51 protein-coding genes, 1 tRNA gene and 1 pseudogene (1 of these 53 only partly in view) are annotated in these 56667 nt (G+C 67.5%); 30 read left to right on the top strand and 23 right to left on the bottom strand.

The genetic code is table 11. From position 1 onward, the window contains the following. Positions 1 to 57: 57 nt before the first annotated feature. Positions 58 to 1680, top strand: a complete 1623-nt coding sequence (locus tag ACMVY4_RS03965) for a BCCT family transporter (RefSeq protein ID WP_416898896.1) — start codon at positions 58 to 60, stop codon at positions 1678 to 1680. Positions 1681 to 1747: 67 nt separating this feature from the next. Here the strand turns inward: ACMVY4_RS03965 and ACMVY4_RS03960 are convergent, their stop codons facing one another. Together ACMVY4_RS03960 and ACMVY4_RS03955 are read right to left on the bottom strand one after the other, a co-directional pair. Further along, entirely contained in the window at positions 1748 to 2710 is a 963-nt protein-coding gene (locus ACMVY4_RS03960; protein WP_416898895.1) for an endonuclease/exonuclease/phosphatase family protein, read from the bottom strand. An 81-nt stretch (positions 2711 to 2791) separates the two neighbouring features. Beyond that, entirely contained in the window at positions 2792 to 4456 is a 1665-nt protein-coding gene (locus ACMVY4_RS03955; RefSeq protein WP_416898894.1) for an electron transfer flavoprotein-ubiquinone oxidoreductase, read from the bottom strand. 138 nt (positions 4457 to 4594) lie between these two features. Here ACMVY4_RS03955 and ACMVY4_RS03950 point away from each other — a divergent pair, with 138 nt between their 5' ends. Beyond that, positions 4595 to 5422, top strand: a complete 828-nt coding sequence (locus tag ACMVY4_RS03950) for a uracil-DNA glycosylase (RefSeq protein ID WP_416898893.1) — start codon at positions 4595 to 4597, stop codon at positions 5420 to 5422. A gap of 122 nt (positions 5423 to 5544) precedes the next feature. Here the strand turns inward: ACMVY4_RS03950 and ACMVY4_RS03945 are convergent, their stop codons facing one another. Then, positions 5545 to 5913, bottom strand: a complete 369-nt coding sequence (locus ACMVY4_RS03945; RefSeq protein WP_416900247.1) for an Mpo1-like protein — start codon at positions 5911 to 5913, stop codon at positions 5545 to 5547. A 120-nt stretch (positions 5914 to 6033) separates the two neighbouring features. Between ACMVY4_RS03945 and ACMVY4_RS03940 the strand changes: the two genes are divergently transcribed. From ACMVY4_RS03940 to ACMVY4_RS03920, 5 genes are all read left to right on the top strand, one after another. Further along, positions 6034 to 6450 (top strand): MerR family transcriptional regulator, encoded by a 417-nt coding sequence (locus ACMVY4_RS03940; RefSeq protein WP_416898892.1) that lies wholly within the window; start codon positions 6034 to 6036, stop codon positions 6448 to 6450. A gap of 61 nt (positions 6451 to 6511) precedes the next feature. Continuing rightward, positions 6512 to 7648: a thiolase family protein gene (locus tag ACMVY4_RS03935; RefSeq protein ID WP_416898891.1), complete on the top strand. Its 1137-nt coding sequence runs from the start codon at positions 6512 to 6514 to the stop codon at positions 7646 to 7648. Position 7649: 1 nt separating this feature from the next. Further along, positions 7650 to 9989 (top strand): 3-hydroxyacyl-CoA dehydrogenase NAD-binding domain-containing protein, encoded by a 2340-nt coding sequence (locus tag ACMVY4_RS03930; RefSeq protein ID WP_416898890.1) that lies wholly within the window; start codon positions 7650 to 7652, stop codon positions 9987 to 9989. A 127-nt stretch (positions 9990 to 10116) separates the two neighbouring features. After that, positions 10117 to 11922: an acyl-CoA dehydrogenase C-terminal domain-containing protein gene (locus tag ACMVY4_RS03925; RefSeq protein ID WP_416898889.1), complete on the top strand. Its 1806-nt coding sequence runs from the start codon at positions 10117 to 10119 to the stop codon at positions 11920 to 11922. Between the two features lie 144 nt (positions 11923 to 12066). Continuing rightward, complete coding sequence (locus ACMVY4_RS03920; RefSeq protein ID WP_416898888.1) at positions 12067 to 12360, top strand: GIY-YIG nuclease family protein; 294 nt, start codon at positions 12067 to 12069, stop codon at positions 12358 to 12360. Positions 12361 to 12511: 151 nt separating this feature from the next. On the opposite strand, the gene ACMVY4_RS03915 is transcribed toward ACMVY4_RS03920, so the two are convergent. The 3 genes from ACMVY4_RS03915 to hslV all read right to left on the bottom strand — a co-directional run bounded on the left by ACMVY4_RS03915 (position 12512) and on the right by hslV (position 16214). Beyond that, positions 12512 to 14029 (bottom strand): hypothetical protein, encoded by a 1518-nt coding sequence (locus tag ACMVY4_RS03915; protein ID WP_416898887.1) that lies wholly within the window; start codon positions 14027 to 14029, stop codon positions 12512 to 12514. A gap of 327 nt (positions 14030 to 14356) precedes the next feature. Continuing rightward, on the bottom strand, positions 14357 to 15667 hold the full coding sequence (hslU, locus tag ACMVY4_RS03910; protein WP_416898886.1) for an ATP-dependent protease ATPase subunit HslU: 1311 nt from the start codon (positions 15665 to 15667) through the stop codon (positions 14357 to 14359). Then, the gene (gene hslV, locus ACMVY4_RS03905; RefSeq protein ID WP_416898885.1) at positions 15660 to 16214 is read right to left on the bottom strand and encodes an ATP-dependent protease subunit HslV; all 555 of its coding nucleotides are present in this window, start codon (positions 16212 to 16214) and stop codon (positions 15660 to 15662) included. Before hslV ends, hslU begins: the two co-directional genes overlap by 8 nt. A gap of 156 nt (positions 16215 to 16370) precedes the next feature. Here hslV and ACMVY4_RS03900 point away from each other — a divergent pair, with 156 nt between their 5' ends. Both ACMVY4_RS03900 and ACMVY4_RS03895 read left to right on the top strand, forming a co-directional pair. Then, complete coding sequence (locus tag ACMVY4_RS03900) at positions 16371 to 16589, top strand: hypothetical protein (RefSeq protein ID WP_416898884.1); 219 nt, start codon at positions 16371 to 16373, stop codon at positions 16587 to 16589. After that, positions 16586 to 16972 (top strand): hypothetical protein, encoded by a 387-nt coding sequence (locus tag ACMVY4_RS03895; RefSeq protein ID WP_416898883.1) that lies wholly within the window; start codon positions 16586 to 16588, stop codon positions 16970 to 16972. The genes ACMVY4_RS03900 and ACMVY4_RS03895 overlap by 4 nt, the downstream gene beginning before the upstream one ends. A gap of 131 nt (positions 16973 to 17103) precedes the next feature. Here the strand turns inward: ACMVY4_RS03895 and hemJ are convergent, their stop codons facing one another. The 3 genes from hemJ to ACMVY4_RS03880 form a co-directional block, all read right to left on the bottom strand. Beyond that, entirely contained in the window at positions 17104 to 17553 is a 450-nt protein-coding gene (hemJ, locus tag ACMVY4_RS03890) for a protoporphyrinogen oxidase HemJ (protein ID WP_416900246.1), read from the bottom strand. Further along, positions 17550 to 18596, bottom strand: a complete 1047-nt coding sequence (gene hemE / locus ACMVY4_RS03885; protein WP_416898882.1) for a uroporphyrinogen decarboxylase — start codon at positions 18594 to 18596, stop codon at positions 17550 to 17552. The genes hemJ and hemE overlap by 4 nt, the downstream gene beginning before the upstream one ends. Positions 18597 to 18734: 138 nt before the next feature. Continuing rightward, entirely contained in the window at positions 18735 to 19805 is a 1071-nt protein-coding gene (locus ACMVY4_RS03880) for a TauD/TfdA family dioxygenase (RefSeq protein WP_416898881.1), read from the bottom strand. Between the two features lie 388 nt (positions 19806 to 20193). Here ACMVY4_RS03880 and ACMVY4_RS03875 point away from each other — a divergent pair, with 388 nt between their 5' ends. The 6 genes and pseudogenes from ACMVY4_RS03875 to rho all read left to right on the top strand — a co-directional run bounded on the left by ACMVY4_RS03875 (position 20194) and on the right by rho (position 25315). Beyond that, positions 20194 to 21015 carry a pyruvate, water dikinase regulatory protein gene (locus ACMVY4_RS03875; protein WP_416898880.1) on the top strand — a complete coding sequence of 274 codons (822 nt, stop codon included), beginning with the start codon at positions 20194 to 20196 and terminating at the stop codon, positions 21013 to 21015. Beyond that, entirely contained in the window at positions 21012 to 21590 is a 579-nt protein-coding gene (locus tag ACMVY4_RS03870; protein WP_416898879.1) for a Maf family protein, read from the top strand. The genes ACMVY4_RS03875 and ACMVY4_RS03870 overlap by 4 nt, the downstream gene beginning before the upstream one ends. Then, positions 21587 to 22432, top strand: a complete 846-nt coding sequence (locus ACMVY4_RS03865; protein WP_416898878.1) for a shikimate dehydrogenase — start codon at positions 21587 to 21589, stop codon at positions 22430 to 22432. Before ACMVY4_RS03870 ends, ACMVY4_RS03865 begins: the two co-directional genes overlap by 4 nt. A 1-nt stretch (position 22433) precedes the next feature. Then, a complete protein-coding gene (gene coaE / locus ACMVY4_RS03860; RefSeq protein WP_416898877.1) occupies positions 22434 to 23042 on the top strand; it encodes a dephospho-CoA kinase in 609 nt (202 codons plus the stop codon). Positions 23043 to 23120: 78 nt separating this feature from the next. Beyond that, positions 23121 to 23791 (top strand): annotated as a pseudogene (dnaQ, locus tag ACMVY4_RS03855) (DNA polymerase III subunit epsilon). Between the two features lie 267 nt (positions 23792 to 24058). Then, complete coding sequence (gene rho / locus ACMVY4_RS03850) at positions 24059 to 25315, top strand: transcription termination factor Rho (protein WP_416898876.1); 1257 nt, start codon at positions 24059 to 24061, stop codon at positions 25313 to 25315. A gap of 175 nt (positions 25316 to 25490) precedes the next feature. On the opposite strand, the gene ACMVY4_RS03845 is transcribed toward rho, so the two are convergent. Continuing rightward, positions 25491 to 26603, bottom strand: coding sequence for a hypothetical protein (locus ACMVY4_RS03845; protein WP_416898875.1), 1113 nt, complete (start codon positions 26601 to 26603; stop codon positions 25491 to 25493). A gap of 173 nt (positions 26604 to 26776) precedes the next feature. Between ACMVY4_RS03845 and ACMVY4_RS03840 the strand changes: the two genes are divergently transcribed. Next, the gene (locus ACMVY4_RS03840) at positions 26777 to 27316 is read left to right on the top strand and encodes a hypothetical protein (protein ID WP_416898874.1); all 540 of its coding nucleotides are present in this window, start codon (positions 26777 to 26779) and stop codon (positions 27314 to 27316) included. A gap of 36 nt (positions 27317 to 27352) precedes the next feature. Here ACMVY4_RS03840 and ACMVY4_RS03835 read toward each other — a convergent pair whose 3' ends face one another. The 5 genes from ACMVY4_RS03835 to ACMVY4_RS03815 are packed head-to-tail and all read right to left on the bottom strand — an operon-like array spanning position 27353 to position 32265. Further along, positions 27353 to 27763 (bottom strand): F0F1 ATP synthase subunit epsilon, encoded by a 411-nt coding sequence (locus ACMVY4_RS03835; RefSeq protein ID WP_416898873.1) that lies wholly within the window; start codon positions 27761 to 27763, stop codon positions 27353 to 27355. A gap of 29 nt (positions 27764 to 27792) precedes the next feature. Then, the gene (atpD, locus tag ACMVY4_RS03830) at positions 27793 to 29217 is read right to left on the bottom strand and encodes a F0F1 ATP synthase subunit beta (RefSeq protein WP_416898872.1); all 1425 of its coding nucleotides are present in this window, start codon (positions 29215 to 29217) and stop codon (positions 27793 to 27795) included. Positions 29218 to 29269: 52 nt separating this feature from the next. After that, the gene (locus ACMVY4_RS03825; protein WP_416898871.1) at positions 29270 to 30157 is read right to left on the bottom strand and encodes a F0F1 ATP synthase subunit gamma; all 888 of its coding nucleotides are present in this window, start codon (positions 30155 to 30157) and stop codon (positions 29270 to 29272) included. Between the two features lie 15 nt (positions 30158 to 30172). Continuing rightward, positions 30173 to 31705: a F0F1 ATP synthase subunit alpha gene (gene atpA / locus ACMVY4_RS03820; RefSeq protein ID WP_416898870.1), complete on the bottom strand. Its 1533-nt coding sequence runs from the start codon at positions 31703 to 31705 to the stop codon at positions 30173 to 30175. Then, positions 31705 to 32265 carry a F0F1 ATP synthase subunit delta gene (locus tag ACMVY4_RS03815; RefSeq protein ID WP_416898869.1) on the bottom strand — a complete coding sequence of 187 codons (561 nt, stop codon included), beginning with the start codon at positions 32263 to 32265 and terminating at the stop codon, positions 31705 to 31707. The genes atpA and ACMVY4_RS03815 overlap by 1 nt, the downstream gene beginning before the upstream one ends. A gap of 266 nt (positions 32266 to 32531) precedes the next feature. Here ACMVY4_RS03815 and ACMVY4_RS03810 point away from each other — a divergent pair, with 266 nt between their 5' ends. Further along, on the top strand, positions 32532 to 33389 hold the full coding sequence (locus tag ACMVY4_RS03810) for an MBL fold metallo-hydrolase (RefSeq protein WP_416898868.1): 858 nt from the start codon (positions 32532 to 32534) through the stop codon (positions 33387 to 33389). Positions 33390 to 33536: 147 nt separating this feature from the next. On the opposite strand, the gene ACMVY4_RS03805 is transcribed toward ACMVY4_RS03810, so the two are convergent. Next, positions 33537 to 34487: a DMT family transporter gene (locus tag ACMVY4_RS03805; RefSeq protein ID WP_416898867.1), complete on the bottom strand. Its 951-nt coding sequence runs from the start codon at positions 34485 to 34487 to the stop codon at positions 33537 to 33539. Positions 34488 to 34618: 131 nt separating this feature from the next. Here ACMVY4_RS03805 and ACMVY4_RS03800 point away from each other — a divergent pair, with 131 nt between their 5' ends. Both ACMVY4_RS03800 and ACMVY4_RS03795 read left to right on the top strand, forming a co-directional pair. Beyond that, the gene (locus ACMVY4_RS03800; RefSeq protein ID WP_416898866.1) at positions 34619 to 35623 is read left to right on the top strand and encodes an LLM class flavin-dependent oxidoreductase; all 1005 of its coding nucleotides are present in this window, start codon (positions 34619 to 34621) and stop codon (positions 35621 to 35623) included. 103 nt (positions 35624 to 35726) lie between these two features. Continuing rightward, entirely contained in the window at positions 35727 to 36473 is a 747-nt protein-coding gene (locus ACMVY4_RS03795) for an SDR family oxidoreductase (RefSeq protein ID WP_416898865.1), read from the top strand. 310 nt (positions 36474 to 36783) lie between these two features. On the opposite strand, the gene ACMVY4_RS03790 is transcribed toward ACMVY4_RS03795, so the two are convergent. The 3 genes from ACMVY4_RS03790 to ACMVY4_RS03780 all read right to left on the bottom strand — a co-directional run bounded on the left by ACMVY4_RS03790 (position 36784) and on the right by ACMVY4_RS03780 (position 40849). Next, positions 36784 to 38388, bottom strand: coding sequence for a peptide chain release factor 3 (locus tag ACMVY4_RS03790; RefSeq protein WP_416898864.1), 1605 nt, complete (start codon positions 38386 to 38388; stop codon positions 36784 to 36786). After that, on the bottom strand, positions 38385 to 38534 hold the full coding sequence (locus tag ACMVY4_RS03785; RefSeq protein ID WP_416898863.1) for a hypothetical protein: 150 nt from the start codon (positions 38532 to 38534) through the stop codon (positions 38385 to 38387). The genes ACMVY4_RS03790 and ACMVY4_RS03785 overlap by 4 nt, the downstream gene beginning before the upstream one ends. A 98-nt stretch (positions 38535 to 38632) precedes the next feature. After that, positions 38633 to 40849 carry a primosomal protein N' gene (locus ACMVY4_RS03780; protein WP_416898862.1) on the bottom strand — a complete coding sequence of 739 codons (2217 nt, stop codon included), beginning with the start codon at positions 40847 to 40849 and terminating at the stop codon, positions 38633 to 38635. 76 nt (positions 40850 to 40925) lie between these two features. Between ACMVY4_RS03780 and fsa the strand changes: the two genes are divergently transcribed. The 8 genes from fsa to ggt all read left to right on the top strand — a co-directional run bounded on the left by fsa (position 40926) and on the right by ggt (position 49062). Next, positions 40926 to 41603 carry a fructose-6-phosphate aldolase gene (gene fsa / locus ACMVY4_RS03775; RefSeq protein ID WP_416898861.1) on the top strand — a complete coding sequence of 226 codons (678 nt, stop codon included), beginning with the start codon at positions 40926 to 40928 and terminating at the stop codon, positions 41601 to 41603. 3 nt (positions 41604 to 41606) lie between these two features. After that, positions 41607 to 42338: a DUF484 family protein gene (locus ACMVY4_RS03770; RefSeq protein ID WP_416898860.1), complete on the top strand. Its 732-nt coding sequence runs from the start codon at positions 41607 to 41609 to the stop codon at positions 42336 to 42338. A gap of 76 nt (positions 42339 to 42414) precedes the next feature. Next, positions 42415 to 42804 (top strand): Rid family hydrolase, encoded by a 390-nt coding sequence (locus ACMVY4_RS03765; RefSeq protein WP_416898859.1) that lies wholly within the window; start codon positions 42415 to 42417, stop codon positions 42802 to 42804. Positions 42805 to 42814: 10 nt separating this feature from the next. Beyond that, complete coding sequence (locus ACMVY4_RS03760; protein ID WP_416898858.1) at positions 42815 to 43759, top strand: tyrosine recombinase XerC; 945 nt, start codon at positions 42815 to 42817, stop codon at positions 43757 to 43759. A 35-nt stretch (positions 43760 to 43794) separates the two neighbouring features. After that, positions 43795 to 43882 (top strand) — tRNA-Ser (locus ACMVY4_RS03755). A gap of 240 nt (positions 43883 to 44122) precedes the next feature. Then, positions 44123 to 45406: an MORN repeat-containing protein gene (locus ACMVY4_RS03750; protein ID WP_416898857.1), complete on the top strand. Its 1284-nt coding sequence runs from the start codon at positions 44123 to 44125 to the stop codon at positions 45404 to 45406. Between the two features lie 137 nt (positions 45407 to 45543). After that, positions 45544 to 47355, top strand: coding sequence for a DNA helicase RecQ (recQ, locus tag ACMVY4_RS03745; RefSeq protein ID WP_416898856.1), 1812 nt, complete (start codon positions 45544 to 45546; stop codon positions 47353 to 47355). A gap of 84 nt (positions 47356 to 47439) precedes the next feature. Continuing rightward, a complete protein-coding gene (ggt, locus tag ACMVY4_RS03740) occupies positions 47440 to 49062 on the top strand; it encodes a gamma-glutamyltransferase (RefSeq protein WP_416898855.1) in 1623 nt (540 codons plus the stop codon). A gap of 22 nt (positions 49063 to 49084) precedes the next feature. Here the strand turns inward: ggt and ACMVY4_RS03735 are convergent, their stop codons facing one another. Then, positions 49085 to 49486, bottom strand: a complete 402-nt coding sequence (locus ACMVY4_RS03735; RefSeq protein WP_416898854.1) for a DUF1330 domain-containing protein — start codon at positions 49484 to 49486, stop codon at positions 49085 to 49087. A 172-nt stretch (positions 49487 to 49658) separates the two neighbouring features. Between ACMVY4_RS03735 and ACMVY4_RS03730 the strand changes: the two genes are divergently transcribed. The 3 genes from ACMVY4_RS03730 (at position 49659) to ACMVY4_RS03720 (ending at position 52299) form a co-directional block, all read left to right on the top strand. After that, positions 49659 to 50414 (top strand): tellurite resistance TerB family protein, encoded by a 756-nt coding sequence (locus tag ACMVY4_RS03730; protein ID WP_416898853.1) that lies wholly within the window; start codon positions 49659 to 49661, stop codon positions 50412 to 50414. Between the two features lie 40 nt (positions 50415 to 50454). Further along, positions 50455 to 50838 (top strand): hypothetical protein, encoded by a 384-nt coding sequence (locus tag ACMVY4_RS03725; protein ID WP_416898852.1) that lies wholly within the window; start codon positions 50455 to 50457, stop codon positions 50836 to 50838. A gap of 99 nt (positions 50839 to 50937) precedes the next feature. Continuing rightward, positions 50938 to 52299 carry a hypothetical protein gene (locus tag ACMVY4_RS03720; protein ID WP_416898851.1) on the top strand — a complete coding sequence of 454 codons (1362 nt, stop codon included), beginning with the start codon at positions 50938 to 50940 and terminating at the stop codon, positions 52297 to 52299. A gap of 105 nt (positions 52300 to 52404) precedes the next feature. Here ACMVY4_RS03720 and ACMVY4_RS03715 read toward each other — a convergent pair whose 3' ends face one another. The 3 genes from ACMVY4_RS03715 to ACMVY4_RS03705 all read right to left on the bottom strand — a co-directional run. Beyond that, positions 52405 to 53304 carry a hypothetical protein gene (locus ACMVY4_RS03715; protein ID WP_416898850.1) on the bottom strand — a complete coding sequence of 300 codons (900 nt, stop codon included), beginning with the start codon at positions 53302 to 53304 and terminating at the stop codon, positions 52405 to 52407. Positions 53305 to 53510: 206 nt separating this feature from the next. Next, entirely contained in the window at positions 53511 to 55253 is a 1743-nt protein-coding gene (locus ACMVY4_RS03710; RefSeq protein ID WP_416898849.1) for a cation:proton antiporter, read from the bottom strand. 145 nt (positions 55254 to 55398) lie between these two features. After that, positions 55399 to 56667: the 3' portion of a zinc-dependent metalloprotease gene (locus ACMVY4_RS03705; protein WP_416898848.1), read on the bottom strand. Its footprint extends 1212 nt past the window's final position; the window shows 1269 of its 2481 coding nt (coding positions 1213-2481); its start codon lies beyond the right edge, outside the window; it ends in the stop codon at positions 55399 to 55401.

The raw sequence follows: 56667 nt of genomic DNA, 5'->3' as shown, positions 1-56667 counted from the left end.
CACAGAAGCGCGGCCGACCCTGAAACGCACATGGTCAGACATAAAAAGGAGGGGACCATGACAGATACGACAGGCAGTCTGCCGCCCCCTGAGGGGCCCGCAGACATCATCGAAACCGATTTCGAGGTCGGCCAGCACAATATCCGGCCATTCGGGCTGGATATTCACAATCCGGTCTTCCTGATTTCTGGCATCCTGGTGGTCGCATTCGTGATTCTGACGCTGGCGTTCCAGAACGATCTGGGCCCGGCATTCGGAGAGCTGCGCAGCTGGCTGACCTCGACGCTGGACTGGTTCTTCCTGATTTCGGCCAACATCTTCGTCATCTTCTGCCTGTTCCTGATCGTCAGCCCCTGGGGCTCGGTCCGGCTGGGCGGGCGCGATGCGACGCCGGACTTCACCTACACCGGCTGGTTCGCGATGCTCTTCGCCGCCGGCATGGGCATCGGCCTGATGTTCTTCGGCGTGCTGGAGCCGGTCTATCACATGGCCATTTCGCAGCCGCTGGGCGTGCCGTCGCCGATCGGCGAGGACGGACAGCTCATCCCCGAGAACGTCGACGCGGCCCGGCAGATGGGCCTGACCGCGACGATCTTCCACTGGGCGCTGCACCCCTGGGCGATCTACGCCATCGTCGCCCTGTCGCTGGCGCTGTTCACCTACAACAAGGGCCTGCCGCTGACGATCCGCTCGGCCTTCTACCCGATCTTCGGCGAGAAGGTCTGGGGCTGGACCGGCCATGTCATCGACATCCTGGCCGTGCTGGCGACCCTGTTCGGCCTCGCCACCTCGCTCGGCTTCGGCGCCCAGCAGGCGAATGCCGGTCTCGGCTACGTCTTCGGCGTGCCCATCGGCACCACGGTGCAGGTCGTCCTGATCGTCGGCATCACCGCCATCGCCCTGATCTCGGTGCTGCGCGGTCTCGACGGCGGCGTGAAGGTGCTCTCCGAGATCAACATGGGCATCGCGGCGCTGCTGCTGCTGTTCGTGCTGATCGCCGGCCCGACCATGACGATCTTCTCGGACTTCTTCAGCGGCCTTGCCGGCTACGCCACCGATCTGGTCGCGCTGTCGAACCCGTTCGGCCGCGAGGACACCGGCTACAGCCAGGGCTGGACCTCGTTCTACTGGGCCTGGTGGATCTCCTGGTCGCCGTTCGTGGGCATGTTCATCGCCCGCGTCAGCCGCGGCCGGACGGTTCGGGAGTTCATCATCTGCGTGCTGATCATCCCTTCGCTGGTCTGCGTGCTGTGGATGGCCGTCTTCGGCGGCGTCGCCATCGATCAGGTCCTCAGCGACCCGGTCAACAGCGCCGTGAAGGCCAACGTCATCGACTCCTACAAGCCCGAACTCTCGCTGTTCGCGATGCTCGAGGGCCTGCCGCTGACGGCGATCACCTCGACCATCGGCATCGTGCTGGTGATCGTGTTCTTCGTGACCTCGTCGGACTCCGGTTCGCTGGTCATCGACACGATCACGGCCGGCGGCAAGATCGACGCCCCGGTCAGCCAGCGTGTGTTCTGGTGCACCTTCGAGGGTCTGGTGGCGATCGCCCTGCTGGTGGGCGGCGGTCTCGCCGCGCTGCAGGCCATGGCGATCTCGACGGGCTTCCCGTTCACGATCGTGCTGCTGCTCGGCTGCGTCGCCATCGTGAAGGGCCTCAGGTCCGAACCGAGGTAACACACGGGCACAGTCCTGAAAGGAGAGGGGCGGGCCTTCGGGTCCGCCCCTTTTCATTGGCCCGGTCTCAGCCGCCGGAGCCCGGCTCGAAACCCAGTTCGAAGGCCGCGTGGATCGGCAGGTGGTCCGAGCCCGACGGCGGCCCGATGGCGGTGTCGACGACGCCGACGCCCGGCCCGGTCCAGATGTGGTCGATGGGCAGGCCGATGACGGCGAAGCTGGAAAACCAGGTGCTGTGGGGCAGGCGGGACTGGAAAGCGTCGGCGAAACCCGAGGCTTCCAGCGCCGCCATGTAGAGCCGGTTCCAGGGCGTCAGGTTGAAGTCGCCGGCCATGATCACCCGGCCATCGATCATCCCTTCCGACGCCACGATCTTCGCGTAGGCCGTGGCGTTGGCGATGTGGTCGTTGCGCCAGTCGCGGAAGTCGCCGTTCAGCGGTGGCGTCGGATGCAGCACCAGCAGCGCCGCACAGCGGTTGCCGCCATTGCCGCAAAGGCGGACTTCCAGCGTCCGTCCGCTCGGTCCCGCGGCGTGCCGGTGCACGCGGAAATCGGCGATGGGCGCGCGGCTGAGCACCACGGCGCCGAAGACACCCGGCTCGCCAACCGAATGGGGGTAGCCGGAGAAGGTCTGCCGCAGGTTGTCGATGTCCCAGCGGAAAACCTCGGTGAAGACCAGCAGGTCGGGCTGCCGCTCCTTCACGAACTCCAGCAGCGGAAACAGCTGCAGGGTGTTCTGCGCCGAGTTGAAGAAGACCATGGACAGGTCGCTGCGGGCGCCGGGGGCGGGGCCGGGATGCTGGAAGGGCGGCGCCATCAGGGCGGCGTTGACCAGCACCGCACCGGTGAGAAGTCCCGCCGCGTACCACTTGCGGAAGATCAGCGCCACGCCGGCCAGCACCGCCGAACCGACGACAATCTGCAGCCGCAGGCTGGCCAGCACGTCGAAGAACCAGACGTCGTCCAGCGCGATGCTGCAGAAGGTCAGCAGCAGGACAATCACGCCGGTGGCGAACCCCACGCCCTTCATCCACGCCCTCCGCCCGGCGCGGGAGCGCGCCGAAAGGGCATCAGTCTCCCGGATCGACCGGCGTCGGGCAAGCGGCGGCGGTTACATGTTGGGGTAGTTGGGTCCCCCGCCGCCTTCCGGCGTCACCCAGACGATGTTCTGGGTCGGATCCTTGATGTCGCAGGTCTTGCAGTGGACGCAGTTCTGCGCGTTGATCTGCAGCCGCGGGTTCGAGCCGTCGTCGTCGCGCACGATCTCGTAGACGCCAGCCGGGCAGAAGCGCTGCTCCGGCGCGTCATAGAGCTCCAGATTGTGCTTCACCGGCACCGAATCGTCCTTCAGCGTCAGGTGGACGGGCTGGTCTTCCTCGTGATTGGTGTTGGAGATGAACACCGAGGACAGCTTGTCGAAGGTCAGCACCCCGTCGGGCTTCGGATACTCGATCGGCTTCGCGTCGGTCTTCTTCTTCAGCGACTCGTTGTCCTTGTGGCCGTGCTTGAAGGTCCAGGGGACATTGCCGCGGAAGATCATCTGCTCGATGCCGGTATAGAGCGTGCCGCCAATCAGACCCCACTTGGCGAAGGCCGGGCGGACGTTGCGCGCCTGGTAGAGCTCCTTGTGCACCCAGGAGCCCTCATAGGCCTTCGGATAAGCCTCCAGCACCTTGGCGCGCTCGCCACCATCGCCGGCGGCGGTGATGGCATCGAACGCGGCCTCGGCGGCCAGCATGCCGGTCTTCATGGCGTTGTGGCTGCCCTTGATCTTCGGCACGTTCATGAAGCCCGCGGCGCAACCGATCAGCGCGCCGCCCGGGAAGGCGAGGTCCGGCACGCACTGCAGCCCGCCCTCGTTCAGGGCGCGGGCGCCGTAGGAGACGCGCTTGCCGCCCTCGAAATAGGGGGCGATGTCCGGATGCGTCTTGTAGCGCTGGAATTCCTCGAACGGCGACATGTAGGGGTTCTTGTAGTCCAGCCCCACGACGAAGCCGACGGCGATCTGGTTGTTGTCCAGGTGGTAGAGGAACGAGCCGCCATAGGTGCCGCGGTCCAGCGGCCAGCCGGCGGTGTGCACCACCAGGCCTTCCTGATGGTTCTCGGCCGGTACTTCCCACAGCTCCTTGATGCCGATGCCGTAGGTCTGCATCTCGCAGCTTTCCTGCAGGTCGAACTTCGTCATCAGCTGGCGGGTCAGGGAGCCGCGGCAGCCCTCGGCGAAGAAGGTGTAGCTGGCGTGCAGCTCGATGCCCGGCGTGTGCATGCCTTCCTTGGGCTCGCCGTCGCGGCCGATGCCCATGTCGCCGGTGGCGACGCCCTTCACCGAGCCGTCCTCGTTGTAGAGCACTTCGGCGGCGGCGAAGCCCGGATAGATCTCCACGCCCAGCGCCTCGGCCTGCTCGCCCAGCCAGCGGCAGACATTGCCCAGGCTGACGATGTAGTTGCCATGGTTCTGCATCGGCGGGGGCAGCAGCTTCGGCGGCACGGAGATGCTGCTCGGTTCGGTCAGCATCAGGAACTTCTCGGCGGTGACCGGCACGTTCAGCGGCGCGCCGCGTTCCTCCCAGTCGGGGAACAGTTCGGACATGGCGCGCGGGTCGACCACCGCGCCGGACAGGATGTGAGCGCCGATCTCTGAGCCCTTCTCCAGCACGCAGACATTGATTTCCTGGCCCTTTTCCTCGGCCAGCTGTTTCAGGCGGATGGCCGCCGAAAGCCCGGAAGGTCCGCCGCCGACAACGACGACGTCGTATTCCATAGATTCGCGTTCCATCCCCAACTCCTTCGTCTGTCAGGCGGTCTTCCGGTCCCCATCGCGCCGCCGGGCCTCACACTAAAGCTACATTCGAACAATTCAAATGGGCTCAGGGCGCGGCTGTGCAACCGCCCGGAAACGGTTACATTCCGGCCTATGGACGACGCGGGCGACACATTCAAGGCTGACGTAGCGGCATTGCAGTTTCTGGTCGACGCCGGACTGGACGTGATCATCGAGGCGACGCCGCAGAACCGCCTCGCTCCGCCGGAGCCTGCGCCGCCACCCGCCGCGCCCGCAATGCGCGAGGAGGCCCCCCGGCAGCGGCTGGTGACCGAGCCACCCCGGCGGCCGGAACCCGCCGACAGCGACCGCCAGGCCGCCGAGACCGCGGCGCAGATCGCGCCGGCCTGCAACAGCCTGGACGAGCTGCGGGCGGCGCTGGAAGGCTTCCACGGTCTGGCGATCCGCGAGACGGCGACGCAGCTGGTCTTCGCCGACGGCAACCCCGAAGCCGAGATCATGATCGTCGGGGAGGCGCCCGGCCGTGAGGAAGACCGCATCGGCAAGCCCTTCGTCGGCGAGTCCGGCAAGCTGCTGGACCGCATGCTGGCGGCCATCGGGCTCGACCGGACCACGGTCTACATCACCAACACCGTGCTCTGGCGGCCGCCCGGCAACCGCAAGCCGAACCCGTCGGAAACGGCGGCCATGCTGCCCTTCCTGATCCGCCATATCGAGCTGGTGCAGCCGAAGGCGATGATGCTGGCCGGCGGCGCCGCACTCTCGGCGCTCTACGGCATGGAGGCGCGGATCACGCGGGAGCGGGGACGCTGGCGCGACTACGAGGCCAGCTTCGGCACGGTGCCGCTGCTGCCGCTCTATCACCCGGCCTATCTGCTCCGGCAGCCGTCGCTGAAGCGCGAGGCCTGGGCGGATCTTCGGGCGTTCCGGACGAAGTGCGGGGAACTGGGGCTGATCTGATCCGGAACCACGGCGCGTCCCGGGCTTGACCCGGGACCCATTCCTGAGCGCTTCCGCCGCCGCTCAATCGCCATCACCGCTCCGGAATGGACCCTGGATCAAGTCCAGGGTACCGCGGTGCCTCAGGCGGCTTCGGCGGCGACGGCTTCGGACTCGTTTTCCTCCGCATGGCAGCGCTTCAGTTCGGCGTCCAGCCGGCCGGCCAGCCACATGAAGTACATGCGGAAGTCACTGACCAGCGACCAGAGCGGGTAGCGGAAGGTGGCCGGGCGGTTCTTCTCGACGAAGAAATGGCCGATCCAGGCGAACAGATAGCCGCCGATCACCGCGCCCAGCAGGAACCAGGGGTTCAGGGTCACGATTGCCGCGATGACACTCAAAATCGCGATGGTCGAGCCCACATAGTGCAACGTCCGGGTCAGACCCCGGCCGTGTTCGCGGAGGTAGTAGGGCCAGAACTGATGGTAGGTGGTCGGTCCGGTGCTCACGATTCTCTCCGGCAACGCAAAAAGAGGGGTCTGAGAGGTTGACGTTGACGTAAACGTCAACTACATCGCTGCTCAACGGGCTCCCGTGATGGAGCAGCCAACTGTGCGTGAGACTAGTTCAAAATGACCGATACCGAAAGATACAGCATCCGCGACCTCTCCGACGAGTTCGACGTGACTCCGCGGGCGCTCCGCTTCTACGAGGACAAGGGCCTTATCTCGCCCGAGCGCAAGGGCCTGCAGCGGATCTACGACCGCCGCGACAAGGCGCGCCTGTCGCTGATCCTGCGCGGCAAGCGCCTCGGCTTCAGCCTGGCGGAGATCCGCGACTGGCTCGATCTCTACGAGCTGCAGGACGGCGAGGTCGCCCAGGCCGAAATGCTGCTGGAAGCCTCGCAGGGCCGCATGGTCAGCCTGGTGCAGCAGCGCGAGGACATCGAGGCGACCATCGCCGAGCTGGAAGAGCAGATGCAGTTCGTCCGCGACTGGCTGTCCAAGCGCGGCATCGACACCTCGGCCAAGCGGGACGAGGCGGCCTGAGCCGCCCCCCGCAAACGAGCCGACGCAAGCGAACAACCTGTCCCAAGGGAGAGACACTGACATGAGGAATGTCGTCATTGCGGGCTATCAGCGCTCGCCGTTCACCTTCGCCAACAAGGGCGCGCTGGCCAAGGTCCGCCCCGACGAGATGACCGCCCAGGTGATCAAGTCCCTGGTCGAGAAGACCGGCGTCAACGCCGACGATATCGAGGATCTGATCCTCGGCTGCGCCTTCCCCGAGGGCGAGCAGGGCCTGAACGTGGCCCGCATGGTCTCCTTCCTGGCCGGCCTGCCGAAGACGGTCGGCGCGACCACGCTGAACCGCTTCTGCGGCTCCTCCATGACCTCGGTCCACATGGCCGCGGGCGCCATCGCAGCCGGCGCCGGCGACGCCTTCATCTGCGCCGGCGTGGAAAGCATGACCCGTGTGCCGATGCCGGGGTTCAACCCGATGCCGCATCCGGGCCTGCATGAAAGCTACCCGGAAGCCTATGTCGGCATGGGCATCACCGCCGAGAACCTGGCCAGGAAGTACTCGATCTCCCGCGACGAGCAGGAAGAGATGGCCGTCGAGAGCCACAAGCGCGCCGCCGACGCCCAGAAGGCCGGCAAGCTGGCCGACGAGATCGTCGCCATCACCGACCGCAACATCCGCGTCGAGGAAGACGGCTGCATCCGTCCGGGCACCACGAAGGACGACCTGTCCGGCCTGAAGCCCGCCTTCGACCAGAACGGCGTGGTCACCGCCGGCACCTCCTCGCCGCTGACCGACGGCTGCGCCGCGGTGCTGGTCTGCGCCGAGGAATACGCCGACGCCAACGGGCTGGAGAAGCTGGCCCGCATCAAGTCGATGGCCGTGGCCGGCTGCGCGCCGGAGATCATGGGCATCGGCCCGGTCCCCGCGACCGAGAAGGCGCTGAAACGCGCCGGCGTCGAGATCAAGGACATCGACGTCATCGAGCTGAACGAGGCCTTCGCGGCCCAGGCCATCTCGGTGATGAAGGAAACCGGCATCACCTTCGACAACACCAACATCGACGGCGGCGCGATCGCGCTGGGCCATCCGCTGGGCGCCACCGGCGCGCGGATCACCGGCAAGGCCGCGGCGCTGCTGAAGCGCGAGGGCAAGGGCCTGGCGCTGGCCACCCAGTGCATCGGCGGCGGTCAGGGCATCGCGACGGTTCTGGAGGCCTGCTGATATGACGACGGAGATCAACAAGGTCGCCGTCATCGGCGCCGGCGTCATGGGCGCCGGCATCGCCGCCCATGTCGCCAATGCCGGCATTCCGGTGGTGCTGCTGGACATCGTGCCCGAAGGCGCCAATGACCGCTCGGTCATCGCCAAGACGGCCGTCCAGAAGATGCTGAAGACCAACCCCGCGCCCTTCATGCACAAGAAGAACGCGCGGCTGATCGAGACCGGCAATCTGGAGGACGACCTGCAGGCGGTCGCGGACTGCGACTGGATCTGCGAGGCGATCATCGAGAACCCGAAGATCAAGCGCGACCTCTACGGCCGCCTGAACGGCGTGCGCAAACCGGGCTCGGTGGTCACCTCGAACACCTCGACCATTCCGCTGAACGTGCTGACCGAGGGCCTGGGCGAGGACTTCGCGAAGGATTTCGCCATCACCCACTTCTTCAATCCGCCGCGCTACATGCGGCTACTGGAAGTGGTGAAGGGCGAGAAGACCCGCCAGGACGCCTATGACGCACTGAAGGCTTTCGGCGACGTGCGTCTGGGCAAGGAAGTCATCGACTGCAAGGACACGCCGGGCTTCATCGGCAACCGCATTGGCATCTTCTGGTCCACGGTCGCGACCCGTTCGGCCTACGATCTCGGCCTGACCGTCGAGGAGGCCGACAGCATTGTCGGCCGTCCGACCGGCGTGCCGAAGACCGGCATCTTTGGCCTCGGCGACCTGACCGGGCTCGATCTCGGCCCGCATGTCATCGCGTCCATGATCGACCTCGTCCCGGCCGACGATCCGCTGCGCGACTGGGTCGACAGCGAACACCCGCTGACGAAGCTGATCCAGAAACTGATCTCGGAAGGCTATACCGGCCGCAAGGGCAAGGGCGGCTTCTACCGCCGCACCAAGGTCGACGGGAAATCGGTCAAGCAGGCGATCGATCTGAAGACCGGCGAATACCGCGACACCATCCGCGCCAATCTCGCCAGCGCCAAGGCCGGGAAGAAGGGACTGCGCGCGCTGGTCACGCATGAGGACAAGGGCGGCCAGTACGCCTGGACCGTGCTGTCCAACGTGCTGAGCTACTCCGCCGCGCTGGTGCCGGAAATCGCCGACGACGTCCGCTCGGTCGATCTGGCCATGAAGACGGGCTACGCCTGGAAGTGGGGCCCGTTCGAGATGATCGACATGCTGGGCGCCGACTGGCTGGCCGACAAGCTGGCCGAGGAAGGCCGCCCGGTTCCCGCCCTGCTGGAGACCGCGCGCGGCAAGACCTTCTACAAGGAAGAAGGCGAGAGCCTCTACATCCTCGGCACCGACGGCCAGTACCAGGCCGTCGAGGTCACCGAGGACGCCTGGATGCTGGCCGACAAGAAGCGCGGCAAGGAGCCGGTGAAGTCGAACAAGGCGGCCTCGCTCTGGGATGTCGGCGACGGCGTGCTTTGCCTGGAGTTCCACGGCATGCGCGACGCGCTGGACGAGGACTCGGTCGCCATGATCAAGCAGGCCGCCAAGGCGGACAAGCTGGGCTTCAAGGCGGTGATCATCGGTCATGACGGCGACAACTTCTCCGTCGGCGCCAATATCGGTCTGGCCCTGTTCGGCGCCAACGCCGCCATGTGGCCGCTGATCGAGAACGGCATCGCCGAGGGCCAGAAGGCCATGCAGGAGCTGAAGAACTCGCCGTTTCCGGTGGTCGCCGCGCCTGCGGGCATGGCGCTGGGCGGCGGCTGCGAGGTCTGCCTGCATTCCAACGCCATCCAGGCCCATGCCGAAACCTATATCGGTCTGGTCGAGGTCGGTGTCGGCGTGATCCCGGGCTGGGGCGGCTGCAAGGAGCTGACCATCCGGAACATGACCAACAGGAAGCGGCCCGGCGGTCCGATGCCGGCGCTGTCGAACGCCTTCCAGGCGATCTCGACGGCCAAGGTCGCGACCAGCGCGGCCGAGGCGCGGGAGATGCTGATCCTGCGCGACGGCGACGGCATCACCATGAACCGCCGCCGTGTCCTGCCCGACGCCAAGAAGAAGGCGCTGGCGATGGTCGACGGCTACGAGAAGCCCGAACCCATCGTCGTCAACCTGCCCGGCCCGACCGCGCAGGCCGCCTTCCGCATGGCGGTCGAGGGCTTCGTGCTGCAGGGCATGGCCACCCCCTACGATGCCGAGATCGCCGAGCAGGTGGGCCGCGTGCTCTCCGGCGGCGACACCGACATCACCGAGGAAGTGACCGAGAAGAAACTGCTGGAGCTGGAGCGCGAGGGCTTTCTGAAGCTGATCCGCAACGAGAAGACCCTGATGCGGATCGAGCACATGCTGACGAAGGGCCGCCCGCTCAGGAACTGACACACGGTGTCACCCCCGCCTTGTGCGGGGGTCCGGAGCGGCTTCGCCGCAAGACTGTATGACTGCCGGATGCCCGCACAAGGCGGGCATGACACGCCGGCGAAGGAGCGAACAAGGGAGACCACCGATGGCGACGTATCAGGCGCCCGTGAACGACTTCAAGTTCCTGCTGCACGAGTTCATCGACCTGCAGCGCTATTCCAACCTGCCGGGCTTCGCCGACGCGACCCCGGATCTGGTCGACGCGATCCTGGAAGAGGGCGCGAAGTTCTTCGAGGAGCAGCTGGTGCCGCTGAACGCGGTCGGCGACCATGAGGGCTGCACCCGCCACGAGGACGGCTCGGTGACCACGCCGACCGGCTTCAAGGAGGCCTATCAGGCCTATGTCGAGGCCGGCTGGGGCGGCCTGACCGCCGATCCGGACTATGGCGGACAGGGCCTGCCGCATGTGCTGGGCTTCGCCGTCTCCGAGATGGCGTCCTCGGCAAATATGGCTTTTTCCATGTACCCTGGATTGACCCACGGCGCCTACGAGGCGCTGCACAAGTGGGGCACCGACGAGCAGAAGCAGGCCTACCTGCCGAAGCTGGTCTCGGGCGAATGGACCGGCACCATGAACCTGACCGAGCCGCATTGCGGCACCGATCTGGGCCTGATGCGCACCAAAGCCGAGCCGCAGGACGACGGCAGCTATTCGATCTCCGGGCAGAAGATCTTCATCTCCGCCGGCGAACACGACATGTCGGAGAACATCATCCACCTGGTGCTGGCCAAGATCCCCGGCGGCCCCGACGGCATCAAGGGCGTCAGCCTGTTCATCGTGCCCAAGTTCCTCCTCGACGAGAACGGCGATCCCGGCGAGCGCAACGGCGTGGTCTGCGGCTCCATCGAGGAGAAGATGGGAATCCACGGCAACTCGACCTGCGTGCTCAACTACGACAACGCGAAGGGCTGGCTGATCGGCGACGCGCACAAGGGCATGCGGGCCATGTTCACCATGATGAACGCCGCCCGTCTCGGCGTCGGCATCCAGGGCCTCAGCCAGGCCTCGGCCGCCTACCAGAACGCCGTGATCTACGCCAACGACCGCATCCAGGGCCGCTCGCTGACCGGCGTGAAGGCCAAGGACAAGGCCGCCGATCCGATCATCGTGCACCCGGATATCCGCCGCATGCTGCTGAAGCAGAAGGCCTTCATCGAGGGCGCCCGCGCGCTGGCGCTGTGGACCGGCCTGATGATCGACTTCGCCGAGAAGCATCCGGATCCCGAGGAGAAGGCCAAGGCCGACGACTTCGCCGCCTTCATCACCCCGGTCGTGAAGGCCTATCTGACCGACATGGGCTTCGAATGCACCGTCGACGCGATGCAGATCTATGGCGGCCACGGCTTCATCCGCGAATGGGGCATGGAGCAGTTCGTCCGCGACGCCCGCATCACCCAGATCTACGAGGGCGCCAACGGCATCCAGGCGCTGGATCTGGTCGGCCGCAAGCTGCCCGAGGGCATGGGCCGGCTGATGCGCCGCTTCTTCCACCCGGTCGACGCCTTCATCCAGGACAACATGGGCGACCCGCAGATGAGCGAGTTCGTCATGCCCATGGCCAAGGCCTTCGCGCGGCTGCAGTCGCTGACCGCCGAACTGGGTCCGAAGATGATGTCGAATCCGGATGAGGCCGGTGCGGCCTCGACGGACTATCTGCGCTGCGTTGCGCTGGTCGCGATCGGCTTCATGTGGGCGCAGATCGCGAAGAAGGCCCAGGAAAAGCTCGCCGAGGGCGCGAACGGCAACACCGCCTTCTACGAGACCAAGCTGGAGACGGCGCGGTTCTACATGGCGCGGATGCTGCCCGACGTGCACGCCCACGCCGCCAAGGCCGGCGCCGGCGCGTCCACCCTGATGAAGCTCGACGCCGAGGCCTTCACGGCCACCTGACGCGGGCTGCGCCAGGACCTCATTGACCTTGAGAGGTCCGGAAATCCGTAACCTCAGGCCCCCGGGTCAAGCCCGGGGGCGACAGGTTTATACTGCCGTCCGCGGGCTTGACCCGCGGACCTCAGGCCGCAACCGTCTCGGACCATGCGGCATCGCTACTTCGTCTACATCCTGAGCAACAATCAGCACACGGTGCTCTACACCGGCGTCACGCGTGACCTCAGACGGCGTCTGACCGAACACCGCGAAGGCTTCTCCGACTTCACGTCCGCCTACCGCGTGCACAAGCTCGTCTGGTTCGAGAAACACCGCTACGTCAACGACGCCCGACAGCGCGAACGCAACATCAAGCACTGGAGCCGGGCCTGGAAGATCGATCTGGTGAACAGCGTCAACCCGGCATGGCGCGATCTATCAAACGAGATTCCATTCGACTGACCAGCGGACGCGGCGTCTTTTCTACAAGGCCCGGTCAGCGGCAGTGTGAGGCCCCCGGGTCAAGCCCGGGGCGACAGGTTAGTGCTGTTGTCCGCGGGCTTGACCCGCGGACCTCAGGGTGGAACCTGGCGAGGCCGCGAAGAACCCAACCTCAGGCCCCCGGGTCAGACCCGGGGGCCTCAGGATTGCCTACGACCCCAGATTCGCGACGTTCTCGTTCTCGATCTGGATGGACAGGGTGCACGGGCCCAGATCGGTGCTGGCGCCTTCGAAGACCGCGGCGCCGCCGTCGGAACTCACGGCCGACACGGACAGGGACGGTTTCGGCAGGTCGTCGCAGGTTGCCGTCTTCGTGGTCGACACCACGGCGAGAGGCGTGCCGTAGATCTCCATCGGAGCGGTGAAGGTGACCTCGCCCACGGTGCGCCAGACGTCCTCGTTCCCGGCGCGAACCTCGGCCACCCATTTCGCCTTGTCGGACGGGTCGCTGCGGAAGCGGTAGTGATAGGCCAGACCCTCGACCGTCGCCATCGGCAGGCGGCAGACACGCCACTTGCCGCCCTGCGCCCCCGGCGGCAGCGGATAGCCCCAGATGGGCCGCTGCTCGCAGCCCGACACCGTCGCCCCTTCCGGCACGGCGAGGACGATTCCCTGGCCGGAAGATGTTCCACGCCGCCCAGTTGACCTTGTTGCGGTCCATCCGGTCGGTGAAGCCGACGCGTTCGAACAGCCGCGTGCTGAAGCCCAGAAAGACTTTCGTCCCCTCGAAGGCGCTCTGCGGCGCCTGCCTGTTCATCAGCATCCGGACGCCGCCGAAGACCAGCGCCTCGTCCCTGTTGTTGGTCAGCGTGAAGGACAGTTCGCTGGCCGGCGTGCGCTTCAGGGTGATTCCGGTGGCGCCAAGCAGGCCGACGGAACGCTTGAGCACGAAATCATTCTTCGCGTCCGCAGGATCGAACTCGGACATGACCAGGGTTTCCGTCGAACGGAATCTGGCCGCCTTCTGATAGTTGAAGATCAGGTTGTCCGGCATGTTGGAGCGCAGCGCCTGATCTGTCAGCGCACCATCCCGATAGGCGCGGATGACATAGCGGTCCGGCTTCGAAGGATGGGCGACCAGCATCAGTACGGCAGTGTTGCTGTAAACCGCGCTCTCGCCCCTTGTCGACCCGTCGGTCATCCGGTACCAGGCCGGCAGACCGGCATCCACTGTCAGCCGGGTCACCTGGTTGTTGGCATCGCGGGTCTCATCGGAAGTGATCGCCTCGTGTGTCAGCGCCAGCAGGGCGTCGCCCTCGTCGGACCGGCGCCGGATCTCGTAACAGGTCGACGGGCAATTGACCCCGTGCGCCAGCCGCAGATAGGTCTCGGGCACCGTGTCATAGGACTGCGCGCCGAGCCGCTTGACCCTGGCATGGGCGAAGCTGCCGAACGCCTGTTGAGGCAGGCCGGGATAGTTCTGCTCGGCGCCCAGCACCTGCCTGCCATTGGACGCCACGATCTGGAAGAACACGCCATCCTCCGCGGTCAGGGCGGGCGCGCTGGTGAATGCCGCGAATTCCGGCTGGTCCGTCTGGGCCGATGCGCCCGCGGCGAGCGCCAGCGCCGCGGCGCATGAAACCATGGCCGCCAGGGCGCGTCCTGCGCCCGGCCTTCGATATCCGATCATGTCAGTCTTTTCCCTCGAGTGTTGTGCAACGCCCGTAAGGACAGCCTGGCAGGCTGGGTGGGATCGGGGTCGGATCGGGTCCCGGACTGGCCTTTCGCAAGGGCAGCCTACCGGTACAGGTTGCGGAAATTCAATCGATTTCCCGCATTGACAGAGGGATGTGAACGGGGGGCTCGGCCAACAGCTTGCAACCCCTCTACCGTCCGCGGGCTTGACCCGCGGACCTCAGGGTGGAACCCGGCCGCGTCCAGCAAATGGCAACCTCAGGCCCCCGGGTCAGGCCCGGGGGCAGCAAGCTTGTTCTGACGTCCGGGGGCTACACGAGAATCACAGGATGAACTTCGACAGATCCGTGTCCGTCGCCAGATCCTCGACGCGGTCCTTCACATAGGCGGCGTCGATGTCGACCGTCTCGCCGGCGCAGTCGGAGGCGGTGAAGCTGACCTCTTCCAGCAGCTTTTCCATGATCGTGTGCAGCCGCCGGGCGCCGATGTTCTCGACGCCGTCATTCACCCGCACCGCCAGATCGGCGATCGCCTCGATGGCGCTGCGGTCGAAGTTGAGCGTCACCTCCTCGGTCGCCATCAGCGCCGTATACTGGCGAATCAGGCTCGCCTCGGTATCGGTCAGGATGCGTTCGAAGTCGGACTTGGTCAGCGGTTTCAGCTCGACCCGGATCGGCAGCCGGCCCTGCAGTTCGGGCAGCAGGTCCGACGGCTTGGCGACGTGGAACGCGCCCGAGGCGATGAACAGGATGTGGTCGGTCTGCACCGCGCCGTGCTTGGTCGAGACCGTGGTGCCCTCGATCAGCGGCAGCAGGTCCCGCTGCACGCCCTCGCGGCTGACATCGGCGCCCTGGCGGTCGGAGCGGACGGTGATCTTGTCGATCTCGTCCAGGAAGACGATGCCGTTGTCCTCGACCGCCCCTATCGCCTCCTGAACGACGCTGTCCTCGTCCAGCAGCTTGTCGGATTCCTCGGCGATCAGCAGTTCGTAGGAGTCCGAGACCGAGACCCGGCGCGGCTTGGTCTTGCCGCCCATCATCTTGCCCAGCATGTCGTTGAGGTTGAGCATGCCCATCTGGGCGCCCGGCTGGCCCGGAATGTCGAAGGTCGGCATGCCCATGCCGCCGCTGTCCTGCAGCTGCAGCTCGATTTCCTTGTCGTCCAGCTCGCCCTCGCGCAGCTTCTTGCGGAACTTCTCGCGGGTGTCCTTGCTGGCGCTCTCGCCGACCAGCGCGTCCAGCACCCGCTCCTCGGCGGCCATCTCGGCCTTCGCCTTGACCTCGCGGCGCTTGCGCTCGCGGACCATGGTGATGGCCATCTCCAGCAGGTCCCGGACGATCTGCTCGACGTCGCGGCCGACATAGCCGACTTCCGTGAACTTGGTCGCCTCGACCTTGATGAACGGCGCCTCGGCCAGCTTCGCCAGGCGGCGGCTGATCTCGGTCTTGCCGACACCGGTCGGGCCGATCATCAGGATGTTCTTGGGCAGCACCTCGTCGCGCAGCTCGTCCGGCAGCTGCTGGCGGCGCCAGCGGTTGCGCAGCGCCACGGCGACGGCGCGCTTCGCGTCCGCCTGGCCGATGATGTAGCGGTCCAGTTCGGAGACGATCTCGCGGGGGGAAAAATTACTCATCGACACTCTCGATGGTGACGTTCTCGTTGGTGTAGACGCAGATGTCCGCGGCGATCTTCATGGCCCGGCGGGCGATGGCCTCGGCATCCATGTCGTCGCGGTCGATCAGCGCCCTTGCCGCGGCCAGCGCGTAGTTGCCGCCGGACCCGATGCCGATCAGCCCGTCATCGGGTTCCAGAACGTCGCCGGTGCCGGTCAGCACCAGCGAGGTCTCGGCGTTGACCACGGCCATCATCGCCTCCAGGCGGCGCAGATACCGGTCGGTGCGCCAGTCCTTGGCCAGTTCGACCGCGGCGCGGGTGAGTTGCCCCGGATGCTGCTCCAGCTTGGCTTCCAGCCGTTCGAACAGGGTGAAGGCGTCGGCCGTCGCGCCGGCGAAGCCCGCGATGATGTCGCCCTTGCCCAGCCGGCGGACCTTGCGCGCATTGGCCTTCATCACCGTCTGGCCGACGCTGACCTGGCCATCGCCGGCAATGACGACCCGGCCGCCCTTTCGGACCGACAGGATGGTGGTGCCGTACCAGAGGTTCGGATTGTCGTGGTTCATGGGGTCTCCATAACGGAACGAGGCCGACATGTAAGCCCGAAACCGGACCGGTCAAGCAGTGCTGCCCGGCCCCTTGGTTTCTGATTGACACCTACGTACCAATGTACCAATATCCCAAACATGAAAACAGTTGATCGCATACAGACCGGCGTCCGCATGGAAAAGCGCCTCCTGAAGGTGCTGAAGGGCACGGCGGAGTATCTCGACATGTCGCTCGGCGACCTGCTCGAATGCATCTGCCTGCACGGTATCGAGGGCAAGGCGCCGTTCGCCGAGGACACGCTGGCCCGCATCCGCAAGCTGCGGGACGTCTACGAGCTGGATCTGACGGCGGCCGACTGCCATCACCTGATCGACAGGGAGACCGGATCATGACCACCGATCCCGAGGCGCTGCTCGACGACTTCGAAACCCGCCGCATGCACAATTGCGACTTCGGCCACGCCGCGCATGTCGCGGTGGCCTGGGCGATGCTGAACCGCCACGACTTCACCGACGCGGTCGCGCATTTCGGCGCCGGGATCCGGCATCTGGCGGCTGCGGGCGGCGCGCCGGAGAAGTACAACGCGACGATCACGGTGGTCTTTCTCAGCCTGATCGCGGAACGGATGCAGCCCGGCGAGGATTTCGAGGCCTTCGTCGCCGCCAATCCCGATCTGATGACAAAGGATGCGGTGACCCGGCTCTACTCGGCCGAGCGGCTCAACTCCCCGGAAGCCCGGTCGCATTTCCTGATGCCGGACCGGGTGGCTGTGTAACCACAGACGTCACCCCGGACTTGATCCGGGGTCCGGTGCTGTATCGATCTCAGGTGCATTGGCCCGTCAATGACCGCTGTACCGGATCCCGGCTCGAGGCCGGGATGACGAGAGGCGCACGGCACCGGGTGTCAGAACGGCTTCACGATCACCATGATGACGATGACGATCATCAGCACCGCCGGCGCCTCGTTCCACATCCGGTAGAACTTCGCCGAACGCTGGTTGCGGTCGATCTCGAAATCCTTGCGCCAGCGGGAATAGAGGTGGTGCATCACGGTCATGGCGATGACGCAGAGCAGCTTCAGGTGCAGCCAGCCGTCGGCCATGGTCAGGAAGCCGGAGTTGAAGCCGATCCACAGCATCAGCCCGCCGAAGATCCAGGCCGCGATCATCGACGGATTCATGATGCCGCGCAGCAGCTTGCGCTCCATCACCTTGAAATCCTCGGACTGCTTCGAGCCCGCCTCGGCGGCGCAGTGATAGACGTAGAGCCGCGGCAGGTAGAGCAGCGCGGCCATCCAGGCGATCACCGACATGACGTGCAGCGCCTTGAACCAGATGTACCATTCTTCCATCAGCCGCGCCTCCAGCCCTTCACCAGCTCGGCGAGTTCCGCCACATGCTCCGGGGGCGTTTCCGGCACGAAGCCGTGCCCCAGATTGAAGATGAACGGCCCGTCGCCCAGCGTGTCCAGTATATCGGAGGCCGCGCGCGTCATCACCTCGCCGCCGGCGACTACCAGCCGCGGATCCAGATTGCCCTGGACCGTCAGATGCGGCTGCACATGTTCGGCCGCCCAGGACGGATCCATGCTCCAGTCGATCGACAGGCCGGCAATACCCCTGATCCGCGCCGCCTGGGCGTAGGCCGCGCCGATGCCGCGCGGAAAGCCGATCACCGGGATGTCGGGATGATCGGCATGGATCGCTTCGGCGATGCGGCGCAGCGGGCCGAAGACCAGCCGCTCGTGGAAGGCCGGCGGCAGCGCCATCGCCCAGGTATCGAACAGCTGCACCGCCTCGGCGCCGGCCTCGATCTGCTTCTTCAGATAGAGCGCGGTCGCGTCGGCCACCACGTCGATCAGGCGCTGGAAGTTCTCCGGATCGGCGAAGGCCCAGTTCTTGATCGTCGGATAGTCCTTCGAACCGCCGCCCTCGACCATGTAGGTCGCCACCGTCCAGGGCGCGCCGGCAAAGCCGATCAGCGCCACGTTCTCGGGCAGCGATTTCGAGAGCCGCGCCACGGTCTCGTAGACCGGACCCAGGGTCTCGTGCAAACGTTCGGCGTCCAGTACCGGGATGTCGGCATTGCGGGTGATCGGCTCCAGCACCGGCCCCTCGCCGGCGCGGAACTCGACATGCTGGCCCAGCCCCTGCGGCACCAGCAGGATGTCCGCGAACAGGATCGCCGCATCCATGCCATAGCGCCGGATGGGCTGCAGCGTCACTTCCTCGGCCAGATCCGGGCGGTAACAGAGATCGAGGAAATCCCCGGCCTGGGCCCGCGTCTCCCGGTATTCCGGCAGATACCGGCCCGCCTGGCGCATGAACCAGAAGGGCGGCCGCTCGAGGGTTTCGCCGCGGAGCGCCCGCAGCAGCAGTTTGTCATTCTTGTGGGGCACGAACTGTCAGCCTCTCCTTCCTGTCACCCCCGCCTTGTGCGGGGGTCCGGTCGGGCGGTCAACCGCCATTGATGATTGAAGACGTGGAACCGGATCCACGCATTCCGCTCCGCTTCAGCGGGGATGACAGCATGGTGTCTAGGGCTCCAGCGGCACGGTGAGTTGAGTTCCGTCGACGACAATGCCGCCGCGGTCGCCCACGGTCACTGCGCCATATCGTTCGGCGTAGACCTCGGGCAGCGGCGGCGCGCCCGGGATCGCCAGCCAGAGCCTGAGCAGATGCCGTTTCCGCTCGGGTTCCGGCCAGTCCTGGTAGGCCAGGCGGTCGTGGAAGATCGTGTGATTGTGCAGGAACTGCATGTCGCCCGGCTGGAACGCCATCTTCAGATGGATGTCCGGGTCGTTGACCAGCTCGTCCAGCAGGTCCAGGGCCTCGACCTCGGTCGATGTCAGGCGCCGCGCATCCTCGAACTTCTGTGACGATTCGATGTAGCGCCGGGCGTAGATCGCCGAGAGATGGCCGGCATGATGGTTGAAGACCGGAATCTCGAAGAATGCCTTCTTGCCAGGCGGGATCTCGCCGCGGCGATCCGTCGGGAAGGCGTGGAACAGCTGCGCCAGCAGGTCCGGCCGCCGGCGGTACATCTCGGCATAGATCGCCATCGAGCTGGCGATGGCCGACTCGCCGCCCGCCTTCGCCGTCTTAAGGCAGAGCAGCCCGACCACGTCGCAGCTGTCGGTGTGGAAGGTCTGGCGCTCGGTGGTCTGGTAGATCCTGACCCGGGGATCGTCGGTGGAGAGCCCCAGATCGCGGACATGGCCCAGCAGATGGCCCTTCGCGTTCTGGGAGCGTGGCACGCCCATCAGCAGGCCCAGGCCGTAATAGGCCGCCGCCACCTGCTCATGGGGCCAGACGCCGACCGGCATGCCCCGTATCAGCAGGAAGCCCCGTCCATGCAGCAGTTCCTCGTTCCAGGACGCTGTCAGCTTTTCCAGCCGGTCGTCCTGCATGTCCGCCCGCGTCATGGCTGCCAGGTCGCGCCCGGAGCTGAGAAACCGCTCCGTCACCCTTCCCAGACAATCGGTCGTTGCTGCGTCGAGGTGCTGGATCCAGTCGCTTCGGCCCATCATCTCGCGTCCGGTCCAGACCGACGGTCCGCTGGGCGGCGGCGGCAGATCGCGTGTCTCGTCGATATCGGTCAGTGCCATGGCGTTGTCCCCTCCGGTCTCCCCTTTTCTTTCTTATATATAGAATCGGTTGATGATGATGTTGTTCCTGTGGATATCGGGGAGCGAATCCGTCCACCGTCTGTCCACAGATTCGTCGCCGGTTCCCGGAAACGTCCCCGCTGTTCACAGCCCGTGCGCCGTTTCCGAACATGGCGGCAGCGCTCGGCTGTGCCCATGGATTCGCACAGCCGGGCCGGGACGGGCAAGGATCGCCTCACGCAAGGACGGCTTGTCCCCTTCGGCGGACGGGTGAAAGCAAACTGCTGCATGAGCGGTCTGACAAGTCGTGGAACGCTGACAGCATTGCGCCAGCGCGCCCGGATATGCACAGTTCCGGGCCATTCGTTCACAGGGCCGCCGAACTTCCATGAGCCGCTTCAACCTGCATCTTGTCTCCGACGCGACCGGGGAGACCCTGACCACCATCGCCAATGCGGCGGTGGTCCAGTTCGAAAGCGCCGAACCGCAGAAGCATCTCTGGCCGATGATCCGCAGCCGCGCCCAGGTCGACACGGTGCTGGCCGGCATCGAGGGCGCGCCCGGGCTGGTGCTCTACACCGTCGTGAACGAGGAGACCCGCGCCGCGCTGGAAGAGGGCTGCCGCCGGCTCGGGGTCAAGCATCTATCGGCGCTGGATCCGGTGATGATGGCGCTGCGCGAATTCCTGGGCCAGGCCACCACGGGCCGACCCGGCACCCAGCACGAGATGAACACCGAGTATTTCGAGCGTATCGAGGCGATGCACTACACGCTCGCCCATGACGACGGCCAGATGGCTGACGATCTGGACCGCGCCGATATCGTGCTGGTCGGTGTCTCGCGCTCCTCGAAGACGCCGACATCGATGTATCTCGCCAATCGCGGGCTGAAGGTCGCCAACGTGCCCTTCGTCCCCGGCGTGCCGCTGCCCGACGAGCTCTTCGGGCTGAAATACGCCATGGTCATCGGCCTGACCACGGCCCCCGACCGGCTCAGCCAGATCCGCCGCAACCGCCTGCTGTCGCTGAAGGAAACCCATTCCAGCGACTATGCCGACGAGGAGCAGGTGAAGGAGGAGCTGATCGAGGCCAAGCGCCTCTTCGCGAAGCAGCGCTGGCCGGTCATCGACGTGACCCGGAAATCGATCGAGGAAACCGCGGCCGCGATCCTTTCCCTTTATCAGCGCCGCCGCGCGGAGAAGCAGGCGTGAGGCTGGTGCTGGGATCGGGCAGCGCGACGCGGCGGCAACTGCTCCAGGACGCCGGCATGGACTTCGACGTGGTGCCGTCCGAAGTGGACGAGGATGCCGTGAAGGCGGACTGGATCGGAACGCCGGCCGATCTCGCCGGCGTGCTGGCCGAGATGAAGGCGCTGGAGGTCAGCGAAAGGGTGCCGGATGCGCTGGTCATCGGCGCCGACCAGGTGCTGGAACTGGAGGGCTGGATCTTCAACAAGCCCGGCGACCGGACCAAGGCGGCCCGCCATCTGAACCGCCTCGCCGGCCGCACGCACGAATTGCACACGGCGATGGTCGTCGCCCGCGGCGGCGCGGTGCAGTTTGCACACCGGGCCAGTCCGAAACTCACCATGGCGCCGCTTTCCGAGATCGAGATCGCCAACTACGTGGCCGCAGCGCCCGATTCCGCCTGGGCCACGGTCGGCGGCTACCAGGTCGAAGGCCCCGGAATTCGGCTTTTCGAGAAGATCGAGGGCGCGTGGCACGACATTCTAGGTCTGCCGCTGCTGCCGCTGCTGAACTGGCTCCGGCGGGAGCAGGCGGCATGACCGTCAGCCCTACCGGCGCGGCCATGGTCGCCGGCGTCACCGGCTGGCCGGTGAAGCACTCGCTCTCGCCGCGGCTGCACGGCTACTGGCTCCGGAAATACGGCACCGACGGCATTTATGCGCCCTTCCCCATCGCTCCGGAGTACTTCGAGAAAGCGGTGCGCGGCCTCGGAGATGCGGGGGTGCGCGGTCTCAACGTCACCGTACCGCACAAGCTGGCCGCCTTCCGCCTGGCGGACCGGCTGGACCTGGCGGCGCAGCGGATCGGCGCAGTGAACACGCTGGTCTTCCAGGCCGACGGAAGCATCGAGGGCCGCAACACTGACGCGCCCGGATTCCTGCAGAACCTGCTGCAGGCGGGCGTCGATCCGACGGTAGGGCCAGTGCTGGTGATCGGCGCCGGCGGTGCGACCCGGGGCGTGCTGCATGCCCTGCTGGAGGCCGGCGCGCCCGAGATCCGCTTGGTCAACCGCACGCCGGAGAAGGCGGAACAACTGGTCGCCGAGTTCGCGGATCGACGGCTTGGTATGGCTGGCTTTTTCGATCTTTCACAAAGACTTGGCGATGTCAGGCTGGCCATCAACGCGACGTCCCTTGGCATGGGTGGAAACGGCGTTCCAGCGGTCGATCTGTCGGCCCTACCGTCGAATGCCATCGTTCACGATATCGTCTACACGCCGCTGGAAACGCCCTTCCTCGCCGCCGCGCGGGCACGCGGTCTGACCACGGTCGACGGGCTCGGCATGCTGCTGCATCAGGCGGCGCCGGCCTTCGAGGCGTTCTACGGCGTCCGGCCGGATGTGGACGACGGCTTGCGAAATCATCTTCTGGAGGTGCTCTGACATGGTCTTTGTCGTCGGTCTCACGGGATCCATCGGAATGGGCAAATCGGCGGTCTCGAAGATGTTCCGCGACAATGGCGTGCCGGTCTGGGATGCCGATGCCGCGGTGCACGAGCTCTACGCGCCGGGCGGCAAGGCCGCGGGGCCGGTCGCCGAGCGGTTTCCCGACGCCATCGTCGACGGCGGTGTGGACAGGGACCGCCTGAGCCGCGAAGTGATCGGAAATGACAGCGCGATCAAGGACCTGGAGAAAATCGTGCACCCCTTGGTGGGCGAGCACCGGCAGGCCTTCTTCGCGGACGCTGCTGCCGACGGCCACGACATGGTGGTTGTCGATGTGCCCCTGCTGTTCGAGACCGGCGGGGAGAAGCGCATGGACGCTGTGGTCGTGGTCAGCGCGCCGGCGGCCCAGCAGCGCGAACGTGTCCTGGCCCGGCCGGGCATGACCGCCGACAAGTTCGAGAACATCCTCGCCCGCCAGACGCCGGACGCCGAGAAGCGCGCCCGCGCCGACCATGTGATCGACACCGGTACGACTCTGGAAGAGACCGGCAAGGCGGTAGCACAACTGGTAGGGCTGTTGCGTGAAAAGGTGGCCGCCAGGTGCTGACCGCCTGCCGTCTTGCTGCTTGCGACGGGATAGATATCGCGGTAGTGTTCGGTATCACCACCAGATGAGGTAGAAAGCGTGCGGGAAGTCGTACTGGATACGGAAACCACCGGACTGGACCCGTTCGACGGTCATCGCATCGTCGAGGTCGGCTGCCTGGAACTGGTCGACCGCGTCTGGACCGGCCGGAGCCTGCAGCGCTACATCAACCCCGAACGCGCCATGACCGACGACGCCTACCGCGTCCACGGCATTTCCGACGAGATGCTGGCCGACAAGCCGGTCTTCTCCGCGGTGGCGGGCGAACTGCTCGACTTCATCGATGGCGCGCCCGTCGTCGCCCACAACGCCAGCTTCGACATGAAGTTCCTGAACTGGGAGCTGGAGAACTGCGGTCGCCGGCCCTGCCCATGGACAAGGTCGTCGACACGCTGGCGATCGCGCGCAAGCGCTTTCCCGGCGCCGCGAACAGCCTCGACGCGCTCTGCCGCCGCTTCGAGGTCGACAATACCGACCGGACGCTGCACGGGGCGCTGATCGATTCCAAGCTGCTGGCCGATGTCTACTACCACCTGGTCGGCGTGAAACAGGCCGGTCTGGAGCTGACCAGCGGCGGTACTGGCGGGGCGGATGGCGGCGAGCGGCGCTACCGGGAGCCGCGGCCGCACGTGGCGCCAGCCGATGAGGAGGCCGCGCATCTGGCCTTTCTGGACGAGTTCGTGAAGGACGCGATCTGGTCCCGCGCCTGACGCCGGCGCCGGCCTTCATTGCCGTGACAACAGGTTCCGCTTGCGGACGCCGGAAATCCGTGTATTTACTCGCGGCAACGGCTTAGCGCACGAAGTCCGGTTCCCAGCCGGCGAGCGGCCGTTCTCCCCAACCGATGTCCGGAATGTCCGTCAGGGCGGTTCTGCATCCGGTGTCCGGGAGCCTCGACTGTCACTCAGACCGCACCGGTTCGTTGCGGACCAGCCAGTTCATCTTCCAGACGGTTCCACCGAGGACGACCCCCAGACATGAATCTACGCGACCTGAAAGCCAAGACCCCGGCAGAGCTGCTCGAAATGGCCGAGGAGCTCGAGATCGAGAACGCCTCGACCATGCGCAAGCAGGACATGCTGTTCGAGATCCTGAAGCAGAAGGCCGAGGACGGCGACACCATCACCGGCGTCGGTGTCCTGGAAATCCTGTCCGACGGTTTCGGCTTCCTGCGCTCGCCCGAGAGCAACTACCTGCCGGGCTCCGACGACATCTATGTCAGCCCCAACCAGATCCGGCGCTTCTCGCTGCGTACCGGCGACACGGTCGAGGGCGAGATCCGCTCGCCCAAGGACGGCGAACGCTACTTCGCGCTGCTGAAGGTCAGCCAGATCAATTTCGAGGATCCCGAGGCCGCGCGCCACAAGGTCGCCTTCGACAACCTCACCCCGCTCTACCCGGACGACAAGCTGCACATGGAGTTTGCCGATCCGACGAAGAAAGACCTGTCGAACCGGGTCATCGACCTGGTCAGCCCGATCGGCATGGGCCAGCGCGCCCTGATCGTCGCGCCGCCGCGCACCGGCAAGACCGTGCTGCTGCAGAACATCGCCCATGCGATCGAGAGCAACCATCCGGGCTGCTACCTGATCGTGCTGCTGATCGACGAGCGGCCGGAAGAAGTGACCGACATGTCCCGCTCGGTCCAGGGCGAGGTGATCTCGTCCACCTTCGACGAGCCGGCCACCCGCCACGTGCAGGTTGCCGAGATGGTGATCGAGAAGGCCAAGCGCCTGGTCGAGCACAAGCGCGACGTGGTCATCCTGCTGGACTCGATCACCCGTCTCGCCCGCGCCTACAACACCGTCGTTCCCTCGTCGGGCAAGGTGCTGACCGGCGGTGTCGACGCCAACGCCCTGCAGCGGCCGAAGCGCTTCTTCGGCGCCGCGCGCAACATCGAGGAAGGCGGTTCCCTGACCATCATCGCCACCGCGCTGATCGATACCGGCAGCCGCATGGACGAAGTCATCTTCGAAGAGTTCAAGGGCACCGGTAACTCGGAAATCATCCTGGACCGCAAGCTGGCCGACAAGCGCACTTTCCCCGCCATCGACATCACCAAGTCCGGCACCCGGAAGGAAGAGCTGCTCGTCTCGAAGGAAGACCTCACCAAGATGTGGGTCCTGCGCCGCATCCTCGCCCCGATGGGCGTCACAGACGGCATGGAATTCCTGCTCGGCAAGCTGAAGGGCAGCAAGAACAACGCCGACTTCTTCGATTCGATGAATGCCTAGCGAAACCGCCCCCTTGGGGATGGTCGGGTCGGCCAAGGGGGCGGCTCAGGCGTAACCGGACCTGGACCGCTCAAACGCAGGCCGTCGCATCGGGCCTGTTTCGGAGGTCCTGCCAGCTGCACCCTGAGGTCCGCGGGTCACGCCCGCGGACGGCAGCAGACGAGCCGAATTCCGCCTATTTCAGCAGGCTCAGCGTGTGCGCATCGCTCTGCGAGACGCTGAGGATACGGAGCCCGGCGCTGTCCGATGCCTGCTGCCCGGCGGGCACAAGCCAGTAGCAGGTGGTCTCGGCCAGGCCGAACCAGAACGTCTCGACCTTCTCGACATCCAGCATGTCTCCCTGCGCGAACTCCTTGCGGGCGATCCTCCCCCGGTCGCCGCGCGTGTTGATGACTTCAACCCAGCTGCATTTTTCCGAGATTTCGTAGAGACCGGCCTGCTCGATGCGGAGACAGTTGCGGCCGGGCGTCGTCGTGGCCGCGGCGTCCCCGCATCTGCGGGCGAACTGAAGCGGGCCATCGGACCGGGGCGTCGTCTGCCGGGCCGGCGCTACCGGAACAGGCGCGGCTTCTGGCGGCTTCGCGATTGCTGCAGACCGGGCGTTGGTCTGGCTGGAAGCCTTCGCTACCGGTGTCGACGCCACCGACCCGCCGCCTCCGATGGTGAAACCAACGGGGCTGCTGCCGACGACGCCTTCGGCCACGAAGACGCGGCTGACCTTGCGGACGACATAGGTGCCATATCCGCCATCGGTCCGCTCGGGACAATGCAGCCGCCATGAGCCCGTAACGCCGCCGGTCGGCCTGAGCACGAAGTCGCAGGACAATCCACCCGGCAGGCTGAGTGCCAGCTTGCAGCGGTTTCCGGTCAGCCGGCCCGGGCCAGACTCCGCGACCTCGACGTTCCAGCTGCCGTGATACGGTATCGCCTGGCGCGACGCCCGGTCGGCCAGATAGACCGGGCCATTCCAGACGATGTCGTCGCGAAGGACCATGATCCGGCAACCCTTGCCCCGATTGCCATTGCACTTGTCTATGGCGTCTTCGGGCGTCGTGCCGCCACTGCAGTTCAGCGGCGCCTCCGGACAGGTGGAGCCGCCGAAACTGTTGCGCTGCGGGTCCACGGCGAGGATCAGCTGCGCAGCGCGGCCCGTGTCGATGAACTCCCCGACCCGGTCGTGCAGCGCCGGCGTCAGAACCAGCGGGCCCTCGCCGATCAGCTCTTCATTGGTCACGCAGCCCGTGATGGCCATGCCCGTCAGGACACAGAGAATACCAGTCCAACGCATTTCAGAATCCAGGACGCCCTCAACCTTCGCATCAGTCTATGGCAACTCCTGCAACCGTTGCCACCCCGGACCGGGTGAAGTTTTCTGACCTGGCGCGTCGCTTCCGGCAGGCTTGCCCGCGGCCGCGCCGCGGCTAAGATTGCGGTACAGCCGCCCGGGACCCGCTTCTCGCCATGAATGAACCGATCTTCTCGCCGAACAAGACCAGTGCGCGCCTGCTGGTGGACTTCGCGGCCGCGTCCTGGGCCGAACCCTCCGGCGAAAGCGGTCGGGAGACGGACCGGCGCCGCTATCTGCTGGTCTATGACCTCTACATCAAGGCGCGCAGCTATGCGGTCATCAACAAGTGCGCCTTCCTGCTCGCGATCCTGTTCAGCATCCTGGTGATCGTCTGGCCCAGCATCGCGATCGTCTCGTCGGATTTCGGTGGCGGGCTGAAGTTTCTCGAGAGCGCGGTCGTGCAGACGACGGTCACCGCGCTGGCGGCACTCTGCTTCGCCGTCTATGCCCACTACAAGAAGCGCCAGATGCTGGTCGAGAATCTGATGCGCCAGGCGGTTTACCTCGACGGGCCGGGCGATCTTGTCGCCCACATCGTCGCCGAAATGGAGCGCATCGATGCCGGCTTCAGCTTCGGCGACTGGGCGGGCAAGAAGGATGAGGAGAAGGACGGCCAGACCGAGCCGGTCCGCAAAAGGAAAGGCCCGGCGTGAACCGGGCCTTTCGGCAATTCAGCGATGGTGCGGCGGTCAGCCGTGGACGCCGAGCAGATCCTCCAGCTGGGAGAGCTTCTCTTCCAGCGCGGTCTTCTTCTCCTCGTCGTCGCCCGCATCCTCCAGATCTTCCTTCGCGTTCTGGATTTCCTGTTCCAGATGCGCGCGGTCGACCTGATCCATCGGCACGGCGGTCTCGGCCAGCACGGTGAACTTGTCGAGGGCGACCTCGGCGAAGCCGCCGGCCACGAAATAGCGGGCCGCGGGCTGGTCGGAGCCGTTCTCGAAAACCTCGACCGCGCCAGGGCGCAGGGTCGAGACCAGCGGCGCATGGCCGGGCAGGACGGCGAAATCGCCTTCGGTGCCAGGCGCCGTGACCATCGACGCCTCGCCCGAGACCAGCAGGGCTTCCGGCGAGACGAGTTCGAAGTGGATGTTGTCAGCCAAGGTGATGGCCTCCTGTTCGCGTCAGACGCTTACGCGGCTTCGGCAGCCAGCTTCTTCGCCTTCTCCAGCGCCTCGTCGATTGTGCCGACCATGTAGAAGGCGGCTTCCGGCAGGTCGTCGTGCTTGCCGGAGAGGATCTCCTTGAAGCCGCGGACGGTCTCTTCCAGCTCGACGAACACGCCCGGCGTGCCGGTGAAGACCTCGGCCACGTGGAACGGCTGCGACAGGAAGCGCTGCATCTTGCGGGCGCGGGCCACGACCAGCTTGTCCTCTTCCGACAGCTCGTCCATGCCCAGGATCGCGATGATGTCCTGCAGGGCCTTGTAGCGCTGGAGGACTTCCTGCACCTGGCGGGCGATCTCGTAGTGCTCCTCGCCGACGACGCGCGGGTCGAGAATGCGCGAGGTCGAATCGAGCGGGTCCACGGCCGGGTAGATGCCCAGCTCGGCGATCTGACGCGACAGCACGGTCGTGGCGTCAAGGTGCGAGAAGGACGTGGCCGGGGCCGGGTCGGTCAGGTCGTCGGCCGGCACGTAGATGGCCTGCACCGAGGTGATCGACCCCTTGTTGGTGGAGGTGATGCGCTCCTGCAGGGCGCCCATGTCGGTCGCCAGCGTTGGCTGATAGCCCACCGCCGAAGGAATACGGCCGAGCAGCGCTGACACTTCCGAGCCGGCCTGGGTGAAGCGGAAGATGTTGTCCACGAAGAACAGCACGTCCTGGCCTTCCTGGTCGCGGAAGTACTCGGCCAGGGTCAGGCCGGTCAGGGCGACGCGGGCGCGGGCGCCCGGCGGCTCGTTCATCTGGCCGTACACCAGCGCGGCCTTGGATTCGCCGCCTTCCAGGTCGATAACGCCGGACTCGATCATCTCGTGATAGAGGTCGTTGCCCTCACGGGTACGCTCGCCGACGCCGGCGAACACCGAGTAACCGCCATGGCCCTTCGCGACGTTGTTGATCAGCTCCATGATCAGCACGGTCTTGCCCACGCCGGCGCCGCCGAACAGGCCGATCTTGCCGCCCTTGGCGTACGGAGCCAGCAGGTCGACGACCTTGATGCCCGTGACGAGGACCTCGGCTTCCGTCGACTGATCGGCGAAGGAAGGCGCCTCGGCGTGGATCGGGGCGGTCGATGCGGCGTTGACGGGGCCGCGCTCGTCGATCGCCTCGCCGATCACGTTGATGATGCGGCCCAGGGTCTCCGGTCCGACCGGCACCGAGATCGGCGCGCCGGTGTCGGTGACCTCGGCCCCGCGGACCATGCCGTCGGTGGAGTCCATGGCAATGGTGCGGACGGTGTGCTCGCCCAGGTGCTGCGCCACTTCCAGAACCAGGGTCTTGCCCTCCAGCTCCGTGTGCAGCGCGTTCAGGATGGCCGGGAGATGCTCGTCGAACTGCACGTCGACGACCGCGCCCAGAACCTGCGTGACCTTGCCTACTACGTTGGTAGCCATATTCTGCTCCCGCCCTTCCTCTTGGGGGCCACCGCCCCCGTCCGTCACGACCTCAGAGCGCCTCGGCGCCCGAGATGATTTCAATCAGTTCGTTGGTGATCGCGGCCTGGCGCTGGCGGTTGTATTCCAGCGTGAGCCTGTCGATCATGTCGCCCGCGTTCCGCGTGGCGCTGTCCATCGCGCTCATCCGCGCGCCCTGCTCGGACGCCGCATTCTCCAGCATGCCGCGGAAGATCTGCACCGAGATGTTGCGCGGCAGCAGCTCGCGGAGAATGCCTTCCTCGTCCGGCTCGTAGTCGTAGGCGGCGCCTTCCAGATCCGGCTGGGCGGCCTCGTCGACTTCCGGCACCTGGGCCGGGATCAGACGCAGGGCCGTGGGCTCCTGGGTCAGCACGGACACGAACTTCGAATAGATCAGGTGGCAGACGTCGAACTCTTCATTGTCGAACATCTTCAGCACACGCTGGCCGATCGGCGCTGCATGCTCGAAGCCGACATTGCGCACGCCCTGGAAATCGATCAGGTCGATGATCAGGCTGCCATACTGGCGTCGCAGCATGTCGCGGCCCTTGCGGCCGACGCAGAGGATCTTCACGTCCTTGCCGGACGACTGAAGCTCCTCGATCAGGCGGCGGGCCCGCTTGGCGATGTTGGCGTTGAAGCCGCCGCAGAGACCGCGGTCGGCGGTCGCGACGACGACCAGATGCCGCTGGTCGGAACCGGTGCCCGCCAGCAGCTTCGGCGCGTCATCGCGGCCTTCCATGCCGGCGGCCAGCGTGCCGATGACCCGCTCCATCCGCTCGGCATAGGGGCGGGAGGCCTCGACGGCCTCCTGCGCGCGCCGCAGCTTCGCCGCGGCGACCATGTTCATCGCCTTGGTGATCTTCTGCGTCGACTTGACGGAAGTGATCCGTCCCCGCAGTGCTTTCAGATTGGCCATCGGTCAGCTGTCCGTTCAGGCCGCGAAGGTCTTCACGAAGTCGTCCAGGATGGACTTCAGCTTCTCCGAGGTGTCGTCGGAAAGCTCGCCCGAGGACTGGATGGTGTCCATCAGGGCGCCGTGCTTCGCCTTCATCTCGTCCAGGAACGCGGCCTCGAAGTCGGTCACCTTGTTGACCGGGATGCCGTCCAGGTAGCCGTTCACGCCGGCGAAGATGGAGACCGACTGCTCGGCCACCGTCATCGGCGAGAACTGGTCCTGCTTCAGCAGCTCGGTCAGGCGCGCGCCGCGGTTCAGCAGGCGCTGGGTCGAGGCGTCGAGGTCGGAACCGAACTGTGCGAAGGCCGCCATCTCGCGGTACTGCGCCAGTTCCAGCTTGATCGAGCCGGCGACCTTCTTCATCGCCTTCGTCTGCGCGGCGGAACCCACGCGGGACACCGACAGGCCGACGTTAATCGCGGGACGGATGCCCTGATAGAACAGGTCCGTCTCCAGGAAGATCTGGCCGTCGGTAATCGAGATCACGTTGGTCGGAATGAACGCGGACACGTCGCCGGCCTGGGTCTCGATGATCGGCAGCGCGGTCAGCGAACCGTTGCCGGCGTCGTCGCCCATCTTCGCGGCGCGCTCCAGCAGACGGCTGTGCAGGTAGAAGACGTCGCCCGGATAGGCTTCGCGGCCCGGCGGGCGGCGGAGCAGCAGGGACATCTGACGATAGGACACGGCCTGCTTGGACAGATCGTCATACACGATCACGGCGTGCATGCCGTTGTCGCGGAAGAACTCGCCCATGGTGCAGCCGGTGTAGGGCGCCAGGAACTGCAGCGGAGCCGGCTCGGAAGCGGTGGCGGCGACGACGATGGAGTACTCCAGCGCGCCGTTGTCTTCCAGCTGCTTCACCACCTGCGCGACGGTCGAGCGCTTCTGGCCGACCGCGACGTAGATGCAGTAGAGCTTCTTCGACTCGTCGTCGGTGTCGTTGACCGACTTCTGATTGATGAAGGTGTCGATCGCGACGGCGGTCTTGCCGGTCTGGCGGTCGCCGATGATCAGCTCACGCTGGCCGCGGCCGACGGGGACCAGGGCGTCGCAGGCCTTCAGGCCGGTCTGCATCGGCTCGTGCACCGACTTGCGCGGGATGATGCCCGGGGCCTTCACTTCCACGCGCTTGCGCTCGGCGCCCTCGATCGGGCCCTTGCCGTCGATGGGGTTGCCGAGGCCGTCGACAACGCGGCCCAGCAGGCCCTTGCCGACCGGAACGTCAACGATGGTGCCGAGGCGCTTGACGGTGTCGCCTTCCTTGATCTCGCGGTCGGAACCGAAGATCACGATACCGACATTGTCGGTTTCCAGGTTCAGGGCCATGCCCTTGATCCCGTTCGGGAATTCGACCATCTCGCCGGCCTGGACCTTGTCGAGACCGTAGACGCGGGCGATACCGTCGCCGACGGAGAGAACCTGACCGACCTCGGAGACATCGGCCTCAGTGCCGAAGTTCGCGATCTGGTTCTTCAGAATGTCCGAAATTTCTGCGGCACGGACGTCCATTATCCAACCCCCTTCATCGACAAGCGGAGACCTGCAAGTTTCGTGGACAGCGAGAAGTCGACCATGCGCGATCCGACACGGACAATCATGCCGCCGATCAGGCCTTCATCTACGCTGGTTTCAATGTTCACGTCGCGGCCCATCGCCTGCTTGAGCGCGTCGGCCAGCTTCTGCTGCTGTTCGTCGCTGAGGGGCTGGGCCGAGGTGACGGAGGCGGCGATCTCGCCGCGGTGCTGCGAGAGCAGCTGATTGTAGGCGCGGATCATGCCGCGCAGGGCGAAGAGGCGGCGGTTCTGGGCGACCACGCCGACGAAGTTCTTCACCGTCTGGCCGGTGCCGGCGGCGTCGAGCACCGCGGCCATGGCCTTCGCCTGGTCGTCGCGGCTGATGACCGGCGAGCGCACGACGCTCTGCAGGTCCGCGCTCTCGTCCAGCATCGCGGAGATCGCCGCCAGATCCGACTTCACGTCGTCGAGTGAGCCCTGCTCGTTCGCGAGTTCGAACAGAGCCGTCGCATAGCGTCCGGAAATTCCGGAAATCGTCGAATGATCGGCAGCCAAATTCCGTCCCCGAAGATGATCTCGCCAGTGCTGCGGTTTCCTCCGGCCGGTGCCGGCTGTCCCCTCTGGCCTGAAACGCTCAGACAGGTCGAACGGGAGGCGCGCCGTCGTCAGCGCTCCCCTCGACAACCGCGCGGCTTCTAGCACGCGCTCTTTCAGACGGGCAATCCCCCCTCTTGCGGCATCTTGTCCAACAGCATGATCCGGGCCGATTGCACGCCGGACGCGGGCTTCCTATGCTCCCCGCCAGTCTTGGGGAGGACATCATGCAAAGCTGGAAGATCGGCAAGGTCACCGTCACCAAAATCGTCGAGATGGAGGTGCCGGGCGGCACCCGTTTCATTCTGCCGGACGCGACCAAGGAAGCGTGCCTGCCGATGAAATGGATGATGCCCCACTTCATGACGCCGGAGGGCCGGCTGATCATGTCGATCCACGCCCTGGTGATCGAGACGCCAGACCGGAAGATCGTGGTCGACACCTGCATCGGCAACGACAAGAAGCGCCGGATCCCGGCCTGGACGGATCTGTCGCTGCCGTTTCTGGAGGACATGGCGAAGGCGGGCTATCCGGTCGATTCCATCGACACGGTGATGTGCACGCATCTGCATGTCGATCACGTCGGCTGGAACACGCGGCTGGAGGGCGGCAAGTGGGTGCCGACCTTCGAGAACGCCCGCTACCTGATGGCGTCGCCGGAGTTCGAATACTGGCGCGACCAGGACGATGACGAGGACGCGCAGGACATCTTCGCCGATTCGGTGAAGCCGGTGTTCGATGCCGGGCTGGTCGACTTCGTCACAACCACGCATCAGATCTGCCCCGAGGTTCGGCTGCTGCCGACCCACGGCCACACGCCGGGCCATTGCAGCGTGCTGATCGAATCGGAAGGCGAGCAGGCGATGATCACGGGCGATTTCGTCCACCATCCCTGCCAGATGGGCCGCATCGACTGGTGCAGCTCCGCCGACTACGACCAGAAGGCCGGCATGGAGACGCGGCGGCGGGTGTTCGAGCAGTTCGCCGACACGCCGACCCTGATCATCGGCACGCATTTCGCCGGCGCCACCGCCGGCCACCTGAAGCGCGACGGCGACGCCTACCGCCTCGACGCGCTGGACTGACCGCCGCACCGCCCCTGCTGCCGTCCGCGGGCCTGACCCGCGGACCTCAGGGTTCTGGAGTGCCGGACGCCGGCAGGGCAAACCCCTCGGCGTCATCCTGGCCCCCCGACTTGATCGGGGGGCCGGGGTGACGTGGTAGCCGCAGGATCAGGCGGCGGGCGGCGTCATCGCCGCCTTCCTTGCCGCCCGCGCCCGGCTCCACGAGACCAGCAGCGGGCCGGAGACGGCGCAGGCGAGGCCGACGAGAAACAGCGGCGTGATGGTCTCCCCCAGCAGCGCCGCGCCGGCCGCGGTGGCGGCGATGGGGCTCAACGGCACCCAGATGGCCGCGCGCGACGGGCCGAGCCGCCGCAGCCCGAAATTGAACAGCGCCATGCTCATCGCGCCGCCGGGCAGGATCAGCCAGGCCAGCCAGAGCCAGTCGTCGCCGGCATAGGCCGAGACCATCTCCACCGTCCCCTCGGGGATCGAGAAGGCGGTCAGGAACAGGAAGCCGCCGGTCATGGTCAGGATCGAGACCGCCAGCACCGAATGGTTCTGGTAGAGCCGGGCCGAGAGGGCGTTGTAGGTCGCCCCGCAGCAGACCGCGAACAGGAACAGCGCCTCGCCGCGCAGGCTGCCGCCGCCGGTGGCCGCGGGGCGGAACGCCGCCTCGCCCACCGCGAGCCCGACCCCGATGAAGGACAGGATCGAGGCGAAGGTCATCATCGCCGTGATGCGGTCGCGGCCGAAGGCGGCGGCGATCAGCATGGTCAGGATCGGGATCAGGGCGAAGATCACCGCGCCGCGGGCCGCCGGGATCTCCTGCAGGGCGGTGTTGATCGAAAGGTGGAAGACGCCGAACTGCAGCACGCCCAAGGCCAGCGCCGCGGCCACGCTCTTCGGCTGCATGCGCCAGTGGCGCGCGGCCAGCACGAAGGGCAGCAGGCAGAGCGCGCCGCCGACATAGCGCAACATGCCCAGCGTCGCCGGGCCGTCGGAATGATCCATGATCGCGCGGGCGGCGACGAAGGAGGTGCCGAGAAAGGTGACGGACAGGAACAGCGCCGCATGCGGCAGCAGGGCCTGCAGCGGCCCGGATGCGTTCTCCTCCCTCATGGGCGCGCAGTCTCGTGCGGCTTCGCCGATATGTCACCCCGGTCTGTGCGCAGGGCGCGCCGCCCATGGACCTTGGCCCGCAACCGCAGCAGAATGCACCGCGACGACAAGGGGGAAGGGAGGAGACCGCCATGCCGCCGAAGAGACGCATTGCCGTGACCGTGCCGGCCGGACCGAAGCTGGAGCAGACGGCGAACCGGCTCGCCTGGGCCGAGGAGAACGGCTACGACGACGCCTGGTTTTCCGATGGCACCGCGCCGGACACGATGACATCCATCGCGGCGCTGGCGCATCGGATCCACCGGCTCAGGGTCGGCGTCGCGGTGACGCCGGTTTTCACCCGCTCGCCCACCGTGCTGGCCGCGACCGCCAACGTGCTGGGACAGGTGCTGCCGGGCCGCTTCGTCATGGGGCTGGGTGCGTCCAGCCAGAACATGATGACCGGCTGGGCCGGCATCCCCTACGAGAAGCCGCTGACCCGCGTACGGGAGACCGCGACCATGGTCCGCTCCATGCTGGCCGGCGAGAAGTCGGACTTTGACGGTGAGGTGCTGTCCAGCCACGGCTACCGCCAGATGCCGCTGGACAACCCGCCGCCGGTCTATCTGGCCGCGCTGCGGCCCAAGATGATCGAGATGGCGGCCGAGGTCGGCGACGGCGTGATCTTCAATCTCTGGCCCAAGAAGGCGCTGCCGAAGATGATCGAGCACGTCCATGCGGGCGCCGCGCGGGCCGGCAAGGACGGCGCCGAGGTCGAGGTCGTGAACCGCTTCATGGTGCTGGTCACCGACGACAAGGCCGAGGCGCGGCAGCGCTTCCGCCAGAGCTTCGCGCCCTACTACGCGACGCCGGTCTACAACAAGTTCCTCGCCTGGGCGGGCTACGAGGAAGAGGCCGCGCAGATCGCCGAGGGCTGGGCCGAACGCGACCGCGCCAAGACCACCGGCGCGCTGGAGGACGGGCTGATCGACGATATCGGCATCATCGGCACCGCCGACGAATGCCGCGAGAAGCTGAAATGGGCGCTGGATACCGGCATCCACACGGCCATCATCGCGCCGCTGAGCCAGGACCCGGCCGAGGTGCAGCGCACCTTCGAGGCCTTCCGGCCCGAGGTGTTCGACGCGGCGGCCTGACCCGTCCTGTATCCCCCGGACCTGATCCGGGGGTCTCGGCGCGGTGCAGATCTCAGGTCCCCGGGTCAGGCCCGGGGACGGCAATGCAGGGAGGGGTAAGGGCATGACCCAACGCAGGATCGCGCTGGTCACCGGCGCGGGCTCGGGCGTGGGCCGGGCGGCGGCGGTGACGCTGTCGCAGAACGGCTACGACGTGGTGATTTCCGGCCGGCGGCTGGAACCGCTTCAGGAAACGCAGGGCATGCTGGGCGGCGACAGCCTGATCCGGCAATGCGATGTCGGCGATCCGGCGGCGGTGCGGGCCATGTTCGACGCGGCGGTGGCGAAGTTCGGCCGCATCGACGTCACATTCAACAATGCCGGCACCGGCGCGCCGCCGGTCGAGCTGGACGAGATCACCGACGAAAGCTGGCTGACCGTGGTCAACGCCAACCTCAACGGCGTCTTCTGGTGCACGCGGGAGGCCTTCCGGGTGATGAAGAAGCAGTCGCCGCAGGGCGGGCGGATCATCAACAACGGCTCGATTTCGGCGCACACGCCGCGGCCCTATTCCATCGCCTACACCTCGACCAAGCATGCGGTCACCGGCCTGACCAAGACCACGGCGCTGGACGGACGGCCCTATGACATCGCCTGCAGCCAGATCGACATCGGCAACGCCGCGACCCCGATGACCGCCCGCATGCCCCAGGGCGTGCCGCAGGCGGACCTGACTGTGAAGCAGGAGCCGGTGATGGACGTCCAGCACGTCGCCGACGCCATCCTCTACATGGCCAACCTGCCGCTGGACGCGAACGTCCTCAACATGACCGTCATGGCCACCAAGATGCCGTTCGTGGGCCGGGGATAGTTCGCCTCTGGCGCCCTCGGGCCTTACCCGGGGGCCTTGTGACCCGCCAGTTCCGCCCGCCCGGATGCCGGATCAGGTCCGGCATGACGATGTTTTCCGGCATTGACGCCTGGCTCTTACGTCACCCCGGCCTTGAGCCGGGGTCCGGTACGGCGTCGGACAGGATCGACTCATCCTGCTGCCGTCCGCGGGCCTGACCCGCGGACCTCAGGGTGCAACCGGGCTGGGCGGGGAAAGCCGGTCCCCAAGGCCCCCGGGTCAGGCCCGGGGGCGGCAGAGATGTTGACGAGGGCCGGTCGGGCCGTTTCTCCTACGCCGCCATGTCCCCCACGCCGGGGTCCTTGGTGGCGGTGAAGCGGATGTCGGGCCAGTCCTGCTGGCCGCGGTCGAGGTGCCAGGCGTTGCGGGCGAGGTAGACCGGGTCGCCCTCGTGGTCGTCGGCGATGGCGGTGTTGTTGGCGTCGCAGAACTTCTTCAGCGCGTCGTGGCTGTCGGCGGAGACCCAACGGGCGGTGTAGAGCTCCGCCGGTTCGAAGCGGACGGGCACGTTGTATTCGCTGCTGATCCGCTCCTGCAGCACGTCGAACTGCAGCGCGCCCAGCACGCCGACCACCCAGTCGGAGCCGAAGCGCGGCTTGAAGACGCGCGCCACGCCTTCCTCGGCCAGCTGCTGCAGGGCCGCGCCCAGATGCTTGGCGCGCATGGGATCGGTCGCCCGCACCCGCTGCAGCAGTTCGGGCGCGAAGCTCGGCACGCCGCGGAAGCGGATGTCCTCGCCCTCGGTCAGCGTGTCGCCGATGGCGAGCTGGCCGTGGTTCGGGATGCCGATGATGTCGCCGGCCCAGGCCTCCTCGGTGGTGGTGCGGTCGCCGGCGAGGAAGGTCACCGGGTTGTGCACGGCCAGCGACTTGCCGGTGCGGACATGCTTCAGCCGCATGCCGCGCTTGAAGTGGCCCGACGCCAGCCGCAGGAAGGCCACGCGGTCGCGGTGCTTGGGGTCCATGTTCGCCTGGATCTTGAAGACGAAGCCCGCGACCTTGTCCTCGATCGGCGCCACGGTGCGCAGATCGGCGGCCTGCGGCCGCGGCGGCGGGGCGAACTTGCCCAGCGCGTCCAGCAGGTCCTGCACGCCGAAGGCGTTCAGCGCGCTGCCAAAGAAGACCGGCGTCATGGTGCCGTCCCGATAGGCCTGCACGTCGAAATCGGGGCAGAGCTCCCGCGCCATCTCGGCGTTCTCCCGCAGCTCGGCGGCGGCGGCCTCCCCGATCAGGCCTTCCATCTTCGGATCCTCGAGGCCCTTCACCTCGGCGATGGTGCTGCCCTGCTTGTCCTTGGTCCGCTCCATCAGCACCAGCCGGTCGCCAAACAGGTCGTAGCAGCCCTGGAAGTCGCGGCCCATGCCGATCGGCCAGTTGGCCGGCGTCACGTCGAGGGCGAGATCGTTCTCGATCAGGTCCATCAGCGCGAAGGGGTCCTGCGCCTCCCGGTCCATCTTGTTGACGAAGGTGATGATGGGGACGTCGCGCAGGCGGCAGACCTCGAACAGCTTGCGGGTCTGGGGCTCGATGCCGCGCGCCGCGTCGATCACCATCACCGCCGAATCGACCGCCGTCAGCACGCGGTAGGTATCTTCCGAGAAGTCCTCGTGGCCCGGCGTGTCGAGCAGGTTGTAGGCGCAGCCATTGTAGTCGAAGGTCATCACCGAGGCGGAGACCGAGATCCCGCGCTCGCGCTCCATCTTCATCCAGTCCGACCGCGTCCGCCGCTGCTCGCCGCGCGCCCGCACGGCGCCCGCCGCCTGGATCGCGCCGCCGAACAGCAGCAGCTTCTCGGTCAGCGTGGTCTTGCCCGCATCAGGGTGGGAGATGATGGCGAAGGTGCGCCTTCTGCCGGCTTCGGTTTCAAGCTGGGTCATGGGGCGGGAGATAGCGGAAATTCGGCGCGGCGCAAGCGGGCCTTTCGTTCCGTGTTATCCTCCGGGTTGAACTGGATACCCTTGATCACGGGCATCCGCCGCACCGGATGCCGGATCGGGTCCGGCATGACGATGTTGCTTTGCATCGATCCGGCACTCTTCCGTCACCCCGGCCTTGAGCCGGGGTCCGGTCGGCGGCGCAACCAGCGGGGCTGCGCCAGATTGCCCGGGGACGGCAGAGCGATCAGAGAAAACTCTGCGGATCGATGTCGATGACCAGTCTTGCGGCGGCGGGCAGTTTCACCGCCTGCAGCCAGGCGGCGATGTAGCCCTGCAGCGTCCGGCCGGAGCGGCTGGAGACGAGGAACCGCATGCGGTGCCGGCCGCGGACCACGGCCAGCGGTGCGGGGGCGGGGCCGAGGACGCGGATGTCGGTGTCGCCCGGTCCGGGAATGGCGCGGGCCATCTCGCGGGCGAGGTCGCGGGCCTGCGCCTGCTCCGGCGCGGAGAGCACCAGCGCCGCCAGCCGGCCATAGGGCGGCATCCCCGCGGCTTCCCGGCCCTTCAGTTCGGCCTCGACGAAGGCGTTTGTGTCCCCGGCGGCGAGCGCTTCGAGCACCGGCGATTCGGGCTGGTGTGTCTGAAGCAGCACGCGGCCCGGCCGGTCGGCGCGGCCCGCGCGGCCCGCCACCTGGTGCAGCAGCTGGTGCGTCCGTTCGGCGGCGCGGAGATCGCCGCCCTCCAGCCCCAGATCGGCATCCACCACGCCCACCAGGGTGAGTTTGGGGAAGTTGTGGCCCTTGGCGACGATCTGGGTGCCGATCAACAGGTCGATCTCGCCCCGGTTCATCGACGCGATCAGCGCCTCGGCCTGTTCCGGCCCGGCGATCAGGTCGCTGGTCATCAGCGCCAGCCGCGCCTCGGGGAACAGCGCCTGCGCCTCCTCGGCCAGCCGCTCCACGCCGGGGCCGCAGGGTTTCATCCGGTCCTCCGCCCCGCAGGAGGGGCATTCGCGCGGCTTCGGCGTCGAGTAGCCGCAATGGTGGCATTGCAGCCGCCCGAGATAGCGGTGCTCCACCAGCCAGGCGGTGCAGTGCGGGCACTGGATGCGGAAGCCGCAGGCGTCGCAGAGCGTCAGCGGCGCATAGCCCCGGCGGTTCAGGAACAGCAGCGCCTGCTCGCCGGCCTCCAGCGTCTCGTTCACCGCCGTCTCCAGAAGCGGGGAGATCCAGCGCCCCGGGGGCGGGCGGTCGGTGCGCATGTCGACCAGGCTGACATCGGGCAGGCCGGCCGAGCCGAAGCGGCTTCTCAGCTCGAGATGCCGGTAGCGGCCTTCCCGGACGTTGCGCAGGCTCTCCAGCGAGGGCGTGGCCGAGACCAGCACGACGGGGAAACGGCTCACCGCGCCGCGCAGCACCGCCATGTCGCGGGCGTGGTAGTGCAGCCCGTCCTCCTGCTTGAAGGAGGTGTCGTGCTCCTCGTCGACCACGATCAGGCCGAGATCGGGGAACGGAAGGTAGAGCGCCGAGCGCGCGCCGGTGACGATCCGCGCCTCGCCGGAGACGATGCGGCGGTAGCTGAGCCGCCGGTCCTTCTGGCTCAGCCCCGAATGCCATTGCACCGGCGCGGCTCCGAAGCGGGCGGTGAAACGCTCCACGATCTGCTGGGTCAGCGCGATCTCCGGCAACAGCACCAGCACCTGCTTCCCCTGCCGCAGCGCCTCGGCCACGGCCTCGCAATAGACCTCGGTCTTGCCCGCGCCGGTGACGCCTTCCAGCAGCGTCGTCGAGAAGCCCTGACCGACGGCGCCCGACAACACGCCGGCGGCGTGCTTCTGCTCGGCGTTCAGCTTCGGCCTTGCGTGATCCGGGTCCGGCTGGCGCAGCGCCGGGTCGGCGGCGCGTTCCTCCGCCGCCAGCACGCCCTGTTCGGCGAGGCCCTTCACCACGGAGGCGCCGACGCCGGCGATCTCGGCCAGATCGGCGGCGGTGCGCGGGAAGCCTTCGGCGGCGACCTCCATCACCGCCTTCCGGGCCGGGGTCATGCGCTGCGGCTCCGCGCCGGTCGGGCTGTAGACGGTGACCGGCCTCGGCGGCCGCGCCGCGCCGAAGCGCCGGATGACCATGGAGAGAATGTCGCCGAGCGGCCTGAGGTAATACCGTGCGGTCCGGGTCAGGAACTGACGGAAGTCGGCGTCCAGCGCCGGCAGGTCGTGCCCGATCTCCAGGATCGGCTTCAGCTTTTCCTCGGCCACAGGTTCGCCGGCGGGTTCGGTCTCGTCCCAGACCACGCCCATGGTCTCGCGCGGGCCCAGCGGCACGCGGACGGGCGTTCCCGGCGGCGGCAGGCGGTCCGCCGGCGCCAGATAGTCGTAGGGTTCCGCGAAGGGAAGCGGCAGCAGGACCTTGACGCGGACCGGTGCGGTCGCGAGAAGATCGGGTTGTGAGGCAGGCGCGGGCATTGTCCGGTCCAGTCTATGCCCGAAGCGCCCGGCGGCAAGCCGCGTCAGGACCAGAACCAAAAGGGACCCCAGGTCTATGAAATTCTTCGTCGACAGCGCCGACACAGCGGCGATCCGAGAGCTGAACGAGACCGGCCTGGTCGATGGCGTGACGACGAATCCGTCGCTGATCGCCAAGTCCGGCGGCAATATCCTGAAGGTGGTCGCCGAGATCGCCGAGATGGTCGAGGGCCCGGTTTCCGCCGAGGTCACCGCCACCGATCACGCGACCATGCTGGCCGAGGGCCGCAAGCTGGCCAAGATCGCGCCCAACATCGCGGTGAAGGTGCCGCTGACCATGGACGGACTGAAGACCTGCAAGGTGCTGACCGACGCCGGCACCATGGTCAATGTCACGCTCTGCTTCTCGGCCAACCAGGCGCTGCTGGCGGCCAAGGCCGGCGCGACCTTCATCTCGCCCTTCGTCGGGCGGCTGGACGATATCGGCCAGGACGGCATGGAGCTGATCGCGGATATCGTCTCGATCTACGACAATTACGACTTCGGCACCGAGGTGCTGGTCGCCTCGATCCGCCACCCGATGCACCTGCTGGACGCGGCCAAGCTGGGCGCGGACGTCGCCACCCTGCCGCCGAACGTGCTGACGTCGCTGGCCAACCATCCGCTGACCGACAAGGGTCTGAAGGCCTTCCTGGACGACTGGGCCAAGACCGGGCAGTCGATTCTGGACGACACCGACATGGCCGAGGCCTGAGGCGTGGCCGGACGCGACAGCGCGGCCACCGGGGGCGGCGATTCGCTGACCGAGGCGGAGATCGTCGCCTTCCTGCTGCAGCATCCGGACTTCCTCAACCGGCATCCCGAGCTGCTGCGCCGCCTGACGCCGCCGTCGCGCTTCGAGGCCGAATCGGAGGGCGCCGAGGTCGTCGACATGCAGGGCTTCATGGTGACCCGCCTGCAGGCCGATCTGGACCGCATCCGCGACAGCCAGGACGAGCTGATCCAGTCGGCTCGCTCCAATCTCTCCAGCCAGAAGCAGATCCACGAGGCCGCGCTGGCCGTGCTGGACGCCCGCGATCTGGAGGAGCTGATCCACATCGTCACCCGCGACCTGCCGCTGGCGCTGGACGTCGACGCCATCTCCATCTGCGTCGAGCGCGAGACCGAGCATCCGGGCGAATCGCGCGTCGGCGGCATGTTCGTGCTGCTGCCCGGCGACATCGACGCCGCGCTGGGCGGCGAGCGCCGCGTGCTGCTGAGGGAGCGTGCCGAGGGCACGGACGCCTTCTTCGGCCCCGCCGCGGCGCTGGTGCGTTCGGACGCGCTGGTGCGGCTGGAGCTGACCGGCACCGCGCCCGCCGCGATGCTGGCGCTGGGCAGCCGCGAGATCGGGCGTTTCCACCCCGGCCAGGGCACCGAACTGCTGTCCTTCATGTCCGAAGTGGTGGCCCGCTGCCTGCGCCGCTGGCTGGACCTGCCGCCGGCCTGACTTTCTCGATCCCGCCTGCCGCCCTATTCTTTCTCCAGCAGCGAAACCGATTCGAAGGTGTTGGAGGGAGGCTGACATGCCGCGAGAGATGATCGTCCCCAAGGGGCAGGGCTTCGCGCCCAAGCACTTCCGCATGGCCCCGGCGGCGAAGGCCAACGGCCTGATCTGGATGTCGGGCGTCGTCGCCGACCAGCGCGAGCCCGGCGAGGAAGCCATGGACGCCGCCATCGACAAGGCCTTCGCCACCATCGGCAACACCCTTGCCGAATCGGGCAGCGGCTGGGAGCACGTGGTCGAGATCGTCTCCTACCACACCGATCTGGCTGGCAGCATCCAGACCTTCATGGCGGTGAAGGACCGATATCTGACCGGGCCGGATTTCCCCGCCTGGACGGCGATCGGCACGACGGCGCTGGCCATCCCGACCGGCATCGTCGAGATCAAGATCACCGCCACCGAGGCCTGAGGCGGACGGCATGGGCGAGGCCGGCATCGGCGGTCTGAGACGCAGTTGGCTCGACTGGCTGGCCCATGAACGCCGGCTGGCCGGGAACACGCGGACCGCCTACGAGGCCGACTTCGACGATTTCACCGGCTTCCTGACCGGCCATCTGGGCGGCACGGTCGATGCGGCGGCGCTGGCGGGGCTGATGCCGGCGGACATCCGCGCCTGGCTCGCCAGCCGCCGCGCGCGCGGCGTCAGCGCGGCCTCCAACGCCCGGGCGCTCTCGGCGATCCGCAGCTTCTTCCGCCGCATGAAACAGCTCGGCCGTCTCGACAACGCCGCCGCGCTCTCGATCACGCCGCCGAAGACCCCGCGCCGCGCGCCGAAGCCGGTCTCGCCGGAGATGGCGCTGGGCATCGTCGACGCGCCGCTGGAAGCCGGAGACGGCTGGCAGGGCCTGCGCGACCGGGCGGTGCTGATGCTGCTCTACGGCGCGGGCCTGCGTATCTCCGAGGCGTTGGCGCTGACCGTGGCGGACGCCCCGCTCGGCCGCGCGCTGGCGGTGACCGGCAAGGGCGGCAAGACCCGGCGCGTGCCGGTGCTGCCCGCCATCGCCGAGGCGGTGGAGGCTTACAGAGCCGCATGTCCCTTCGACGAGAGGCCGGACCGGGCGCTGTTCCTCGGCGCCCGCGGCGGCCCGCTCCGGCCCGAGATCGTGCAGGCGGAGATCCGGCGGCTGCGCGGGGCGCTGGGCCTGCCGGAGACCGTGACCCCGCACGCGCTGCGCCACAGCTTCGCGACGCATCTGCTGGGCGGCGGCGCGGATCTGCGCGCGATCCAGGAGCTGCTCGGCCACGCCTCGCTGTCGACGACGCAGGTCTATACCGATGTCGACGCCGAGGCGCTCTACCGCACCTACGAGACCGCGCGCCCCGCCATCGCGCGCGGCGGCGGGAAGGCACGGAAACGCGCTTGATCTGCGAACTTCGCTGACTATAGTCCCGGCCTTCCGGAGGGATGGCCGAGCGGTTTAAGGCGCACGCCTGGAAAGCGTGTTGGGTGCAAGCCCTCGGGGGTTCGAATCCCCCTCCCTCCGCCAGCACCGTTTCGCACGGCGAAACGGTGGAAGCTGCCCCGGCATCTCCAGCGCGGCAGGGGTTTGCGAAGCAAACGCCCGAGAGCGCTCGGGTCCGGACCTTCGCTCCTCAACGACGGCACTGTCTTTCAGGGCGAAACGGCTTCCGCACATCACCAACGCCGTCCTGGCTCAGCCCGCCGCCTTCATCGGTGTTGGCTTGTCGGCCTTTCAGGAACAGCCCGCGATGTCGGCAGTCGAGACTTGACCGTCAACAGAAATCGCGCCGGCCCGCTTGAAGCGAACCGGGCCGGCGAAACAATCCGGTCGAAGAAAATTCCTCTTCGTGAAGCCGTCTGCTACACTTTGACAGGCGGTGAACAAGGCAAGGCAGCAATGAAGGTGAGGTGGATTCGGTCTTTGGCTGATTATTCAGTGCCAGCCGGTTTCACTGCCATCGGCCCTCGGGTGTTGTTGTTGACACTGCTGTTCGCGGCCATCGGGACCAGCAGCCGCGCCGATTCCGACTATCTCATCGACCAGGACGCCGCGGAGATGCAGCTCCGGCCTGTCTGTGTCGGACGGCAGGAGGCGGTCCGCTATGCGCGCGCGCTGATCGACTACATGGCGCAGAATTCGACGGCGGACGTGCCCGGGGCCATCGGCGCAACACAGGCGCGGACAGCCGGGAATGGCGGCAGTGAATTCGACTGCTACGTGATGGTGGTGAAGCCGGTCTATTTTGCCGAACCGGCGGACGTCGTGGATGTGATGGACACGCATGGCGCACCGGGCTTGCCGGCCGGACAGGGCGTCCTACTCGCCCGCGCGGACGTCATCGACGAGAATGGCGAGGTTCTGGCCCGGCGCGCCAATGGCGATTACCTCTATGCGATGCCGGTGGCCCGTGGCGAGGTCGTCCAGCGAAATGCGCCTTCGACCGCCATGACAGCACCACCCCGCGTGGTCGATGGACCGGAGAACAGCGGTTTCGCTGCCGCCGGAAGCCGCTCGGAATCCCTTCCGTCAGCCACGGGAACCGGGAGCGCGGAGGACGAGTTCACCGGACACCGGTCCGTAACCTATGACGATGGCGTCACCTACGATGGTGGTTGGCTGAATGGGAAGTTTCACGGCCACGGCATAATCACGTGGCCGAACGGCGACCGTTACGAGGGCGGGTTCCTGGACAACAAGAAGCACGGCACAGGCGTCTACATCTGGGGCAGCGGCAGCCGCTGGGCGGGCGATCGCTACGAGGGCGAATTCCGGGACGGCAAGCGCAACGGCCACGGCGTTTACACGTATGCGGATGGTCGCCCCTATGAGGGCGACTTTCAAGACCGCGTGTTTCACGGCCAAGGCGTTTTCACCTGGCCGGAGGGGCACCGCTTTGTGGGTTCGTTCGCCGACGACCGTATCCAAGGCTACGGCACCATGTGGTTTCCGAATGGCGACTGGTGTGCCGGCGTATGGGAACGGAGCGGTCTCATCGGTTCAGGGAATGGCGTGATTGGCGGCCAATCCCGGACATGCAGGGTCCGCTGAGGCGCTCAAATCCTGCCGCCGAATCTGGAGGTCCCGGACCATCGCAACCGGTCCGAGTCCGCAGCCCCCAATTCCCGTCCGCCCGTTTCCGGTGTACGGTCCGCCTCCGATGATCGTCCCCGACACCATCCATACCCTTGACTGATCCGCTGGCAGCGGCGCAGGCGGCGCTGAAGCGGGTGTTCGGGCATGCGGGGTTCCGGCCCGGGCAGGCCGATGCCGTCGAGGCGCTGCTGTCGGGGCGGGACGTGCTGGCGGTGATGCCGACCGGCGCGGGCAAGTCGCTCTGCTATCAGGCGCCGGCGCTGGTGATGGACGGGCTGACCGTCGTCGTCTCGCCGCTGGTCGCCCTGATGGAGGACCAGGTGGCGGCGCTGAAGCTGTCCGGCGTCGCCGCCGAGACCATCAATTCCGGCCGCGACCGGGAGACCAATGTCGCGGCCTGGCGGCGCGTCGCGGCGGGCGAGACCAAGCTGCTCTACATGTCGCCGGAACGGCTGATGACGGCGCGCATGATCGCCGCGCTGCAGAAGCTCTCTCCGGCCATGTTCGCCATCGACGAGGCGCACTGCATTTCCCGCTGGGGCTCGGCCTTCCGGCCGGAATACGAACAGCTCGGCGAGCTGCGCCACGCCTTCCCCGGGGCGCGGCTCTCCGCCTTTACCGCCACCGCCGATCCGGCGACGCGCGAGGACATCGCGGCCAAGCTGTTCGGGCGCGAGCCGGAGGTGCTGGTGGCGGGCTTCGACCGGCCCAACATCACGCTGACGGTGCAGCCGCGCGGCGACTGGCGCGAACAGATGACCGCCTTCCTGGAGGCGCGGCCCGGCCGGTCCGGCATCGTCTACGCCCTGTCGCGGAAGAATGTCGACGAGATCGCCGGGTTCCTGTCCGGGCAGGGGTACAACGCGCTGCCCTATCACGCGGGCATGGACGCCGCGGCGCGCTCGGCCAACCAGGACCGCTTCATGACCGAGGATGCCGCGATCATGGTCGCGACCATCGCCTTCGGCATGGGCATCGACAAGCCCGACATCCGCTTCGTGCTGCACACCCACCTGCCGGCCAATATCGAGGCCTACTACCAGGAGATCGGCCGCGCCGGCCGCGACGGCGAACCGGCCGAGGCGATGATGCTGTTCGGGCTGGACGACATCCGCCTGCGGCGCCGCTTCATCGACGATGACGGCTCGGGCGAGGACAACAGGCGCCGCGAGCACAAGCGCCTCGACGCGCTGGTCGCCTATGCCGAGGCCTCGACCTGCCGCCGGGCGATGCTGCTGGCCTATTTCGGCGACGAGGCGGCGGCCTGCGGCAACTGCGACATCTGCCTCGATCCGCCGAAGATGATGGAGGCGACCGCGCCGGCGCGGCTCGCCCTGTCCGTGGTGCGGGCGACGGGGGAGCGCTTCGGCGCGGTGCACGTCATCGACGTCATCCGCGGCTCGGAGAACCGCCGCGTCCTCGAACTGGGCCACGACCGGCTGGCCGAGCATGGCGCGGGCAAGGACCGCCCGGCGCCGTGGTGGCAGGCGTTCCTGCGCCAGCTCGTGTCCGCGGGACATCTGGAGATCGACATCCAGGGCTTCGGCGGCCTGCGTCTGACCGCGTCAGGCCGCCGGATTCTGGCCGGGGAGGCCGGCTTCGAATGCCGCGAGGTGCTGACCCGCCCGCCAAAATCCGCGCGCCGGCCGAAGGCGGACGTGCCGGCGCTCGCACCGGAGAACGAGGGGCTGCTGGGCCGGCTGAAGGCGCACCGGCTGGAACTGGCGCGGGCGCAGTCGGTGCCGCCCTACGTCATCTTCCACGACCGGACCCTGATCGCGATGGCCGAGACGCAGCCGCTGGACGCCGACGCCTTCCTCGACCTGCCCGGCGTCGGCAAGGCCAAGGCCGAGAAGTTCGCCGACAGCTTCATCGCGGTGTTGCGGGAGGCAGCGGACGCGTGAAGGCCTGTGCAGCCTGTGCGGCGGTTGCCGGTCGGGCGGCCTTCCAATAGCGTCCACCAGTTGAACCTTCCGGAGCGCCATTCAATGAACATCGAGACCGGCAGACCGCCGACACCGGCCGTGAACGGGCTCGTGACCTCGCCGCATTCGCTCGCCTCCTCGGCCGGTGTGGACGTGCTCAGGGCCGGCGGTTCGGCGGTCGACGCCGCCATTGCCACCAGCGCGGTGCTGGCGGTGCTCTATCCGCACATGACCAGTATCGGCGGCGACGCCTTCTGGCTGATCCACGAAGGTGCGACCGGCGACATCAACTATCTGTCCGGCGGGGGACAGGCGGCGGCGACGGCGGATATCGAGTGGTTCCGGACCCGCGGTCACACGGAGATTCCGCTGGAGGGCGTGCTGCCGGCGACGCTGACGGTGCCCGGTGCACTGGCCAGCTGGGCGGCGGCGCATGAGCGGTACGGACGGCTGCCGCTCGCCCGTTGCCTCGAACAGGCCATCGCCTATGCGCGGGATGGCGCCCCGGTCAGCGCACGCGTCGCCGGATTCATCGAACTGTTCCGCGGCAAGCTGGCCGCGCATCCCGACACGTCCGCCATCTTCCTGCCGGGCGGCGAGGTCCCCCGGGCCGGCGCCAGGCTGGCGAACCCGAACCTCGCCAGGTCCATGGAGGCCTTCGCCCGCGACGGCCGGGCCGGCTTCTACGAGGGCGAGGTGGCGCGGGCGCTGTCGCGGTTCGCCGAAGCGCAGGGCGGCTTCTTCCGGGAAGGCGACTTCGCGGCCCAGCAGGCCCGGTGGGAAGCCCCACTTGTCGGCACCTACCGCGGTCTGGAGATCTACAACACGCCCGCGCCGACCCAGGGCTTCACCGTGCTGTCGATGCTGAACCTGCTGGAGCCGTTCGACCTGGGCGGCATGCCGGCGTTCGGGCCCGATCATGTGCATCTGCTGGTCCAGGCCAAGCAGCTCGCCTATCACGACCGAGACCGCTATCTGGGCGATCCGCGCTTCGGCGATGTCCCGGTCGGGCGGCTGATATCGAAGGCCCATGCCGACGAACGGCGGCGGCTGATCGATCCGTCACGGGCACTGGCGTGGGACGAGGTGCCCTCCTACGGCTCGCTGTCGGGCGACACGGTCTACATGGCCGCGGTCGACCGGGACGGCAACGCGGTCTCCCTGATCCAGAGCATCTACGGCGCCTTCGGCTCCGGCGTCGTGGCCGGCGACACGGGCATCCTGCTGCAGAACCGCGGGGCCTATTTCACGCTCGATCCGGACCATCCGAATGCGCTGCAGCCGGGCAAGGTGCCGCTGCACACGCTGATCGCCTCGATGGGCAAGCGGGACGGCAAGCTGTGGAGCGTGCTCGGCTGCATGGGGGCGGACGGCCAGCCGCAGATCCAGTTGCAGGCCTATGTCGGGCTGCTCGACCACGGCCTCGACATCCAGCAGGCGCTGGAGGCGCCGCGTTTCCTGTCCGGCCGCTTCGGGCTGGGCGAATCGCGGGACACGCTGCACATGGAAGGCCGCTTTCCGGACGCCACCATGGACGAGCTGGCGCGGCGCGGCCACACGCTGGACCGCTGGGCGGACTGGAACGAGCTGGCCGGACACGCCCACGGCATCCTCATCGATCCGGAGACCGGGTATCTTCAGGGTGGCTCCGATCCCCGAAGCGATGGTGCGGCCATCGGCTACTGAGCCGGACGGCGGCCGGGGCCGTTCAGGGGCGGGGCACCAGCTGGGTGGTCTCGACCAGCCGGCTGTCGGCCAGCGCCGCCGCGCGGATCGGCGAGATGGCCAGGTAGTCCGGATCCTTCATCATCTCCACGAAATGCCGCCGGCTGGGATAGCGGACCAGCATGACGGCGCTCCATTCCTCGTCGCCGATCACGGTGCGGTGGCTCTGCCCGATCCAGATCGGCTCGACGCCGAAGCGCGCATTCAGTTTCATCAGGCGACGCCCGTAGACATCGAACGCCTCGCGCCCGCTCAGGCCGTCCACCCCGTGCCCCGGCTCCGCCACGTCCCGGTAGCGAAGCAGGTTGAGCATCACCACCGGCTGGTCCGGGTCGCCGCCCGACATGGCCTCCAGGGCCGCCGCATCGAAATCCACCAGTCCCATGACCTGCTCCTCCACCAGCGGACCTGTTCCCGTTGCAGACGGTAGACCCGCGGCGGAAGGAGCGCCACGAGGATTCACGCAAACTGAGGCCTTGCAGAGGCCGCGTCGTGACTGATTGTCATTCGCAACGGCCATTCCTATCTCTGGGCGGCATTGACCGGACAGGAAGACGATGAACCCACAGAACCTCCTCGAGCAGTTTCTCGGCGCCGATGCCGGCGCGAAGGCCGGCCAGGCCATGCAGGGCGCCCGCGACCGGGTCGCCGGCAGCGGCTGGGCCGGCGTCGCCGGCGGTGTGGCCGCGGGCGGGCTGATCGGCGTGCTGCTGGGATCGAAGAAGGCGCGCAAGACCGTCGGCAAGGTGGCCGGCGGCGTGGTCGGCTATGGCGGCGCCGCGGCGCTGGGCGCGCTCGCCTACCGGGCCTATCAGAACTGGCAGTCGGGCAAGGCGGCCGCGCCCGCACCCGCATCCGCACCGCCGCCGTCCGGCGTTCCGGCCGCCGGGGGCGAACCCGAGCTGCCGCCCGAGGGCTCGAAGTTCCTGCCCGCCACCGCGCCGGCCGGCGACGGGCGGCCGTTCGAGCTTGCCCTGATCCTCGCGATGGTCGCCGCGGCCAATGCGGACGGTCACATCGGGGCCGACGAGCAGCGGCTGATCTTCGAGCGGGCCGGCGAGATGTCGCTGGACGCCGAGGACAAGGCCTTCGTCTTCGACGCCCTGAGCGACCCGCCCGGCCTGAAGCAGATCGCCGCGCTGCCGCAGGGTCCCGAACAGGCCGCGGAGATCTATCTGGCCTCGCGCCTGGCGATCGATCCCGACGAGTTCGCGGAGAAGGCCTATCTGGAGGCGCTGGCGAGCCGTCTTTCGCTGCCGCCCGACCTGGTCGCGCATCTGGAATCGCAGGTCCGGGCCGCCGCCGCGGCCTGAGGCCTGTCGTCCCGCCGCCGGGTCGGGTAAGAGATCGGGCATGTTTGGCTTCCTCGAACTGTTCGGGCCGTCGCGGCCCCAGAAGCGGCTGGATGCGGCGCTCCGCGAAGCCGGTGTGCATCCGCGTCTGGTGCCGGGGGCGGTGAAGCTCACCGCCATTCGCCAGATGGAGGAGAAGGAGCGGCAGGGCGGCGCCGACGAGGCGGCCTGCGCCCGTGCCGCCGCGCTGCTCGCTTATCTGATGCATGGCCGCGAGATCTTCGAGGGCGACAATGGCGCGGCCGCCGCCGCGGAGGCCGAGGACCGCATCGCGGGCGCAGTGGCCGCCGGCGACGGTCCCGACGCCCGTCTGATCCTGCTCGCCCTGCACGCCGGCATCGTCGCGCAGGAAGTCGTCGAGGCCTGGGGCCTGGAGATCGACTGAGGGGGCTGCCCCGGCGCTGCAGGCGCCCGCGCGGTGGACTTCGGGCGCGGTTTGGCGGACGCTTTCCCGCTGAACCCTCGAAGACGACCGGACCTGCATGTGACGGGCGAGACGCTGCAGCGGATCGATATCGGGCGGCCGGCGAAGCGCCTGCGCCGCATGTGGAACGGTGCGCGCCTGAACGCCTTCCTGCCGCTGGCGGTGCTGATCGCCGTCCGCGGGCCGCTGGGGAGCTTTTTCGACCCGCAGGCCTCGGAAGCCGTCGACATCTTCAACACCTTCAATCTGGCGGCGCTGGTCTGGCTGCCCTACCTGGTCTACGTCTCCGGCGCGCGCTCCCGCTTCGCCGCCGGGGTAGGTGTGTTCGTCTGCCTGACCCTGCTGTGGATGTGCTTTCTGGCGGGCTTCGGCGGCATCCACGACCGGCATGCCGGCGTGGTCGCGGCGGTGGGCGTGCTGGCGGCCGGTGCGCTCTGGGGTCTGATCACCGCGGTCCCGGTCCTGTTCGCCCAGGTGCGCCGGAACCCGTTCGGGCCGCTGGCGCTGGCGAAGTTCGAACGCCACATCAACCGGATGCCCTACTGGTGGCGCATCGGCAAGCTGATCCTCTTCTTCGCCGCCGCCCATCTCTGGATGGTGCTGCTGGTCGGCGTGCTGTCCGCGCCGGCGCAGTACCGCGCCTATTACGACAGCGCGAACGAAAGGCTGGGGCAGGGGCGCGAGCCGATGGCCGCGCCGGCGATGAACGAGATCTTCCAGTATTTCGCCGGTGCGAGCCTGCTCGTCGTCGTCCTCGTCCTCGCCGTGGCGGCCTCCCTGATCTTCCTTGCGCGGCTGGCCCAGCGCTGGCTGCGGGCGCGGGCCGAGACCGGCGCCGCCAACGCCGTGGAACAGCCGATCCTGCTGCTGCGCTCCTTCGCCGACGACGCCGCGCGGGTGCGCCCGGATGCGCTCTACATGCGGCTGCAGTTCCGCAAGCGGCGGCTGGAGGAGATCGTCGCCATGGTGATCCGCCGCCTCGGCGCCTTCACCGCCATCGGCTCACCGGGTGAGCGGCTGCCCCCGCTCGGCGCCCGGCGCGCCTATTTCGACGACGACAGCTGGCAGGACGCGATCCTGCACTGGATCGGGGTCAGCCGCTTCGTGGTGCTGGTCGCCGGCCTGACCGAGTGGATCCAGTGGGAGCTGCGGACGCTGATCGAGCGGTCGGGGCTCGACCGGCTGATCGTGCTGATACCGCCCGGCAGCCGTGCGGAAACGCAGGCGCGGCTGGACCTGCTTGCCGGCTGCTTCCGGGACACGCCCTGGGGCGGTGCCTTCGGCGCGCTCGATCCGGACCGGGTCCTGGCCATCATGTTCGGCGAGGGCGGCGAGATCCTGGTGATCGACGGCGTCCGCCGCGACGAGATCGAATACCGCCTCGCCATCCTGGCCGCCATCCGGCAGATGGAAGGGGCGTAGGACGGCCGCCGAACGGGTCACCCCCGATGGCCCATCGGGCCACTCGGGGGTCCGGAGCGGCTTTGCTGCAATGTCATTGATGGACCGGGAAGGCGCTCCGGAACCCTACCGATCCTTCACGTAGTCGCTGACCCAATCGAACTCGTCGGCGCAGCTCTCCGGGATGTCCTGCCGGTAGGGCGGCAGGCGCGGGTTGCGGAATTCGCTTAGATGCATCCGGTCGTCCTCGATCTTCACCTGCGCCTCCGGGCTGTAGAGATCACCCCGTTTGCCATAGGGAACCAGGCGGTCCCGGAGCGAACGTGCGAAATAGTAGGTTTCCAGTGTTCGAGCTTGGTACCGACGAAGTTGACCGAAGCGGAACTCGCCAAGGCCGTACCGGAGGTCGGTTGAGTAGATTTCCGCACCGATGAGGGCGGTGTGGAACACGTTGACAACGTAGAGACCGAAACGCTGCTGCTGGTCGAGCGCGTTGACGACCAGAACCTGCATCACGCCCTCGCGGGCGACGAGGAAGCCTTCATAGACACTGTCTGCGCCAACGAGCGGCCGGTAACCCACTTCCGGCCCCAGCCGTTCGGCGAGGTCGTCAAAAAGCGCGCCGCGGCCGTTCAGCAGGAAGATGCCGGTGACCGGGCCCTCCAGAAAGGCCGATACGGCGCCGGCGACCTCGGCCGGCGGCTGATCGAAATCGAACCTGGGATAGACGCGATAGAGGGCGTGACGATCTTCGTAGTCGAGGATGAATTTGTTTGCGAGTGACATCCGGCGGGTGTCCGCATCGACATGATAGGCGATGGAATCGCTCGCCGGCACGAACGGCTGGTCCTTCGCGCCCTCGATCACGGCAAGGCAGGTCGTCTTGAAGCCGCGATAGATCGCGATGAGCTGCAGAGGCACTTCACGCTCCGCTTCCGCAGCGTGCGCGGCACCGCAGAGCCAGCCAAGAAGAATGACGGCAACGCACAGTGCCCGCCGCGACGGGTTCGAATGCCGCCTCGCCATCCGCCAGCCCGAGAAGAGCCGGGCCGCTGCCGAACGGGTCACCCCCGATGGCCCATCGGGCCACTCGGGGGTCTGGAACGGCTTGGGCGCAAGACTGGTAATCGACCCGATGCCCGCGTAGGGCGGGCATGACAGATCTTCGATTGCCGCTGGTTCACCGGTTTGCGGGAACCCTGCGGGAGACTGGCGGCGTCCTCTTATCACCCTCACTCCGGCGCCCGGGCGTTGAAGCGGTCTTCCTCGATCTTGCGGCGGGCGTCGACGATGCGGCGGGCGGCGGCCGAGGGCAGGCCGGCGCCGGTCAGCACGATCTCGCCGAGCTGCAGGCTGGCTTCCACCGTTTCCGGGATCACCTGGGTCGCGCCGTGCTCCATCAGCCGCAGGGCGTGGGCGCTGTCGCGGGCGCGGGCGTAGATCGGCAGGTCGGGCCAGAGATCGCGGGCGGTGTCGACCACATGCTCGGCGGCGGCGGCGTCGTCCATGGTCACCACCAGCGCGGCGGCGCGGCCTGTGTGGAACCGCTTCAGGATGTCGGGCCGGTTGGCGTTGCCGAAGAAGATCGAGCCGCCGGCGGCGCGGAACCGCCCGACCAGCCGCGCATCCATGTCGAGGCCGACATGCGGCACCTCCTGTCCGTCCAGCAGGGAGCCCAGCATCTGGCCAACGCGCCCGTAGCCGACGATGACGACATGGCCTTCCAGCCCCGTGGCGACGTCGCCGTCCGTCTGCCCCTTCGCCGCCTCCCGCTTCTCCAGCGCGGCGGCCAGACGGCGCGCGCCCCAGGCGATGGGCGGGGTCGCCATCATGGTCAGGCTGGCCACGATCAGCATGAACTGCGCGGTCTCGTTGGGCATCAGGCCCAGCCCGTAAGCCATGCCGACGACGACGAAGGCGAACTCGCCGCTCTGTCCCAGCAGCAGCGAGGCTTCCAGCGACACGTGCCGCCGCTCCCCGAACAGCCGCGCCAGTACGTAGATGATCGGGGTCTTGATCATGTAGAGGCCGATCACCGAGGCGATCAGCCAGACCGGCTCGGCCAGCACCTGCACGATGTCGATGCCCATGCCGATGGAGACGAAGAACAGGCCCAGCAGCAGGCCCTTGAAGGGCTCGATATCGACCTCGATGGCGTGGCGGTACTCGGTCTCGGCGAACATCAGCCCGGCCAGGAAGGCGCCCAGCGCCATGGAGAGGCCGAAGGCGCCGGTGAGCAGCGCGGTGCCGATGATCACCAGCAGCACCAGCGCCAGGAACATCTCCTCGCTGGCTGCGGTGCCGACGAAGCGGAAGACCGGGCGCAGCACCAGCCGGCCCAGCACCAGGATGACCGCCACGGCGACCGCTGCCTCTCCCATCGCCTGCGCGAAGGAAAGGACGACCGGCGCGTCGCTCTGCACGGCGAAGACGCCGACCAGGAACAACACCGGCAGCACGGCGAGGTCCTGGCAGAGCAGGATCGAGAAGCTGACGCGGCCGGTCTCGGTGCCCAGGCGGCTGTTCTCCGAAAGCAGCTGCATGACGATGGCGGTGGACGAGAGCGCGAAGCTGCCGCCGAGCACGATGGCGACGGCCAGCGTGTTGTCGAAGGCCGCGGCGACGGCGGCGATGGCCGCGCCGGAGATCAGGATCTGCGCCCCGCCGAGGCCGAAGACCAGCCGCCGCATCGCCCAGAGCCGCTCCAGCGAGAGCTCGAGGCCGATCATGAACAGCAGGAAGACGACGCCCAGCTCGGCCAGCAGCCGCACGCCCTCCAGATCCTCGATCACCAGATGGCTGAGCCAGGGCATCTCGCCGGTGAAGCGGGCGAGGCCGAAGGGGCCGATGACGATGCCGACCAGCAGGAAGCCGAAGACCGGGCTGATCTTCACGCGGCGGGCCAGCGGGACGACGACGCCCGCGGCGAACAGAAAGATGACGACCTCGTGCAGGTCCAGCGTTTCGTGGCCCATGACCGCCTCTGCCCGCTCCCCGTCGCGTGCTCCCGCTCCCTCACCCCCATGAAAGGCGGTCGCGGCCGCGGGATCAATGGGCGCTGACGTCACGGGCGCGGGCGGCGCACATGCGCGGCGTGCAGGCCGCGACGGGCGGCCCGATCTAGTCGATCAGAGACTTCGCCTTGTGCGCCATCGCCGCAAAGTGCAGTCCCGCAGTTCCGTCGGTTGCCGCGGTCGAAGCGCGGTCGAGACGGGAGGCCAGCTCCGGCAGGCTTCGGCGGACCCAGGCCGGCCAAGGCGTGTCGTCGCCGGTTTCGGCCACCAGCCTGGCGAAGGCGGGCGAAAAGCCCTGCGCCGTGGCCGCCGCCGCGACTTCGGCTTCGCCGGGGCCGTCCGTCTGCGATGTGTCCAGCAACGCGCCCGCCCGGTCGAGATAGGCGCGTTGCAACGCCTGTTTCCACGGCGGCGAGTCCGACAGGTCGCCCCAGACCGCCTCGTGAACGTCCTCGGCAAAGTCCTCGATCCAATAGGCCTCGGAAGACCTTCGGCCCTGCAGGGCGAGCAACTTCAGCGTCGGTCCGGCCAGAAGTCCGGTGATCAACTGAGCCTGCAGATCGTCGATCACCAGTTCGCCGGACAACGGATAGGCCCGCCCCGCATAGGTCCTGTCCCTGTAGCGATCGAGACTGGCCGCGCCTTCGCCCAGCAGGTAGGCCACGGCTTCGGCCTGAAGCCCGCGGGGAACGACCGTGATGGTCTCGCCGGCGCTGCGCAACGGCCCACGGTAAACTCCTCCGACCAGGTCTCCGGCCGATTTCAGAAACCGGCTGTGGGTCAGCAGAAACACGTCCAGCGCTGCGCGAAACGCCCGGGCATCGCCCCCCGTCGCCTCGTCCAGGCGGGCGAGCGACCGCATCAGGTTGGCGATGCCCAGCCGTGTCGCCTCGACGCGCTCGACGCCGACATTCTCGCGCTGGACGCGCGGATCGCCGCCGAAATGCTCGATCTCGTCCGGGAACTCGGCGACGCCCCACATGGTGGTCCGGTCGGCGGCCATGGCGGCGGCGAAGTCGTCCAGCCCTCTCTGTTCCTCGGCCGCCGTGGCGCCGAAATCGCCGTAACCCCAACTGATTGCGGCGTAGTCGTAGGGGCCGATGCGCCCCAGCAGGCCCGAGACGCCGTCGCCGGGCTGGGCTGCCTGGTTCATGCGGCCATAGGCCATGATCGAGCTGTTCGGGCCGGTCGTATCCACCCGGCCCGGGTCGCGCAGATGGGCGCAGGACCAGGCGGTCGAAGCAAGATGGTTGTGGCGCAATCCGATGGTGTGGCCGACTTCATGCGCAACGACGTACTGAAGGATCTCGCCGCGCAGATCCTCGGGCAGGGGCAGCCGGGCCGCCCGCGGGTCCATTGCCCCGAACAGTGCGAA

This window comes from Minwuia sp. (genome assembly GCF_048007105.1).
In the GTDB taxonomy this organism is placed as follows: Bacteria; Pseudomonadota; Alphaproteobacteria; order Minwuiales; family Minwuiaceae; genus Minwuia.
Note: the sequence above shows the minus strand (reverse complement) of the source record. Positions and strands in the feature narration are given on the sequence as shown.

Coding starts and splice junctions, on each gene's coding strand:
- ACMVY4_RS03845 (WP_416898875.1), bottom strand. CDS start 26,603: ATGCGTTGGACTGGTATTCTCTGTGTCCTGACGGGCATGGCCATCACG.
- ACMVY4_RS03710 (WP_416898849.1), bottom strand. CDS start 55,253: ATGGGCCACGAAACGCTGGACCTGCACGAGGTCGTCATCTTTCTGTTC.
- ACMVY4_RS03715 (WP_416898850.1), bottom strand. CDS start 53,304: ATGGCGAGGCGGCATTCGAACCCGTCGCGGCGGGCACTGTGCGTTGCC.
- ACMVY4_RS03795 (WP_416898865.1), top strand. CDS start 35,727: ATGACCCAACGCAGGATCGCGCTGGTCACCGGCGCGGGCTCGGGCGTG.
- rho (WP_416898876.1), top strand. CDS start 24,059: ATGAATCTACGCGACCTGAAAGCCAAGACCCCGGCAGAGCTGCTCGAA.
- ACMVY4_RS03800 (WP_416898866.1), top strand. CDS start 34,619: ATGCCGCCGAAGAGACGCATTGCCGTGACCGTGCCGGCCGGACCGAAG.
- ACMVY4_RS03960 (WP_416898895.1), bottom strand. CDS start 2,710: ATGAAGGGCGTGGGGTTCGCCACCGGCGTGATTGTCCTGCTGCTGACC.
- ACMVY4_RS03725 (WP_416898852.1), top strand. CDS start 50,455: ATGTTTGGCTTCCTCGAACTGTTCGGGCCGTCGCGGCCCCAGAAGCGG.
- ACMVY4_RS03810 (WP_416898868.1), top strand. CDS start 32,532: ATGCAAAGCTGGAAGATCGGCAAGGTCACCGTCACCAAAATCGTCGAG.
- ACMVY4_RS03955 (WP_416898894.1), bottom strand. CDS start 4,456: ATGGAACGCGAATCTATGGAATACGACGTCGTCGTTGTCGGCGGCGGA.
- ggt (WP_416898855.1), top strand. CDS start 47,440: ATGAACATCGAGACCGGCAGACCGCCGACACCGGCCGTGAACGGGCTC.
- atpA (WP_416898870.1), bottom strand. CDS start 31,705: ATGGACGTCCGTGCCGCAGAAATTTCGGACATTCTGAAGAACCAGATC.
- ACMVY4_RS03790 (WP_416898864.1), bottom strand. CDS start 38,388: ATGACCCAGCTTGAAACCGAAGCCGGCAGAAGGCGCACCTTCGCCATC.
- coaE (WP_416898877.1), top strand. CDS start 22,434: ATGGTCTTTGTCGTCGGTCTCACGGGATCCATCGGAATGGGCAAATCG.
- hslV (WP_416898885.1), bottom strand. CDS start 16,214: ATGAACCACGACAATCCGAACCTCTGGTACGGCACCACCATCCTGTCG.
- ACMVY4_RS03760 (WP_416898858.1), top strand. CDS start 42,815: ATGGGCGAGGCCGGCATCGGCGGTCTGAGACGCAGTTGGCTCGACTGG.
- ACMVY4_RS03895 (WP_416898883.1), top strand. CDS start 16,586: ATGACCACCGATCCCGAGGCGCTGCTCGACGACTTCGAAACCCGCCGC.
- ACMVY4_RS03875 (WP_416898880.1), top strand. CDS start 20,194: ATGAGCCGCTTCAACCTGCATCTTGTCTCCGACGCGACCGGGGAGACC.
- ACMVY4_RS03900 (WP_416898884.1), top strand. CDS start 16,371: ATGGAAAAGCGCCTCCTGAAGGTGCTGAAGGGCACGGCGGAGTATCTC.
- ACMVY4_RS03865 (WP_416898878.1), top strand. CDS start 21,587: ATGACCGTCAGCCCTACCGGCGCGGCCATGGTCGCCGGCGTCACCGGC.
- fsa (WP_416898861.1), top strand. CDS start 40,926: ATGAAATTCTTCGTCGACAGCGCCGACACAGCGGCGATCCGAGAGCTG.
- ACMVY4_RS03920 (WP_416898888.1), top strand. CDS start 12,067: ATGCGGCATCGCTACTTCGTCTACATCCTGAGCAACAATCAGCACACG.
- ACMVY4_RS03825 (WP_416898871.1), bottom strand. CDS start 30,157: ATGGCCAATCTGAAAGCACTGCGGGGACGGATCACTTCCGTCAAGTCG.
- ACMVY4_RS03930 (WP_416898890.1), top strand. CDS start 7,650: ATGACGACGGAGATCAACAAGGTCGCCGTCATCGGCGCCGGCGTCATG.
- ACMVY4_RS03765 (WP_416898859.1), top strand. CDS start 42,415: ATGCCGCGAGAGATGATCGTCCCCAAGGGGCAGGGCTTCGCGCCCAAG.
- ACMVY4_RS03805 (WP_416898867.1), bottom strand. CDS start 34,487: ATGAGGGAGGAGAACGCATCCGGGCCGCTGCAGGCCCTGCTGCCGCAT.
- ACMVY4_RS03925 (WP_416898889.1), top strand. CDS start 10,117: ATGGCGACGTATCAGGCGCCCGTGAACGACTTCAAGTTCCTGCTGCAC.
- ACMVY4_RS03730 (WP_416898853.1), top strand. CDS start 49,659: ATGAACCCACAGAACCTCCTCGAGCAGTTTCTCGGCGCCGATGCCGGC.
- ACMVY4_RS03780 (WP_416898862.1), bottom strand. CDS start 40,849: ATGCCCGCGCCTGCCTCACAACCCGATCTTCTCGCGACCGCACCGGTC.
- ACMVY4_RS03935 (WP_416898891.1), top strand. CDS start 6,512: ATGAGGAATGTCGTCATTGCGGGCTATCAGCGCTCGCCGTTCACCTTC.
- ACMVY4_RS03880 (WP_416898881.1), bottom strand. CDS start 19,805: ATGGCACTGACCGATATCGACGAGACACGCGATCTGCCGCCGCCGCCC.
- ACMVY4_RS03840 (WP_416898874.1), top strand. CDS start 26,777: ATGAATGAACCGATCTTCTCGCCGAACAAGACCAGTGCGCGCCTGCTG.
- ACMVY4_RS03940 (WP_416898892.1), top strand. CDS start 6,034: ATGACCGATACCGAAAGATACAGCATCCGCGACCTCTCCGACGAGTTC.
- ACMVY4_RS03965 (WP_416898896.1), top strand. CDS start 58: ATGACAGATACGACAGGCAGTCTGCCGCCCCCTGAGGGGCCCGCAGAC.
- ACMVY4_RS03735 (WP_416898854.1), bottom strand. CDS start 49,486: ATGGGACTGGTGGATTTCGATGCGGCGGCCCTGGAGGCCATGTCGGGC.
- ACMVY4_RS03915 (WP_416898887.1), bottom strand. CDS start 14,029: ATGATCGGATATCGAAGGCCGGGCGCAGGACGCGCCCTGGCGGCCATG.
- ACMVY4_RS03785 (WP_416898863.1), bottom strand. CDS start 38,534: ATGCAAAGCAACATCGTCATGCCGGACCCGATCCGGCATCCGGTGCGG.
- hslU (WP_416898886.1), bottom strand. CDS start 15,667: ATGAGTAATTTTTCCCCCCGCGAGATCGTCTCCGAACTGGACCGCTAC.
- atpD (WP_416898872.1), bottom strand. CDS start 29,217: ATGGCTACCAACGTAGTAGGCAAGGTCACGCAGGTTCTGGGCGCGGTC.
- ACMVY4_RS03950 (WP_416898893.1), top strand. CDS start 4,595: ATGGACGACGCGGGCGACACATTCAAGGCTGACGTAGCGGCATTGCAG.